Source organism: Stenomitos rutilans (assembly GCF_059505485.1).
This window is the reverse complement of the sequence record NZ_JCACKR010000028.1, coordinates 1-57,671: the sequence shown is the minus strand read 5'-3', so window position 1 is coordinate 57,671 and position 57,671 is coordinate 1. Positions and strand designations below refer to the sequence as shown.

The window sequence follows — 57,671 nt, the reverse complement described above, 5'->3', positions numbered from 1 at the left end:
CATCCACAAAGGGAGCAAAGAATTTCCAGCTTCCCGCATGGACAACAGTCAACTGGACACTAAACCATGTGAGCCAGGCATTGATACCAGCCAGCAGAGACGGCGGGGGACTAGACCAGATTAAAGACTTCACCGCGATCGTATGGGGAATCGGCGAACCATAGTAAAACGTGGCAAACAAAAACCAGGGACTGGCGACCACAAGCGTCATGAGAGCGGCCTGAAAACCTGTTTTTCGGTTTTGCCAAACGAAGTAGAGGAGCGCTGGGAGTACCCACAGGCAAAAATCTGGACGCACTAGCAGGCCCAACCCCAGGCAGGCTCCAGCCAGACGAGCTTGCTTCTCCATGACGAAATACGTACCAGCCAGCAGAATCGCTGTAGCGACCTGAGTTTCCATCCCCGCCATGCCGTAAAAGATTTGATATTGGCTCAGTGCCAGATAGGAAACGGCAAAAAAGGTAGCCCATTGATTTAAGTTAAGTTTTTGAGCGATGAGATAGGCATACGTGATTGTGATCACAGTCGCCAGGAGAGACGCAAGCCGCAGCATCAACAACCCGGCACCCGGCACGATCACTTCTCCAGCTAACGGAATGAGTACGGAGAGGGCTGAGGTGAAGCCATGCACCCGTCCTTCACCGTAATGATGCGTTAAACCTAAGCCGGAAACAGCGCTGACAGCATGGGTAATTGTGATTAAGGAGTCTTCCCACACCCGATCGGTATAGAGCCAAAAACTAAGACGTGCAACTAGCCCTGCCACTAACGTAAGCCAAAGCAACGGTAACGTTGGCAAAACATGAAGCACCCAGAATTTGAGCGATCGCAAGGAAACATCTTCACGTTTGCTTGCCATTAGCGTGATTACCAAGATTGACTAGTTGAGCATCATACCAGGCTTTGCTGAGAGGGGACGCATCTCATTCTTTCCCACCTCACAATCCTTGCACCCGACCGTACCAGCGCAGCAGCACGCGTGCGAGTTGTTCAGGGTCGTGGCGAACGAGTCCCGTTTGTTCATCTTCATCCATGACGCTTGCCAATACAATCCGGCGGCCCAACCGTGCTACGACATCACGATCGAGCGGGACAGGGTTAGAACTTTCCTGGGCATAGCGAATATGTGCTCTCGCTGAAGGCGTTTTCTTTTGCACCAGCACCGCGCCAAAGAGGGGTTGACCACACGCCTGGTCGATCGCCCGAATGTGATCACCCACACTGTAGCCCACCGTTTCGCCCTCCTGCGTCATGATGTTGCACACATAGATACGAGGCACGTTGCGCTGGGCGATCGCGGCTGTAATCTCTGGCACGAGTAAATTTGGGATAATACTGGTGTAGAGACTCCCTGGGCCAATGATGATGTAATCGGCTTCAGAAATGGCTTTGACGGCTTTGGGTAAGGCGGGTGGATTAGCGGGCGTGCAGCCGATTCTGACAATGGTGCCGTTGGCTTCAGTAATGCTTGATTCGCCCTCAATGTAGCGACCATCCGCTAACTCTGCCCACAGCCGGACATCGCTCAGGGTGGCAGGCAACACCTGCCCACGCACGGCTAAGACACGAGAACTAGCGGCAATCGCCTGCTCTAGGTCACCTGTCACTTCACTCATGGCGGTCAGAAACAGGTTGCCAAAGCTATGCCCTGTCAACCCATCGCCTGCTTTAAAGCGGTACTGAAACAGCTCGGTCAACAGCTTCTCTTCGTCTGCCAGTGCGGCCAAGCAGTTGCGGATGTCTCCAGGAGGCAGCACGCCAATTTCCCGCCGTAGTCGTCCAGATGACCCCCCATCATCCGCTACGGTTACGATCGCGGTGATATTAGCGCTATAGCGTTTCAGCCCACGTAAAAGGTTGGACAATCCCGTCCCGCCGCCAACCACGACAATGCGAGGCCCTCGATGCAGCCGTCGATGGGTTAGCAGCAGGTCAATCAGTTCTTCCTCCCCTTCGGGCATCAGCACTTCGGTAATCGACCCCAGCGTGCGCGTTTGCCCCCACCAGACCAGCAAAAACCCAATGAGCATTGCCAACGGGCCGCTGATGTAGCTGGGAATGATATCGGTAATGCGATCGAGCGTCTGCCGAAGAAACTGAGTCGTATAAAATACGGGTGTCAGCTTGAGCCAGATGGCAAAGCCAAGGGTCGTTAGCAGCACACCACTCGCGCTTAGTAAGAGCCAACGCTTGACTAGCAGCCCTGGTGCCAGCCACTTAAACCACTGGTTAACTCGGCTGGGAGTACGATGACGCGACTCTTGTCGCAGCACATGAAGCGCCTGTTTCAGTAACCCGATTGTCATGGCTGGTTACGCACGGAGATTAGAACTATAGAGGGATGAAGCAAAATTGGCATCTGTCTAGCAGAAGAATAGCTTAAGTTTTTCACTTCTATAGACTGTTCGATAAGTGAAGCGGTTCAATCAAGGGCTGCGAGGCGCTCGGCGGTTCTGCCATCGATCCCACCGAACTATTTCTATTGACAGAGGTTAACGGCTCACCCGTGGCTCCTTCAAAATGCGCTAGCATGGCATCCAAAATGCAGTTGACTCCGTCTAGCAGAGTGTACTGCTCTGGTAAATGCAGGTGGGTAAATGCTGAGAAAGTCATCTCTAGACGATCTGAATGCCCCGAACCACGCTAATGTTTGTGAGTTCAGAAGATTTTCTAGGCTGGTTTCATGAAGGTCGGAGCCGCATCCGCAAGCAGCAGATTTAGATTGTTGCAAACTTGGACGGGTGCAGATTTAGATTGTTAAGGAGTGTCTGGTTCACATCCTAATGGCTGAAGCGCTGATTGAACTAAAGGGTGTTTCAAAGGCGTTTGGTAAAAATGTCGTACTGGATGCGGTCGATTTAACGATCTACCGTGGAGAAGCCCTGGCGATTATCGGCCCTTCGGGGACGGGCAAATCTACTATCCTACGCATTATTGCTGGACTGACCGCCCCTGACTCTGGGGAAATTTACATCCAGGGCCAACGACGGAAGGGGCTGATTGAAGATGGTCAAGATCCTATTGGCATTGGCATGGTATTTCAACAAGCCGCACTGTTTGATTCACTTACCGTGGATCAAAATGTGGGCTTTTTGCTCTACGAACATTCGCGTTTGTCGCGACGGCGCATTCGAGAATTGGTCGTGAAACGATTGGAGATGGTGGGTTTGGCTGATGTGAGCGATCGCTATCCTTCTGAGTTGTCTGGCGGAATGCGAAAACGAGTCAGCTTTGCACGGGCCATTATGGCAAACCCAGATAACCCCAGAGATACGCCTGAGGTGTTGCTCTATGATGAACCAACGGCTGGTCTTGATCCGGTCGCATCGACTGTGATTGAAGACCTGGTGCGTCAGCTTCAGTGTGTTGAAAGTGGCTGTAGCACTTACGTGATGGTGACTCATCAGCAAAGTACAATTCGTCGCACGGCTGATCGGGTTATTTTTTTGTATCAGGGGCATGTGCAATGGGAAGGCAGTGTACAGGCTGTGGATACAACCGACAACCCTTTGATTCGCCAGTTTTTTAGTGGCAACGTCAATGGTCCCATGCAAGTCATTGGCTAAGACGTAAATGAATGCAAATTAGGTACGGTAGCAGCAGAGAGGTCATCAGGAGCCGGAATCAGGAAAACTGCTACATTCTGGCTTCTAACTCTTGTATGCTCAGCCTAGATCTGTTCAATACCCACTGTCTCCCTACCTTAATGTCTCCCTACTTAGTGAGGACTCATCATGCGATCGCGAACTGTTCGGGAAGGCTCTGTTGGCTTGTTGCTTTTGTTAGGGTTGGGTCTTTTTGCGGGACTCATCCTCTGGCTGCGGGGCATCAGTGTTGGCAATCGTGGTTACAAAGTCATGATTGATTTTGCCAATGTTGCAGGTATGGAGGTGGGCACCGCCGTTCGCTATCGCGGCGTGGTCGTGGGTAAGATTACCAAAACGCGGCCAGGCCCAAACGGAGTAGAAGTGGAAGTCGAAATTTCGCCTGCTGATCTGCTGATTCCCAAAGATGTAACGGTGGAGTCCAATCAATCGGGCTTATTGGGCAGCACGTCGATCGACATTAATCCCGTCAAGCAACTCACAACCAACATTGACGCAAAGCCCCTGGATGCCAACTGCAACAATGATGTGATTGTCTGCAACAAAGCAAGACTGGCGGGTCGTGTGGGAGTCAGCGTGGATGAACTGCTGCGATCGTCGATGAATTTTGCCAATGCGTATAGCAATCCGTCCTTTGTGGCAGACGTGCAAACGGTGACGCGCAACAGCGCTCAGGCCGCTGCCGAAATTGCTGCCCTTAGCCGAGAGTTTAGAGGGGTCGCAAAGACAGTGAATCAGCAAGTTTCCACGCTTTCTGCCTCTAGCCGCAATGTCGATCGCACCGTGACCAAACTGGGTCTCACCGCCGATCAAGTCAATAGCCTCTTGGCGACCAATCGCTCAAACCTAGTAGGCACGCTCGGCAACATCAACGTGATTACGACGCAGCTTCGTACAACCGTTGCGAACCTAAACCCTGTTGTTAGCCAGGTGCAGCAGGGCCAATTGATTCAAAACCTGGAAACGCTCTCTGCCAACGCTGCTCAAGCTTCTGCCAACCTGCGGGATGTCTCCACGGCGCTAAATAGTCCCTCTAATCTAATGGTGCTACAGCAAACGCTCGATTCAGCCAGAGCGACGTTTCAAAATGTGCAAAAAATCACGTCTGACCTGGATGAATTAACGGGCGATCCAGCGTTTCGCGTCAATGTACGTAAGCTCGTCAATGGCCTCAGTGGTTTGGTTTCGTCGTCACAGCAACTCCAGCAGCAGGCACAACTGGCGCAAATTCTCACGCCGATCGCCGAAACGTCTGCCCATACCCCAACCCCTTTAACCAGCGATCGTCGTTCTACCGTAGAACCGTTACTGAAAACCTTGCCGCAGAAGACGGCGGAAGGGGTGGAGAGTCGGGAGTAGAGGGAATGGGGGGAGAGTTTTGAGTTTTAAGTTTTAAGTTCCGGATGAATTCTGCTTCTAACCTTATTCCTTCTGCCTTTTGTTGTGAGCTATCAGCGGTCAGTATCAGCGCTCAGCTTTCCACGCTCCACTGTCCCGCTTGCTGCTAAAAACCAATCACCCTAGCGAAGCCATGCCGAAGGCTTTACAACTTCTTTTGCCTTCTGCCTTTTCCCTAACTCCAATCGTCCCGCTTACTGCCGCGCCCTTTGTAAACTTGGGCTTCACGATGAAGCTGGCGTGCTCTGGCGTTTAACGTTTCATCGGTCAGGTTCCACTGCTTCAGTGCTTTATCGAGATCGGCTTGAATATCACGCGCACCCGGAAAGCCCCGGTAGCGAATCCGAAGACGGGCCAGCTCTGCCAAATTGTAATCGGTTAGGCCTTCAGCCAGTAGCGTGTTTACAATCTGGCGATCGCTACTCCAAAGGGGATGCTGTTGATCCGTCTGCTTTTCAGCCATAGGGTTGTGACGATAAGTAGGGATGGGTCGCTACAGTCTAAGAAGTATTACTGAAGCTACAGCGCTGATTGCTGTAGGGCTATTTTGCGGCACGGCTATTTGCAGCACGGCTGCTACGGGTAGCGCTCTGTTCAACTCAAGGCTGCTGCACTACGGTAGATGAGGGGGAGGCCATTCGTCAACTCTCATGAACCGAAACTATATTCTTGTCTAACGATCGAACCGCTACTGACTGACTCAAGCAACCTTAAACATGCACGCCATCTTATTTTTGTTTGAAAACTGAATTGTTGCAGTAGACTGGCTGGTAATCTTGAAGCAAGTGGCTAATCTGAGGCTCGCACACTGGGCTAACGGTGGTTCTGATTCACGGGAAGAGTTCCTAAGCCTGAGTTTGGGTACGTTGAGTAGTACAGTACGTTCGTGATCGTCAGACACTGCTGTACGTGTGTTAAAGGAGTGATGAGAAGCTGATGTCCACCGCGTTTCGATCTGCGACCCGTTCCCGGCGACCTTCGTCTGTTGGTCGATCGCCGCTTTACCCTGTACCAGAAAAGCCGCGATCGAGACGAGCTGCGCCTAAAAGTGCTCCTCCACTAAGAGCCGTTTCCACCTCGACTGCCAGACCAAAAGCAGGTGCAAGAGCTGGTGCACAAACAGTCAGGCAGCTACCGTCATCCCGTGCGTTCCCCTTATGGTTAAGGGCTTTAATTCAAGCGCAACGCGGTTCGTTGGTCATCGCCTTTATTTTGGTGATTGCAACCCTCATGGTTTATGGCAGTACCGTTTATACCCAGCAGCTTTGGAGTAAAGAGTACCGTAAGCTCAAAACACTTCAGCGCAACGAGCGAGAAATGACGGCAACGAGTGCAAGCCTGGAAAATCAACTGGCACTCCAGGCAGAGCGACCTGGTTCGAGGCTAGTGCCGCAAACGCCAGAGAGTACAATTTTTCTACAGCCCGCTCCGCAGCGCCAGCCTTTGGAAACCACGCCTAGCGTTCCCAGGGTTGAAGCGGCTCCCAATACGCCGCTGGGTTATTAAGGGATGTCGCTATGAGTAGTCCTCCTCGTTCTTTGTCGGCACAGCGGTCACGTCGCTTCCCCCTTCGTAGTCAGCCTCGACGCATTGAGCGCGCGGCTTTAGTCGAGCGGCCAACGTTTCGGTTGTTACTGGTGTGGGCGGCATTGGTTGCTGGCTGTGGGCTGCTCGTGCTCAATCTATTTCGCTTGCAGGTTGTACAAGCAAAGCAACTGCAAGCACGGGCGCAAGACCAACAAATGATGTACATGCGACCGTTTATTCCACGTCGGCAGATTATCGATCGACAGGGAACGGTCTTAGCACTCGATCGCCCGGTTTATACTTTATTTGCTCACCCCAAGCTGTTTAAGGTACCAAAGCCAGAGATTGCCGAAAAGCTAGCGCCTCTTCTGCGGCGATCAGCGGCTGAGTTGACCAAAAAATTTGATCAGGCCGAAACAGGGGTTCGCATGGAGTATGCACTCTCTGAAAGCACGGCTGATCAAATCACCAATCTGCAAATTGATGGTTTGGAACTGCTCCAAAGTCAACAGCGGCTTTACCCACAGCAAGAGATGGCGGCCGATGTGTTGGGTTATGTCAACGATGATCATAAAGGTCAGGCTGGGCTAGAGTTAAGCCAGCAAACGTTACTAGAGCGGCTATCAAAACCAGTGCGGCTTCGACGGATGGGCGATGGGTCGCTCATGCCCGATCAGGTGCCAGGTGGCTTCCTAAACTTAGATGATTGGCAACTGCAACTTACGGTGGATAGCCGCTTACAGCGCGTCGCTATCAACGCCTTACAGCAGCAGGTGAAAAAATTTAACGCCAAACGAGGAACGGTCATCGTCATGGATGTCCACGATGGCTCGCTCCTCACACTGGCAAACACTCCGTCCTACGACCCCAATCAGTATTTTAACTACTCCCTCGATCGATTCAAAAACTGGGCCTTGTCTGATCTTTATGAACCCGGTTCGACGTTTAAGCCCATCAACGTGGCGATCGCTCTAGAAACAGGTTCCATCAAACCAGATAGTGCTTTCTACGATGAAGGTCAGATTTATGTCAGCGGTTGGCCCATCCAAAACTTTGACTACTCCACCTCAGGCGGTAGAGGCCGCATCACCCTCACAGAAATTTTGGAATACTCCAGCAACGTTGGCATGGTGCATGTCGTACAGCAAATCAAGCCCGACGTTTATTACACCTGGCTCAAGCGCATCGGCATGGGTGATCTCGTTGGCATTGACTTACCCTCTGAAGCGTCTGGTCAGTTCAAAACCCGCAAGACATTCCTGGAATCACCAATCGAACGTGCAACCACCGCTTTTGGACAAGGCTTCTCGCTCACTCCCATTCACCTCGCACAACTCCACGCCGTACTCGCAAACGGCGGCAAGCTAGTAACCCCCCACGTCGTTCGTGGCTTGTTTGACAGCAAAGGACAACCCTACTGGCAGCCTAACATCCCCGCTCCTCGCCCTATCTTCTCTAAAGCAACGACGCAAAGTTTGCTTGCCATGATGGAAACAGTGGTCAGTAAAGGAACGGGTAAGAGCGCCCAAATTCCCGGCTACAGAATTGCAGGCAAAACGGGCACCGCCCAAAAAGCTAATCCTAACGGTGGCTACTTTGACCACGCGAAGATCACCAGTTTTGTCGGGATCTTTCCCGTCGAAGCACCCCGCTACGTGGTGATTGCTGTAGTAGATGAACCCAAAGGCGGCGACGCATTCGGTTCCACCGTTGCGGCCCCAGTGGTTAAAGCCGTGATGGAAGCCCTCATCAGCCTGGAGAAAATTCCCCCCAGTCCGGTAGAACCAAGTGCAAAAGCTGAGGACGTGATCAGGAGATAGAGCGAAGGATGAAGGATGAGGGATGAGGGCAAGGACTGATAGCTGACCGCTGACCACTAAATCAACTCAAAACTCAAAACTCAAAACTCTCTCCCTACTCCCCACTCCCTATTCCCCACTCTTCATCACCCTTAAAAACTCCAGCGGCAGCCCATCTGTATCAGCAATAAAGGTCACTTCGTAAACCCGATCGCCAATCATTTGTTGTTCGGGTTGTAGCAGCACGTTGAGCGGTTGTAGTTGATCTGGTTGGGCTTGAGCAGCTTGTGTCATGCGATCGCGCAAGTCGGTTAACCAGTGGGTTAAATCATCAGTCACACCTGTCAGGTCAAACGAGAGATGGTAATAGCCCACATAATGCTCGTCGCCAAACGCATCGGGAGCAGGCTTTGGCTCTGGAATTTGGATCAGTTCAATGCGTCCGCCCAAACCTTCCATCCAACACGCCAGGGTATATCCTGTGGTGAACCGCTCTTGTACTTGAAAGCCAAGCTGTTCATAGAAAGCGATCGCGCGAAAAATATTTGCCGTCCGAATCGAAGTGTGATGCATAATCGAAGCGTGCTGCCTGAAGGTAGGCTGAGTTTAAGATTGCAGACCTTGTAGAGGGTTTAAGGAAACGGACGCAATGAAACTGAACATGTTGGATGGGCCGACGCTGACCGCTGACCGCTGAAAGCTTTGAGAAAGCATCCGTTTCATTAAGGTCTTTTACTGATTAGAGTCTTCTATCTAGTGCGTTTCGAGAACGTTTCGGCACCTCTACTTAGTTTAGAGTCTTTAACCTTCGCCTAATCAACAGGCGAGCGTCTTCAGCCCACAATTAACCCCATTCGTTTCATAGGATCGGTTCATGCATCGAGTCATGAAGCTGCTATTTATTCGCCACGCTCAGTCAACAGGCAACAAAGAAAAGCGAATGCAGGGACATGGTGAGTATGCGCTTTCCAACGAAGGCAAGCAGCAAGCCGAAAAGCTGGCACGGAGTTTGTTGGCAGAAGCATGGCATCCTTCCCATGTGTACAGCAGCCCTCTGAGAAGAACCGCACAGACGACCCAGATCTTGCTTGACCACTTTCAAACGGCACCCCTCCCAGCAGCCGTCAGCGACTTAATCGATAGCGCTGAAGCGGTGCTTGAGACTCCTGAAAGCGAACCCAAAAGCGTTACAGTCGCTTATGCTGACGAACTCAAAGAGTTTCAAAATGGCATTTTTCAGGGGCTAACCTGGGCTGAGGCGGTCAGGCGCTATCCGGATCTCTGCCGCCAGTTAGAAGCCTCACCAGACTGGATTCAAATCCCTGGTGCCGAAACACCGCAAGCTGCCAGACAACGATCGCACCTCTTTATTCAGTCGCTCTTTGAGCGTCATCAGAACGGGGATCAGATTTGGATTGTGACCCATAGCTGGATCTTGCAGCATTTGATCGCTGAACTTATGGGATGCGATCGCTCATGGCGACTAAGAGCAAATAACACCGCACTCTTTGAGTTTTGGGTTGACCAATCTCGGTGGCATCGCTCGGATCAAAACCGCTTTAATACAGATCTTTGGCAAGTGCGCCGCTTCAACGATTGCCGCCATCTAAAAGCGTAGTGGTCATGCTAACAGACACGTCACATTGATTGGAGATAACCGTTAGGCAAAGACTAAGTAGATTCTTGCTAGATAATGATCCCCACGCGCGATCGCCTCTTTGTTAAAAGGGCAAAACGGCTTGTTCTCATTAAGTTTCTTATCAAAAAAGAGGCTCTTCAGCAAACAATTTGAGATGACGCTTGTCGGTCGTTTCGTTCTCCTTTTACAAAATTGGAGTATCTTGAATCAAGGGTTGTCATAGCATCCTCCTTAATGTTTCGTTGTCAATTTATTGCGTTCAATTATGACAAGCACAGTGAACGATATCGTTAAACAAGCTACCCAGGGCAGCGTTGCGGCTATTATTCAAGTCCTCAACGAAAAGCTTGCTGACTCCGGTGTTCGAACACGTGCTATTTTTGCCGATGGTGTACTGCAAATCCTGTGCGAAGCAGCTACAGCAGAACAATTGGAGCCGTCAGAATTGATTGGACAAATCCGGCAAACGCTAGAGGCGATCGCGCCCCGGAATATTCGCCGTGTCAATATTAACAGCCGTATTGTGCGCGAGCAGCAGTTGCTCTGGTTAGACGAAATTAATCGTGATCCCGAAAGCCAGCTTCTCTGGTCGCAAGAAATCACGCTAAATAAACCGAATCTTCTGCGGCACATGCTCAACGAGTGGAACCAGCATGCTGCGCTACAGAAGCCGAATCTACCCACACGCACTGCGGTGCAGCTACGTGAACGCCATCAATTTTGGCGTGGGCTTGTGGGTGGTGCGAGTGCCAGTCTTTTGCTGCTCTTAGGGGGATGGGCGCTGTATAGCTGGTTAGGTGCACCCAAACGTCAGGCACTGACACCTTCACCCGTAAACAGTCCATCCTCAAGCCCAGAACCTGCGCCGATTCAAAGTCTGCCCACGCCAGCCAGCCCTGTCAGTAAGCAAGATGACTTTGCGATCGCAGTGAGACTGGCACAACAAGCATCTCAGGAAGGGCTGACAGCACAGTCACAGGCCCAGTGGTTGGAACTTGCTGCCCGTTGGCAACGAGCCTCAGACTTGATGGCGGGTGTGCCTGCTGAAGACGATCGCTATAAAACCGCTCAAGATCGGGTGCTTGCTTACCATAAAAACAAAGAATTGGCGTTGGAAAAGGCAAACCAGCAGCAAACTGCAAATCAGCCAACAGCCTCAGAGTCGTCTCCTACAGAGACAGCCCCGGACATACTACCTATTGACACGGCAACCCCCAACCCATAAGCAATCGCCTCGACAAGCGCCTGCCAACTATTCAATGCTCACTCCGCGTACCGTTTGCGATCGCCCACGACCTGCCACTGGAGCCTGCTGAATCTGTCGATCGCGGACATGATGTGCCTGAAAATGCTGTTGCCACATTTCTGGTGCATTCAGCGTTTCGCCACCATGCTTCGTTAAGCGTTGTCGCACCTTACACAGCACAGGCGTATTTACACAGGCTCCCGCCACAATAATTTGCCCCTTGGTTAAAGCAGGCAGTTCTTTCAGCAAATCGCGTCCCGCCGCCTCTACACCGTATTTCAGACTTTCTTGATCAACCGGATTGACGATTCGCATGATGAACTGGCTCATGCATTGAGACAGCACATCTGAGTCAATCTTGCCGGGACGCTGAGTGATTAAACCCATCCCTAAACCAAACTTGCGTCCTTCACTCAAAATCGTTCGCAGCACAGCCTTACAGCGCGATGGCTCATGCGCAGGGGCAAAGCGGTGCGCCTCTTCCACAATGATAAAAACAGGGTAGGGTAGGTAGTGTTCATCCTCCGGCTTAATCAGTTCCCGTTGCGTATTCATCCGCGCCTGGTTGGACTGCCGCAACACCGCCGCGCAGATCACCTGCTGTTCTTCCTGGCTAATTTCATTCATTTGCAGAACGGTGACTTGCCCTGGCTCAAACAAATCTCGCGGTGCAACAGTATGTTCAAAGGTATGAAAATACTGCGATCGCTCCAGCCGCTCTAGCTTCCACTCCAATGCTGGGGCCGAGGAGCCTGATTTCTCGTTGCCTTCTTCATCCACCTGCATATCGGCTTCGCGCACGGCGGCAATCAAGTCCTGAATGCCCCACCGATGCTCACCTTGCTTATGACGTTGCAGCAAGCGATAGGCTTTATTGAGAATCGACTGCTGGCGATCGCTCATCTCTGGCAGCAGCGTCAGAATGTCGTAGTAATCCAGCGAAGATACCCGAATCCGAATATCCTCTGGTGTAAGGATTTTTACTCTGGGCGCATAGCCATCGCTGGCTTGGAAAGCTGGATGGCCTCGCATATCCGCCAACGTGTGATATTCTCCATGCGGATCAAAAATTAGTACAGCGGCCCGGTTCTGCGGCGATAGCAATTCCTCAATCAACACCCCGGCTGTGTACGACTTGCCCGATCCGGTGCCCGCCAGGATCGCCATGTGCGTACTGACCAGTTCTTTCACATCTAGCGCTACAGGTACATTTGTCTCCCGTAGCAGCAGTGATCCAATGTGTGCCGAACCAATCTCACCGGGCTGTTTCTTGTTCAGCACGCGACGCAGCATGGCATCGTCTGCCAGGTAAACCTTTGCACCAGGATTTGGAGTTCGTCGCGGGTTCATAAACCCCAGATTCAGATCAAAGTAACCAACGACATCCACCGTAATTTCATAAATTTCTGGGTTGTTATACGTGAAACCAACGATCGCTGCGATCGCCTCTGGGCTGATTTCTGTGTCTGCAAAAATACGGTCGGGCAGGTGGTCAATCAGACATCGCGCCGAAATCTTTCCTAAGATTTGTAGCGCCGCTAAGCTCGCTTGATCGTCTGCAACCTCATAAAAAACGAACTCCCCGATCTTGACCGAGCGATTATCTGCCGTAATAAAAACATACTGATTACCCGTCTCACCCGGCCCTTTAACCGTACCAATGACGCGCGGCGACGACAACACAGCCTCTACACCCGTAGTATCCACTAGAAGCGAGTTCTTAATGTTCATTTACTATCATGCAGACCGAGCTAGTACAGTGTATTTTCCCCCGGTTATAGCATCCCTGGTGGCCCACGATCGCCCAATCGCAAAGCGCCTGCCCACTCATTCACCTCCCAATGCTAGAAAAGTAGAGGGCGCAACATCATAGAGAATGCAAGCTGTAGCGATCCCATTTAAATTGTAAAACGTGTCCTGGAACTTAGGGTAGGTGTAAAAGTATCGGCAAGTGCAGAAACCAGGAATTCACGGATACCGTAAACAAGCGGCTCGTTTAGGCTAGAGCCACTTAAGCCATGAAACGAGCGATCGTCATCATGGTATCCACCACGCTTGAGAACAGCTAGCAACACGTTGATTAATCGGTAACCACTGCTAGAGACTGAGCCAATGTGGGAATCCTAACGTTATAAAAGTGGTTGAAGCATGAATCTAGCAGATAACAGCGGGGCAATAACTGATAACGCATACACCACAGAAAGCTGTGCGGCAGGTAGCGATGTCACTCTTTGCAGCGAAATGCTGTCAACTGTCACCACACGACCATCCTCCTCTCACCTTAGAGTCGTGTTGCCTGAAGAAGCCCGTCGTTCACCCCTGCAGCAGCACGCTGCGAGCCTCACAAGTTTGTGGCAGCATATGCTACACAGCGCCTCAACTCAGTCTGACTACAGCCAGCTACTCGCTGATCTTGCGGCTTGCCTCGGCAAAGCCTGCAATGTTGATGGCTGCGTGATCATACTTCCCAACTCCACCAACACTACAGCTCAGATCGTTTGCTGGTTAGCGGATGCCCAGCCACGGTTCATGCAGTCGTTGCAGGTTCCTTCTGGGCTGCTCGAAGGGTGGCAGTTTGAAGGGTGGCAGTCAGGCTCAGTACCCATCCAGATTGAAAATGTTGAGACTGCGCCATCGCAGTCCACGACCGCATCAGGTGCGAGTAAGTTTCTCGAAATCTGGCAGACAATTCACTCGTTGTGGGCATCATCCCAGGCGATGTCAGTGCTAGCGGCTGCAACACAATTTCAAGGCAGCGCGAATGGAGTAATCAGTTTTATGCGATCGCGCCCTTGTAACTGGACTCAATCAGAAATCGCAGGCATTCAGACAGTGTCTCATCAGGTAGCCAGCACTGTCGAGCAACTTCGGCTTCAGCAACAGCTTAGCAAGCAGGTGCAGTATCAAAGCGTTGTCAACCAACTCACGCTGGCTATTCACAACGCATCTGATCTCAATGTAGTTCTCAAGCATGCGACGGACGACACGGCAACAGTCTTGCAGGTAAAACGCGGAATGCTTTTGCGCCTAAAGCACTGGGATTCTCTGTTTCGGAATCGCGTACCCACCCGTCTCCCCAAAATTAGGGTAAATATTGCGTGCGAATGGCTTAGTGATGCGTCTAGTCCATACCCAGAACCTTCTGGATCAGTTCAAGCTGAGTTGATCGATACGGGTGGCAGCAGTCAATCGTTTTGGCTCTCAGAATGCACACTTTGCCAACAGGCTTTTTTGCACCCTGATGAACTGATTCTACTGGCTGGCACACAGCAAGATCAGCCGCTTCTTGGCGTTGGTGCTCCAGATCGTCTGGGTAGTGGTATTGCACCCACATTTACACTGGAGTCTTTACCAACCCTTCTCTTGGCCCCCCTCGAAAGCCAGGGCACGGTTTTGGGATTTCTGGTGTTTCAGCAAGATCAACCCCGCGTCTGGCAACCAGAAGAGCTAGAACTGGTGCAATTAGTTAGCGCTCAAGTCAGCACAGCCATTATTCAAACTGAGACGCTTCGTCAGGTACAGTCGCTTGTTGAAAAGCGCACGGCAGAGCTTCGTGAGAGCCTCTCTGTTCAGGCAAAGCTTTACGATCGCACACGCTATCAGCTCGATCAGCTACGTCATCTCAACCAGGCGAAGGACGAATTTTTGAGCACGGTGAGCCACGAACTGCGCACCCCCCTCACCAGTATGACGATGGCAATCCGCATGTTGCGCCAGGTGGGGTTAGATAATGAGCGCAGTACATGCTATTTAGATATTCTGGAGCAGCAGTGCGCACAAGAAACTAGCCTCGTTAATGACCTGTTAGGGCTTCAGGAACTGGAATCAAATCAGGTTGCCATGAATCTGCAAGAAATTGATCTAAAAGCGTTAATGCAAGATCTGATCAGGCTCTTTCAGCAAAAGTGGTCTGCAAAAGGGTTGACCTTGAAAACAAAGCTGCCGAAGCGATCGCTCCGCCTGTTAAGTGATCGGGATAGCCTGCACCGCATTCTGTTTGAACTCCTTACCAATGCAGGTAAGTATTCCGACCCAAACGGTTGCGTTCAGCTCAACGTCGCTGAAAAAAAGGAGCCGTCAGGCAACCAGATTGTTGTGACCCTGAACAACACTGGACAGGGTATTACGCCTGATGACTTGCCGCTGATTTTTGAAAAATTTAAACGCAGTCAGGGTGCTACTCAAAACGCTGTTCAAGGGACAGGCTTAGGTTTAGCGCTTGTAAAATCGTTAGTGCAGCACTTAAACGGTGATATTACCGCCTCCAGCTGGACGACTGACGATGCCCACACCTACGAAACATGCTTTACACTGACCCTGCCGCAACTCTTTATTCGCACCGAATTGCCCTAACGAAGTAGCCCGCATCGTTTCAGCAGCCGTTAAGCAAGGCAGTAAGCTTAGAACCGCAATGAACCATTGTGATTGCCTCGTGCCCGATGGAGTAAGAGAGTTGCCGACTTCAACCCTTCTTTAGCACGTCTAGCGTCCATCCAGTTCACCCTTTCATCCTCACAGAACGGTTAGGCTAAATGGAATATAGTCAATAGTATGCTCAAGTCTGCCGCGCCTAAATCACTCCGTTGGCAACGTGCTAAGCAATCGCTGCTAGCACGGCAGACAGACATTTTCTTGTCGGCAGCACGATTGTTGGGCTATTTGTGGTGGGATGACACGATCGCCCGACGGTTTCCTCAACATCGCAATCGTCGTGCGCAGTGGCTAGTCGGCACACTGCTTGATTTGGGCCCGACATTCATTAAGATTGGGCAGGCACTTTCAACACGAGGCGACTTGTTACCGCCAGAATACATTCAAGCGCTCTGCCAACTTCAAGATCGAGTGCCTCCGTTTGGTGCAGATGACGCGATCGCCATTATTGAATCTGAGCTAGGTAGCCCACTTTACACGCTCTATCAAGCATTTGACCGTGTACCAATCGCGGCAGCTAGCCTGGGGCAAGTACACAAAGCACGGCTGTATACGGGCGAGGAAGTCGTCATTAAAGTGCAGCGCCCAGGGCTAGACACCCTATTTGATCTGGATTTTAGAGTGCTGCGGCGGTTGCTCCGGTTCTGTAAACGCTATCTGCCTGGGGCAAAAGAGTACGACCTGGATGCTATTTACGAAGAGTTTGCGCAGGTGCTTTACCAGGAAATTGACTACGTGCAAGAAGCGATTAATGCCGATCGCTTCCGTCACAATTTCCGCGACCATACCCGCATTGTTGCTCCTAAGGTGTATCCCAAATACACCACTAAAAAAGTCTTGACGATGGACTATGTGCCGGGCATTAAGATTAACGATCGTCAAAGCCTGGAGGCGATCGGCATCAACGTCAAAGAAGTTAACCAGTTGGGTATTTGCTCGTATTTAAAGCAGCTACTACAGGATGGCTTTTTTCAGGCCGATCCTCATCCTGGCAACATGGCGGTCAGCCCCGATGGCTGCCTCATCTTCTATGATTTCGGCATGATGGCAGAAGTGAAATCCATCGACAAAGACCAGATGGTGCGTACCTTTTTCGCCGTTTTGCGGAAAGACACCGACCAGGTCATCCATACTTTGACGACAATGGGGTTAATTGAACCCGTTTCAGATATGACCCCGATTCGTCGTGTAATGGGGTTTGTGCTAGAACGGTTCACCGAAAAACCGATCGCGCTGCAAGAATTTAGCCAGGTACGGCAGGAGGTCTCGGCTCTCTTTGCACAGCAACCCTTTCGCTTACCAGCCAAGATGACGTTTATCCTCAAGGCACTCACAACACTGGATGGAGTTGCCCGCGATCTCGACCCTCAGTACAGCCTGATGGAGTCTGCCAAGCCTTTTGTCAAAAGCATTACGCTTGCTAAAGGGCCCAGTAATGGCATCGGTGAATTGACCCGGCAGGCACGAGAGTACATTACGTACAAGCTCCGTCAACCCAGTGCGACTGAGCGACTGATTCAGCGGTTAGAAGAGCGCGTTGAACAGGGAGAGCTAGAAATTCGTGCCCGATCGCTAGAGACCGATCAAGCAATTAGAAGCCTCAATCTTGCGCTCAAAAGCTTAATCTATGCTTGTTTGACTGGATTCTTATTACTTTCTGGGGCAGTCTTACTGGTAGGAGCGTACAAAATTTGGGCTTTTGTCGCGTTTGGACTGGCAGGTCTTAGCTCACTTGTCTTAATCCGGTTTCTCATTGATCTAGCCATTCGAGAACGCATCGGGCGTCTCACCAAGTAAAACGCTTTCGCTACACCATTTGAGTAGTATGCCGAACGGTTTGCGCGTTAGCCATGACAACCAAGGGGTAGTTAGCTTGCACAGGATGGAGCCTAGAGACGATTTAAACTCAGCCTAGTAGATTGTCAGCTTTAAGTTAACAGGTCAGTCAGTGCTTGTGCCTAACGACTCGTTGATACATCCACTCCCTATCTGTCAGTTTGATTTTGACAGTTCATTACTCTGTGCTGAAAGGCGCTGAGACTGGTTCATTACTGCTATTTCACCAATTTTAAAGAGTCTTTTTAACCTTCAACAGCCACTAACGGCAAGACAGATCTACTGAAATAAAAGTTTAATTTAAGCTAAAAATCTGCCGCAGCATGGCACCACAGCAGACTTTAAAATTGATATACCCCCAGGGGAATTCGAAGTTGGTCAGAGAATAAGTATTTATGCTTATGAAAATAGGGGTCTATGCCCCTCTGACACGAGGATTTTCAGACATAACGACTAAGATAAGCGGCGATAGACCACCTCGGCATCATCACCCTGATCTATCGCCCGCCCGCTTCATCAACTTGCTATGCCGCGATCGCAGCCCCAAATCAGGGTGTAAAGAGATAGGGTAAGCAGAGTCATTGTCTCTTCGAGTCGGTTGGTGAACTGGTGGTGAATTGTGGAAACAGACCCTCAGCGTTCTGACGATTAATAGCTGAACGTAGCCCAGGGTCAAGCGGGTAAGCATCCAGCCCATTGGTGAAGTGATTGACCGCTTCTACAGGCGCGAACGGCCAGTCGCTACCAAAAAGAATGTGACTGGAATCAGCGAACGCCAGCAGGCTGGGCAATGCGGTCGGGCTACCAGACAGAGCGGTGTCGAAGTAAAACTGACGGAGATTGTTCAGTCCAGTTTCGTAGGTGCCATCGGTGGAACAAATGAGTGCCATCCGATGGGCAGCGTAAGGGATAAAGCCGCCAGCATGGGACAGAATCACTTTCAGATTGGGGTGGCGGGTCATTGACCCAGAGGTGATCAAATTAATCGCCGCGCGAGTGGTATCGAGCAAGAAGTCAGCGGCGAAGGGTGGTACACCAGGCAAACTGGCTCCCGGTAAATCCGACGGATGGACAAAGACGATCGCATGACGACGGTTCAGCTCCTCCATGAGTGGGTCAAAAGCCTTCTCGCCCAGGTAGTGACCGTGAGTATTGGCGAGCAGAATCACCCCAGCAGCCTGCAATTTGTCTAAAGCGTAGACTGCTTCGGCTATAGCGCCATCAACATCCGGTAAGGGCAGGGTCGCAAAGAAGCTAAAGCGATCAGGGCGATCGATCGCAACTTGAGCCGCAAACTCGTTCACTTCACGCGCCATGTCCCGTGCTTCAGCCCCACTTCCCAGGCTCACACCCGGCGTGGACACGGAGACAATGCCAGTGGCAATGCCATGCTTATCCATGAGGTCGATCGTTTCTTGTAAATCCCATTGGGGAATGGGTATGCTGCCAAAACTAAATCCTTTCGCGTTCACCCAGTCTCTATAAGCAGGTGGAACGATATGTTGGTGTACATCAATCCGGTTAGCACTAGACATTGTTTCTCCGTTACGTGACATCTGCAAACTGTTGTCAATAGGACTTATGCAAAAGCGGTCATCTTTCGCCCCCAAACCTCCAGGATTAGGGGTTTAATTGGCTTGATTCCCCCCAAAATTGGGGGCTAGGGGGCAAATGCGTAAGTCCTAGTCAAATTACTTACCTACAGGCAGCGGCTTGATTGCGGGCGAGGATCGTGAGGCGAGCTGCATTTTTTTGGTAAGTGGTGCCCGTTCCTCGTGGTAGCGGCGCAGTGCGTCGGGAATGTTTGTCATGCCGTCCCCGCTCAATGCCCGCGCCAACGCACCAGCATCCTGAATTGCCTGGTTCGCCCCCTGACCTGCGCGAGGAGCCATCGGGTGCGCCGCGTCGCCTAGCAGGGTGATGTGTGCGGTACTCCAGATCGCAATGGGTTCGCGTTCGTAGACCGGGTTTGCCCGCACTGGAACGGTTCCAGCTTCGATTAGCTTAATCATGTCAGGATCAAAGCCCTGGAAGTAATCAAGGAGTTCTGAGGTTGGCACCTCGCTCGTCCACAAATCCTGCGGTGGGGTGTCCCGTACCATAATGGTGTCCATCGCCACCTCGTTCCCCCCGCGCAGCGGCAGCAACAGCATCTGCCGGGAGTCTTTTTCCCAGGAGTACAACCGATCGTTTGGCATATCTTCAGGCATCGCGGCACTGGGCGCAAGTCCCCGCAGGACGACCAGCTTTGAGAAGATTAGCGCGTCGTTATCAATAGACTTGCGAACCACGGACTTGATGCCGTCGGCTCCAATCACGACCTTAGCGCGCACCTGCCGCCCGTCGGCAAACCGGACGACACCGCGATCGCCGTCTTCAAATGCCTCAACGCTTGTCATGCCGAGATGAACACACTGCTGATCGACACCCGACAGCAACAGAGCGTGGACATCGGCGCGATGCACAGAGTAGGCATTGCCTTCGCCAGTTAGGTCAGCAGCGATCGTCCCAATCGGGGTGCCTTCGCTGTCGCGCACATCGATTCCCTGGAGTTGTACCGCCTCAGCATAGAAGCGATCGGCGACACCCCATTGCTCGAACAATCGCACGCTGGGTTCACGGATGACGACCGCTCCGCCAATGGCTTGAAGGGCTTTGGTGCGTTCATAGACATGGGCAGTGATGCCAACCTGCCGCAGGGCAACGGCAGCCGCCAGTCCGCCGATACCCGCTCCGACGATCGCCACATCCACTTCGAGCGGCACGCTGATTTCCGTAATGTTGGATTCAGACATAATTCGATCTCCCGTTGAGTGCTACATTTCGACTAAAATCTCGGAGGTTTAAGCCACTCTGTTGAGTCACGCTGCTTGAGCCTGGTTAAAACCTCCGAGGGTTGCGTCAGTCCTGATTCCATTAGACTCATTGCCAATCAATTGATCAACGGGCAAAATATTGATGTATCATTTCCTTTTAGTTGATGATGAGCCGCGATGGATACCCTCGTGAGTATGCGCGTCTTTCGCTGGGTTGTGGAGCTAGAGAGCTTTGTGGCGGCGGCAGACCGGATGGAGATGTCGGCGGCAATGGTGAGTAAACACGTCATGCATTTGGAGCGACATTTGGGCGGACGCTTGCTGAATCGCACCAGTCGGCATCTGAGTTTGACAGAAAGCGGCACCATCTACTTTGAGCAATGCTGTGAAATGCTCGATCGCCTCAATGAAGTCGAAGCCACAGTCAGCCGAGCCGCCGTGGTTCCTAACGGTGTCCTGAAAATGAGCGCCCCAGACTGGTTTGCGAACCGGATTTTTACCCAGGCGATCGCCGACTATCGCACCCAATTTCCCGAAGTCACCCTGGAGATTGACCTGAGTGGGCGGATAGTGAATCTGGTCGAGGAAGGCTTTGATCTGGCGTTGCGAGCAACGCATCGGGAACCCAGTCGCACTCTGATTTATCGGGCGATAGCTCCCATTCAACTACGCATCGTTGCGGCACCGGCTTACCTGCACAGAGCGGGAAAGCCCACCCAGCCCGAAGCGTTAGCGCAACACGCCATGATGACCTACTCGGTGATGCCAGAGAGTAAAGTGCCTCTGATCGGCTCGACGGGAAAAATTAGCGCAAAGTTCAGCTCCGTGCCTGTGCTGCGAACGAATAACGTCAATTTGATCCACGAAGCGACAGTGAACGGCATGGGGATTAGTTTATTACCCACCTGGCTGATTGACAATGATCTTGCAACTGGAGCTTTAGAGGAAGTGCTGCCGGAGTATCACTTGCCCCCTAGCACCTTGTATGCGGTCTATCCCAGCCGCAAGTATCTCTCGTCGAAGGTGCGAACGTTTGTCGAGTTTATGATTGATCGCTTCACAATAAACTAATGTCTTCACTAGTTATTCTAAAATTGCTATCGCCAAATTGCTCTATTGAGAACCGTGAAAAGAGCATTTTCAAACTGCTGTCAATACAACTAAACGAAGCGGTATAACTATTAATAGATGGAAACTTTCCGCCTAAGATCCCAAATTGGATGGATAGGCAGAAACTTTCCGCCTATCTCTCCTAGCTTACTGGACTAGAACTGGCATAAATCACCGTTCAGTTATAGTCTGCAACCCCGATGCTCTCGTTTCTGTTAGCTCCTACGCATAGGCTGAAAAGCCGATTCTTGCGTTGTACTTCTGCGGGATGCAGCAGAGAACCCACCAAAGGGCACACTGAGGCTAGTTTTGAGGAAAATTCATGTCTGCATACCCGACTAAACCCTCGCAGGTTGCCACGTTAGAGCAGGAATTGGTGAGGCTCATTCTTGCCTATCAAGATTGCAACCCTAGAACCGCCATGCTTGAGGATCTGAACAATAATCAACTCTCCGCACAGTGGCAAATTAAGCAAACACCCGCAGGAGACACGATTTTTGTAGGCAGATGCACGATCGTTTTAGACCGAACGAACCTGACTGACACGTCCTCTAAGCCGTGGATTAAAGCGCTAGAAACACCGGGCGGCGCTGTGGTTCCCTCTGGCTACCTCTCAAACTAAGGGGAAGCAATTAATGGTTACTGCTGCCTATCAAACTGGCACTGTTCCCGGTGTGGGCTTCTCTGCTCCGGCTGGTCTATCGGGTGGCCCTGCCCCTGTGAATGCGATCGCACCGTTCAGCCGATCGGGTGGCAACCCCTCCACGGCTCCCACACCGAACTTCACCCCGGCAAACAATGCCGTCCCCTTCACCCGTTCCGGCTCTGTACCAAGTGCGAGTCCATCGCCTGCTAACAATGTCGTGCCCTTTAGCCGTCCTAGCGGCTCTAGCACGTCAGGGCCAACCCCGGCAAACAACATCGCCCCTTTCAGCCGTGCCTCTCCCCCCTCGCCTGGCCCCGCAGCCAGCAACCCCTCATTAGGTGGCTCAATTCCCAATAATGGGCGGTTGCCGTCATCTGGTCGTGGACTGTCACCGCTTGGAGCAGTACCCCTTAACATCGACATCAACCGGGCATCACAGAAAACCGCCCAAGAGATAGCCAACCAGACCGCCGCGAATGACCGGGAATTTGGCAGGGGCTACAACGGCGATTTTGTCGATCGCTATGACCCTACCAACCTGCAATTCGGGCAGGATGCACGCGCGTTTGAGCGGATGGGGTACAACAACTACGGCGATGTTTGGCAGGATGCGTTTAACAACCTGAAAGACGCAGGGCAAAACGCTTTAAGGAATATCGGGAACTGGTTCAACCCGAATCGCTATCGCCCTCCAAAAGTGGGCAACCCAACCTCAAACCCAGGGACACCGATGGGTAAAGCAGGGGTGCTTTATCACGTTACTGGCAGCTACCAAAATAAGCAGGGGCAAACAATTCCCGCTATCGATGCCACAGTGCTTGCTCCATTCAGCATTACTGAGCGAGCAGGGCAAGGGGATGTAAAACTGTTTTTTCTCAAGGATGCCAATGGTGAGAGGGGCTTTCTTGACATTGGGAAAGACAATATTCAAGGCTCTCCCAAAATCGATAATGCAACCCGGCTGGATGGGATTCAGGACTTAGAGCCGAATCGCACCAGCGAACCGGGAACCATCCCCGCCTACGATCCATCCTCTGCCCCTTCGCTCGCGCCACTGACGCAGGCACCACCCACTACCGCGCCACAGCCACTATCACCAGGAACCCCTACCCCATACCCGTTTCCTGACTATCCGGGACTCCCTAGACGGATGGGTGATCCAACTCCAACGCAAAACCCGGCTACCAGTCCAGCTAACTCCCCTGCCCCTGCTCCTACCAGTACACCCGGTCAACAGCCATCTTCCCCCGGTGGTTCGTTGCAGGCTCCTAGCCTCAATCCTGTCACCCCTACCACGCTCGATCCAGTTACCAAGCAATTCCCCAATCCTTCCCCACAACCAAACACGCTCAAACCACCCACACCACCCAACTGCAAAGATCCGTGTGTCCAAAAACTGAATGATAAGCAGGATGAACAAAAGCCCGTAACCATTAAGGTGAAGGTGTTTAAGGCGTGCAAAACAGACGATAGCGGCGCTGGCACTGGCAGCGCTGCCAGCGCTGCCAGCTCGTCATCCAGCGCTGCCAGCTCGTCATCCAGCAGTGGCAGCACTGGCAGCACACCATCTACTGATACCAGCCTCCCAGGTAATGCTATTTACGAGGAGAAAAGCATTCAAGTACCAAAAGCTGAAGCGGATAGCTATAAGCTTCTGTACGCTCGATTAGCTCGATTAGAGGCCGCACAATGTAACAAACCAACGGACGCGATCGCATCTGTTCCCGAATGGTGGCAACTTCGGGCAGAGGCACAAAGACCACAGTTTGTAGTGATTTTTGCTGAGGTTTTAGGCACTGGGAAGCTAACAGATTCCCGGTGGTCTTTAACTATCCCTCACTACAATCGACCGAAAGGTTTCAAGCCTCGTATTCCTGACTACAACAAAGGCAATTTCGAGGGTATTTTGACCCTCACTGATAACTCAAAGATTATTGTGAACGCTAGCTCTGAAATGGAATGCAAACGAGTCATTAATGCGTTGAAAATTCTCGTAGATGCAAAATATCGCACTCAGAACGGCAAAGCAATTAAGGCCAAAGTAGGGGAAAGGCTGAACTCAGACTTCAAGAAGTGCAAAGTCACACCGACCAGGGGAGATTTTTACAGCACTGGAGCCAGAAACATGCAGCCGACCTTTTCGGTTAATTTCCGGGCTAAGAAGTAGCCTTCGGGCTTAAGGCCGAAGGTATTCGGGTTGAATGCAAAGTTAGGCGCTGTGGGATGTGTGGGCAATTTAGGGTTACTACTCTCATCTCCCTTGAAGAGCCTCAACCATGTCGTCTATTACCACCACCGGATCAAGCCTGAAATCGACTCATCTCCCTTCTGCGTTGCTCGAAACCGCTTTACTACTGGATGCAGCAGAGAAGGGGCGTAACGGTGCAAATCCTGGCATTGCACCCAAGAACAACATCACCATCACTTTCAATGCGGATGATGGCACCTGTGCAATTGCGGCTGCTATTCCCGTTGATGTGACGGTGGGGTCAGGTGGGGCGTTGACCTACGCCGCTAAGGACTATCTAGGTTCTAGCTATACGACCTTCACGGCTGGCGGCGATGTGACGGCAAGCAATGTGATTGCAGCCTTCGTCCAGGTCGCTCAAATCTTGAGTGCAGCAGAGAAGGCCATCAGCCCCATTGAAGACCAGCCCAATAACATCACGGTTGATTCTTCCAGCGAAACTCAAACCATCACGATCGCTGCGAATCTGCCTGTCGTTAGTTCCATCAACAGCAGCGGTAACGTGCTTTTCAGCGCTACTGATTATCTCTAACTCCCTGAGTGCTTGAGTGTTCAATTTAACGACGACAACTTAGGAGTTTAGAGAGCAATGGCTAACAAAAAGTACGCGGCAAAAGGGCCACGGAAGTACGTTGATTGGGGTACGGTTAAACGCAAAGTAAACGGCAAATCGACATCGGTTAAAGTCTACTCGCGTGTGATTTCAAGCGTTTCAACAGCGCTAGGAATCACAGTCATAGAACCTGCCAAGCTTCCCGGTGCCACAGTCAAAACCAAGAAAAACAAGGCTCAATATCTGGGAGGGCCTTCAATCACAAAATCAGGGTCTAAATACCTGCTTTGTTCCACTGGTGAAACTAGAAAGAACAAATCAGGCACCTACACGGTATTCCATCGTGTTCCCGTTCCCCCTGAAATTTCAGCGGCGAAGGCTGTAGCCGTGTTGAAAAAGTCAAAAGTGAAGCTGATTAAGTTTCCGAATGGGACAGAATACGCAATTGGCACGGGCAAATAATTAAGTTTCAATCGCTCAGAGCGGGGGGATATGGCGCAACTGCTCCTAAAAACAACACTGGATTTTTCTAGTGTTCGAGCAAGGGATATCCCCCTTTTCTTTTTGCCTACAGCGTTAATTATCGGGATTGAAGATGGGAACGTAGCTGAGATTTTAGATGCTGCCTACCTCATTCAATACCCCTTTGTTAATAGCTTTGGCTTTGTTAAAGGGGATTACTTTCGGCTCTCTAGCGGTTTCAATTTGATTCGGTTTGATGTCAGGTTGCAATCTAAATTCCGCTTGTTGCCACTGCGAAAGCAATCACAAATCACTCTTTCTATTTGGGATGTTGCTATGCCCTTCTCATCCGATCCAAACGCACAGAGTTCTACAAGTGGCACTACAACCACGTTTGCAGCCTCGATTACATCGGCTGCCATACTTCCTGCAAACCCAAACCGGAAAGGGTTGCTTGTCGTGAACAATGCAGCCGCCGCCATTTTGTATATCGGTTACGGTGCCACAGTGACCCCTACAACCTTTGCAGTTAAAGTTAGCCCTGGTCAGTCATGGGAGAGTCAACAGGACTACGACGGACCGCTTTCAGGGGTGTGGAGTGCTGCTCTAGGAAGCGCACAAGTGACGGAGTACGTTTAAGCAATGAGTTGGTTGTTTGTTTTTCGCAAAATCTATCAGCTCAATGCTAAGACCGACCCTATACGCTTGCCCATCTTGTTTCAGCCATATCACCGACTGATTGTGCAGGCACGTCCGGTCGCAGGTGTGGGTGAGGCTGAACCGTCATTGGGCACGTTAACCCAAATGCTATCGATTGACGGCTTTGGAGATGTGCATGGTGAGATGGTCACGCTTCCCGCTGGCTACTTGCTCTTTGTGCCCTCATCCGAGATTGAGTACAGGCTGCTGCTACAGCCAACGGGCCGTGAATACTCATTTGAGCTGGCAATCTGGGCAGATAGTGAAGCCCTGGCGGTAGGCACTTCTGCCCCAACTCCCACCGTTGACCTGTCACCAGTGGAGACAGCGATCGCTGCACTTTCGGAGAATCAGCAAACGATTCTCACGGAGTTGGTAGCACTGTCTAACGGCCTCACAGCCCTCTTGCTGAGTGATAGTCAGATCGTCACGTCGATTAATCAGCTTACTACTGCTATCCAGTCGCAGCAGCAACCAACCCCAACCCCGGCCCCAAACCCTAGCGCGTCAGGGGTTGCTTACACGGCTTCTCAATCGTCACTGAGAAGCGGCAATACGTTCTTTAAGGCCACGTATGCCAACCTGACAGATGGCGATCAAACATCCGGGGGAGTTACAGACGGCACCTATGGCGCGTGGATTATGGCTACCTTCCCCTACAAAGTGAAGGTGACTCAAATCGCTCTCAGCGGTGGCACTCTGGACGGTTACGGGGATTCTTCCGGTTCGCAGAATGGCGCGACGCTGCAAGGCTCGGTGGATGGGTCAACCTGGGCAAATCTAGCAACGGTTTCGGGCATCCCTAACTACACTGCTTCAGGGGCAAAAATCGTTAATTTCGCGCTCAATAGTCCGGTTGATGTCACTGCTATCAGGGTGTTTAAGGATGGTGAGATAGCCATGCCTCGCTTTGAGTTCCAATAATTCCTGAATCACAGTGCAAACCTATGCCGATAGATGCCAGCTTCATAACTGCGGTGGGTGGATTGGCTTCTGGGGCTTTCGCTGCCTACTGGACAGTGAAAACCTACTATCAGAAGCGACAGGACGAGCAACGCGACAGGCAGAGACAGGAACTAGCCCAGGCTCAGGCAGAGATCGAGCGTCAAAAGGCTAAACGGCAGTCAGAGCTTGATCGCTATGCTGAAGGAAAAACGAAGGCATACGCGGCTGAGAGGGACTTTCAACACTTGATGAGGCAATACGACGCACTCAACATTAACCTCACCACGTTGCACGAATTTCAAGAGAAACGGGTGCAAGACATTGAGGACGACCTACGCACCATCAAAGGACTGCTGCAAGCCCTATTGATTGCTTCTGGTCAAACGGAAACGGGCATTATGCGCTATTTGAAGCGTGAAGAGTAGTTGAGTGGGCCTAGCGTCGATCGCGCTCCAAGTCAAAAATGACCTTTTCCCAAACCCATTGCTCGGTTTGCATTGGATTGACTTGCCGAGTGTGTTCAAGTAAGCGCTTCGCTGTTTCCATCTCACCGTTGACTAGCGTGAAAAGTTGGCTCTGCACCTTGCTGGAAACGGGCTGCGTTGGTTTGGCTTTAGCCACTGTAGAGGTTTTATGCAGGCGTTGTTTTAGCTGTTGCTCTGCTTGGCTCCAATTCACTTGTGAACTAGTTGTTTGAGGTGGTTGAGCAGTTGGCAAGCGGCGTTTGCGATAATACTCAGCCTGTTGTTGCTCTAACTCTGAAATTACTTTCTGTAAGTACCACAGTGCAATGTTTCCAGGGTGTTTGGCTTGTGCCGTTTCGATGAGGTGGTTGGCTTTTTTCTTATCTCCCTTGCACAGTTGCACAATCCGATTAAGTAAAGCATCCATTTGGGGAATCCTGAAGGTAATTGCAACAAAGTCCCTTTTCAACTGAAGAGGGACTTTTATTAAGATTCCCTGCAACAAAAAAACCCTACCGGAGTAGGGTTAAAGTGTTTGCAAAGAAGCTTTGACTAGAGGATAAAAATCGTCAAACGCTAATCTTTGTACTCGTCCGGTCGTTTGTCTTTGGGATAGTTGCGACGGGAATCAGAGGAGCCTCTATCAGTCTCTTCAGCCCTTGTGTAACACCCGTCTTCATCCCACGATCCACGCTTCCCATAGTCTCTAACAGCTTCATTCCCTACTCTTTCCTCATCATCGGTATAGATGACTCTACGGCCTCCCCTACCATCATTCGATGATAACTTCCACCACGATTGAAAGTAGTTCGTGATGCCTTCCAGCGGGATATGGACGATGCCACCACTGACGAGTAGCCCGCGCATGATGCCGCTACCGTCAAAGGTCTCTTCCAGGATGACCCCGTTCCCAGCATCGATAGGCTTGAGAACAGCCGTATGCTGTTTGCCTGCAACGGTGTACTCATAGATGTGGACGAGGGTAAGCTGCAAGTCTTTAAGGTTCCACTTCATTAGTTGGCCCCCCATGACTCTGCGCTTGCTGCATATCCATCAGCGCTATACGCACCATACGCAGCCTCACCAACAGTTGCAGTTGCAGCACTATCAGCTTGAGAACTGGCCTGTCGATAGTTGGTGCCATAGCCATGCAGGTCACGGTAGACAGAAGCACCAGCCTGCTCTGCGGCGCGGTTGAGGTCTCCCCAGCGGTAGACGCAGTTGCCTTCACTGAGGGCAGGAGGAGGGGACGTGATTAAACCGGGCAATTGTGCCCCTAAAATGGCGGCGATCGTGGCGATCACCAAGCGTTGAAAAACTGACATAGTTTAAATGCTCCTAGTTTGGGTAGATCGAACTGGGGGAAGTCGTCTCGGTGTTGTGTGTCACCACTACATCGAGGCGCACTGCTTTAGTTGTCAGTTGTCAGTGATTAGTCACCTCCTCTTTTTCTTCTCTTAGCAACTCCTCTCTGGTAGGAAGCTCGAACCCAATCATTTGAATGGTTTCGTCTATGGATTTTCCAGCAAGGACAGCAATTCTGAGAACGATGTCTAACTTTTCAGGTAAACGTCCTTCGTTCTCGTAGCGCTGCCACATTCTAGGAGCTACACCCACAGCCCTAGCCATCTGTTGCCTATTGAGTCCTGCCATCTCCCTTAAAGCTTTCAAGCCGGGATTCCCTCTCACTGAGTCACGTGTAGTCATAGTATCAGACATCCATGTCCGGCGGACACCGATGTCTGACATAGTTGGTCAGACATCGGTGTCCGATGTGCAAATCAGCGCGGGTAAGAATTCCAGCCCTTCCCGTGCTGATTCTCCTAATCATCCATCCATCCGGGTGATTGACCAAACAGCCATCACACTCAACTCACCAGGAGGAAATTTAGGCACAAAAAAAAGGCACCCCTCTACACCAGGGATGCCATCCGTCATTGGTAAAAACTTTTGTACTAACAGGAGAATTCTAACTTGGATGAGCAAGATCACAGACCAAACAATCACCAATCTGACCTATGAAGTCTCCCAGTTAGCGGCTGACTACTTGGCTCTCGCCACCCGCTTGAATGAACTCAATCACAACTTGGTGAGTGACCGCGATGTGAAGGGAGCCAAGCAACGGCTCGACCGACTGCGATCGCTCTTCAAAGGTCTTCAGCAGCAAAAAGACGACTGAAGCCACTCAAACAGAAGGGCTGACCAACTTTGCCGAGTTAGTCAGCCCCTTTTTATGTCACGGGTTTGGAAACCCCGTTTAGTTATGCCCTTTAGGAACAAACAAATGACTACCGACCTCAGACGCAATGCCCTGAACGAATTGTTGCAGGAAATCTATGATGCCACTGTAACAGGCACACCAGAGCTAGAGCTACCCCAAATCGCCCGTTGGTCTGGCGTGCCCCTGGAAACGCTCGAAGACATTGGTAAACGGCTGGTCGAGAAGAAACTGAACCATGACATTGATGCTGATCAGTTCAACGAGATGCTCAGTCGCTACCGCAAAATCGACCAGATCGAAGACGCAGGACTGCGGGCCTGGAAGCTGCAAGGGTTAGCTCGTCGCTACAAACGCCCTGTGCAACATCTCACTGAAGCCTACAGCAAAGCACTAGTGAATCAGTGTGCCGTCAAACCACTGACACCGAAAGAGTTTCGGGCACTGCATGAGGCCGAAGTGGACTGGCTGGTCAAAGGTTGGATACCCACTGGCACCATGCTCTTACTGCACGCCGACGGTGGCGTTGGTAAAACCCTGTTCAGCTACGAATTGATGGAATGCGTCCTCACTGGCAAACCCTGGAACGGCTACCCCGTGAAGCAGGGCAAAGTCTTACTCGTCCAAACGGATGAACCCACCCTCGTTACCCATGAACGGATTGACATTCGCGGCATTGACGACGAGGCCCCGTTATCTCTCCTCACCGATTGGCAAATTGAGGCGATGGCCCGCCTGGAGACCTTCGTGAAAGAGACCCGCCCGGAGTTACTCATCGTGGACTCCCTCACCAGCATCAACCGTTCGTGTGTGTTCAGCGAGAACGATACCGAATATGCCCGTCCGCTGTTGGAGTTAGCGCGCCTGGGCAACACCTACGGCTGCACGGTCATCATTATTCACCACAGCAACGCTGAGGGTAACAGTCGCGGGACGAGAGCCATCTACAACTCGGTCTCGGAAGTATGGGGCCTGAGCAAGGGCGAACAACTCAACGATCGCTTGCTGCGGGTGCAAAAAACGCGGCTCGGTCGTCCGCCTGGTCGCTATCGGTTCCGCTTTGATGATGAAGACTTCACCTTTGCCTACCAAGGCGAGGACTATGGCCCTGATCACGCCGACCAAAGCGACACCGAAGCCACCAACGAAAAACGCATTCAACTCTGGCTCAACGAGGGCGATCGCCCTGGTACCCCCTTCACCGCTCAAGAAGTGTCTGAGTTTTTGGGGTTAGCCTACGACACCACACGCCGCTCACTCTATGAACTGTGGGCTAAAGGGCTAGTAAAACGCTCACGACTCCAGGGGCAGAAGCAATACACGTACTTCACCAGTGGCTTGTTAAGGGATGTAACAACTGATCAACTGATCGCTCCCTCCAAACCGAGTGATCAGTTGTGTAAGCCCGATGCCATCACGGTTTCACCCCCAACTGATCAACTGATCACTCAAAACACGGTTTTTGAAACCGAAAAAAATTTGAAAACCAAGCGATCAGTTGATCAGTACGAAGCTTTCGTTACATTTGAGGCCGTCACCACCCCTCAAATTGGTGACATCATCGTCGCTAAAGCGCATGCCAGATGGATTCGTAGCGGTTCGGATAAACTGCCTTGGCGCGAGGTTCGACCGAGTGACAAGCAAGCCGCCGAGATTCCGATCGACCTGCTCACGGCCACACTGTTCGAGGAACTCATCCAGCCGTCCAAAGTGTTGGAGCTTACTAGGGATAGTCAGAAGGTGAAAGTACGACAGCAGACGACGGGACGCACCAGTGTTTTCCCTATCAGTGATGTTTGCGTACTGAAGAAAGTTGGCAACGGCTGAGCGCTCATGCCACATAGCTGCCAGTTCTGGATCAATCGTTTTAGGGAAGACTTTCTACAGCGCGGAAGGTCGGAAACCTCATGGCTGACGGACTATCAAAAAATCTTGAAGCTCCTTCCTCCAAACGCTACCCTGACGGCCAACGTTCTGCATGAAGTTGTGGTAGGTACACCCGTGAACAGCAAAACTCGTAAACGAGCCTGCATGGTGACTGGGGCGATCGCGCGGTTCGCGGGGGTGAAATATGACCCCTCACCCTACGCTGGCAACTACTCACCAGCCGCAGTTAACCCGCGCAACATCCCTTCTGACCGGTTGATCTGTGAATGGTACGACCGACTCACCAATCCCGGTTGGAAGTGGATTTTTGCCGTCATTGCAACCTATGGCTTAAGACCACATGAAGCCTTCAGGCTTGACTTTGAGCGTTTTCGGGAACGCAACCCAATTGTGTTTGTGGAACGCAATACCAAAACAGGTAGCCGCTTGGTGTGGGCGTTCCATCCCGAATGGATTGAGCGGTTCAGCTTGTTCTCGGTGACATTGCCGCCGATCGACTTAACCCGCCCAAACGTGAAAGTGGACGAGTCAGCCAGTCACTACTTCAAGGATGTGAAGCTGCCCTTTCATCTGTACGACATGCGCCACAGTTGGGCCATTCGCACCCTCGAATACGGGTTAGACCCTAGTTTGGCAGCGAAGCAAATGGGTCACAGCCGTGAAGTGCACGACCGCATCTACCACCGCTGGGTTGAAGAATCAGTCCAACAGAGAGCTTACGAAGCACTATTACTGAAGACTGATCGACCAAAGCCGCCTTAATTCTTTCGCTGTATAATTCTGAAACCCGCTCTGAGAGCGCATTCCAAATACCCCCAGGGGAATTCGAATCCCCGTCGCCTCCGTGAAAGGGAGGTGTCCTGGGCCTCTAGACGATGGGGGCTTGCTTCTCGAACCTTCATAAGGTTAACCAATGCTGCACTATCTGTCAACCTGAAATAAACTCTCGAATTTTGTAGCGCGACTTTTTTGCTGCCTCAAGCAAGATCCTTGGAGTTTCGTAACCGAATGAGCCGCCGCCGCATTTGAGGTGATGCCTGCGTCTCAGGAAGCTCCTGTGCTTCGACCTCGATTTGAAGTGGCTCCAGATACTCGTCTGTACCACAGGTAAAGGCATCAATCAAAAGCTCCAAGAGGCGCTCGCGATCGTTCAAGGCTCCTTTTTCCTCAATGAGTCGAAACTTGAGATGGATTTCGCATTCGTAGACACCCACCTCAGGTACTGTGGGCTGCTGATACTCTAAATCGTGGTTCATGTTGAGGTGACTCTCTAGCACAGCGAAGAAAACTTAGGTTACTTAGCTAACTTTTGCCAAAGCTTTTGAATAGTTTGCCAAATCATGTTAGGTAGAAACCTTCTACTACATTGACAACCTAACATTCCCATAAATTGATTCCAATCCGCTAAATAGCTGAACCTAAAATAGCTTGATTCTAAGAACTAACATTATCTTTAACCTGGCTTCGTCAATTCTTCACAACAACAGTTTGCAAAGCTTTTCTAAATGTGCTTTATCTCATTAACTGAACCTTCTCTAAGCATGTAAGTGTGAATATTATGGCGGACTTTATAAGGTCTCGTTAAGTTGATCTAGAACGCTCAAGGCAAGGATCTTTACCTTAAAAGGAGAGCCTTTACAGGGGCGGCAGAGAGCCAGGCGATATAAAAAATCACATCAACTGTATACGTGCTAACTCCTCCTGAAGCTTTAATTACTGATTAATAGAAAAATGAGCCTTTCGAGGAAAGAGATACCTGCTGTTCCTCATCGTAATTTTGAAGGCAAAGCCTTTGTCATTGTATAACCATGTTCTTTTCTAATGTTTTTTTGTACTTAAACTGTACCCAGCTCTCTTCTGGAAAGATCTTAGAGAATATACGGAGGTAGTGCCAAAATTATTGATTCAGAATGTCAGAGCTTCTACGTACTAAGTTTAGAGAGAATGTTGTCATCAAGATGCTTTTTTAACACTTATTGTACGGAGGTGCGATCGTCTTGATTAGGGTTGACGAGTGCACGTATCGCGAGATGCTGGCTTTGCTCAGAAGTAAGACGGCACATGATCCTGATACAGGACAACGTTGAGCAAAGGATCGATTCTTGTGTAGCTGCCTAAAAGCAACAAAGTGAAAAAGGTGTAGATTAAAGGAAACGTTGAGGTTGAGGGTGTTATGGAACGTAGCCAGCTATCTCAAGTTGCAGCAGCAAATGATTCTTCGCAGGTTGCTTCTGCTGAGCCTTCCGTGTCGATCTTCAAGTTGTCACCGCTAATTCGGTTGACGCTGCTGTTGCTATACGTGGCGCTAACCATACCGCTGCCTTTTTTGGCAGGTATGACAGCGGCAAACATGCCATCGTCTTTGTTGTGGGTAGGCATTGGCTTGGGTGGGTGGCTATTGTATGCGGCTTTGAGTGAGCGGGTGGTACTGGATAGTGACGGAATTAAGGTGCAGTACCCTCGTTGGGTACCACGGGTTTTTCGTCATGGGTGGGAGCTATCGTGGTCAGAGGTCGCAGCATTAAAACCTCGATCGACTGGACAAGGTGGCCTTGTTTACTATTTTCTCAGTCAAACTGGGCAGGCGTACCTTTTACCTATGCGAGTAGCTGGCTTTAACCGCATGGTTAAGCGTGTACAGGCAGAAACTACGATTGATATGACTGATGTGCGCCCGCTGTCGCAGCCGTGGATGTATTTTATTTTGCTTGGCTGTACGTTGTTGCTGTTGGCGATCGATGCTTGGACGATTTGGGCTGTGCTCAATCGAGCGGTATGAAGCTTAGCAGATGTAAACCAGCTAGCAATGCCAAACCTGTAGACTGAACAAGACATTCGCACCCAGAACACTGACTTTGCATACGCTCAAATCTGCTCAAATTCGTGCTGAACAGGTTAGCCTCGCGCCTAAAATTTTTACTGTTGGTAAACCGCATGCAGACCAGCTCTCAGTTCCAAGTAGCCAGTATCTACTTAGAGAGATTTCGTTTGAAGTGTTTCAGGGCGATCGTATAGCCCTTGTTGGCGCGTCAGGCGCTGGCAAAACGTCCTTGCTGCGGCTATTGAACCGCTTAAGCGAGCCAAGCAGCGGCATGATTTACTTAGATAACCGGGCACTGAACCAGATACCAGCCGTGCAGTTACGGCAACAGATTGTTTTAGTATTACAAGAGTCAAAGCTGCTGGGTATGACCGTACAGCAGGCGCTGGAATATCCTTTGACCTTACGGCGCATCGACAAACAGAGGCTTCAAGAGCGCTTGCGATATTGGATCGATCGATTACGGATACCATCAGAGTGGTTGAACCGCACGGAACTACAGCTTTCTGTGGGACAACGCCAGTGGGTTGCGATCGCTCGTGCCCTTGTTGCTGAACCAAACGTGCTGCTTTTGGATGAACCCACAGCTTCTTTGGATCTGGGTCGCAGTGAATTATTGTTGGGCGCGTTGGCTGAACTGAAGCAGACAAAGGGCACAGCGATTTTGATGGCAAACCATCAATTAGAACTTGCACAGCAATTTTGCGATCGAGTGCTACACCTTGACCAGGGACGGTTACGTCAAGATCTTGCAGCTCAACATGTGGATTGGCAAACGCTAAGGCAAATGATCCTACAAGCGGAAGCGCATGAGGCTGAAGAGTGGGATTAAACCGCTGAAACCACTGCTGAGTAGGATCTGGATCGGGTAAACAGTGCCTTGCTTCTGGCACACTTCAAAACGTGGGTTATGCAAACCGTCAAGCTATCTAAGGTAGGCTTAGGACCAAAATTCCTATGTCTTTAGATAGAAAAAGAGTTGAAATGCTGATTTCGTTTGCGTCTTTGAGTACGAGGCTGATAAATTTCGTTTATGAGCCTTCATCACGAGTTGGAGGGCATTTGTTAAGGAGGATTACGACGTCAGTGCTATCTTTTACCACACAGAGGCATGACACGTAAATGAGAGTAGACGGTTCCCTAAGGCGCTTCATCAGTCGTTCTCAGATGTTTCCCTATGGGGTAGCGATTCTAGCGGCGACGCTCGCCCTGTTAGTAACGCAACTTCTTTGGTCACTGCTCGACCCGCTCGTCTTTATACTCTTCTATGCCGCTATTGCAGTGAGTGCCTGGTATGGGGGCATGAGAGGTGGCCTGCTAGCAATTATCCTCTCTGCGACTTATGGGCTTTACTTTCTCTTTGAGCCGCTCCACTCCTTGAAGATTGTCAATGCCAAGCAACTGGTGCAACTGGTCGCGTTCGTGCTCGTCTCGTCCCTCATTTCAGTGTTGTGTTCACAGTTGCAAACCGCTAAACACAAAGCGGAAACGAGCCTGAAGCGGCTACGTGAGAGCGAACGGCGCTTTAGTCGGCTATCTGAAACAAACCTCTTGGGTATTGTGACAACGGATTTGAGCGGCACGATTATAGAGGCCAATGATGCTTTCCTGTCGCTGCTTGGCTATACGCAAGAGGATCTGCGTGCTGGCCGCCTCCACTGGCGGACGATTACTCCACCTGGCTATTTAGGCGCGTATGAGCGATCGGTGGATGCGTTGAACACCACTGGGTCGGGCACACCCTTTGAAACGGTCTGTAGCCGCAAAGATAGTACCTGTGTGCCCATTTTGATTGGTTCTGCCTTGGTGAGCGAAACGACAACGATCAGCTTTGTCTTCGACATTAGCGATCGCAAGCAGGCAGAGGCAGCTTGGCTTGAAGTAAACGTCCGCTTAGAGCAGCACAGCACTGAGTTAGCAGTCACCAATGAAGAACTAGAAACAACCCTGGAAGAATTGAGAATTGCGGAAGAAGAACTGTTGCGGCAGAACGAGCAGTTAAAAACGGAGCAGCAACGGTATCAGGACTTATTTCATTTTGCACCTGATGGTTATTTAGTGACCGATACAGCAGGCATTATTCAGGAAGCGAATCAAGCCGTTGCAGCACAACTCTTACTTGACGCCTCTAACTTGCTTGGGCAGCCTCTGTTTAATATGATCGCTGGTCAAGATCTGAAGGGGTTTCGTGAGCGGCTAAATCAACTGATAGAGCAGCCATTGGAGCAACAAACTGTATGCACCTGGGAGATGCATTTACAAACCCAGCAAAATCACGTTTTTCCGGCTGAACTAACGGTTGGCTGTGTTTATGACTCCACGGGCAGCGTTTCTAATGTACGCTGGCTCATTCGAGATATCACAGAGCGTCAACAGGCAGAAGCGAGACGGCGTGAAAGTGAAAAGTTGTATCGGGCGATCGGCGAAGCGCTTGATTACGGCATCTGGATTTGTGATCCCGACGGGCGGAATCTCTATGCCAGTGAGTCTTTCTTACAATTAGTGGGCATTAGTCAAGCAGAATGTTCGGAGTTTGGTTGGGGCAACGTGCTGCATCCCGATGATGCAGAGCGCACGATTGCGGCGTGGCAAGAATGTGTGCGGACAGAGGGCAACTGGGATATTGAGCACCGCTTCCGAGGGGTGGATGGCAATTGGCACCCACTGCTGGCACGAGGCATACCCGTCCGAGACGAAGATGGAACCATTACTGCCTGGGCAGGCATCAACCTCGATATCAGCCGACAAAAGCAGATAGAAGCGGACTTGCGCCAGAGCGAAGAACGCTATCGCTACCTGGTAGAAGCGATTCCACAACTCGTTTGGACAGCCAGCCGCGAAGGCGCACTACTGGATGTGAACCAACGGTGGCTTGACTTTACAGGGTTGACATGCGCCCAAGCTCAAAGTGAGGGTTGGCAGGCCATTGTTCACCCTCATGATGTACCTGTTTTGAGTGAGCGCTGGCTCGCAGCTCAGGAAAGTGGTGGTCATTATCACGCTGAAGGGCGCATGCGGCGACATGATGGGGCGTATCGCTGGCATTTACATCAGGCGATTCCGTTCAGGAATGAGCAGGGAGAGATTGTGAAATGGTTTGGTACAGCCACCGAAATTGACGATCAAAAGCGGTTAGAGCAGCAACGCGATCGCATTCTCCAGCAGGAACAAACTGCCCGCGAAGCGGCTGAAAATGCCAATCGTATTAAGGACGAGTTTTTGGCTGTCCTCTCCCACGAATTGCGATCGCCGCTCAACCCCATTTTAGGCTGGGCAAGATTACTCCAAACGCGATCGCTGGATGAGGCTCAAACCGCAGAAGCCTTAAAAGTCATTGAGCGTAACGCTAAGCTGCAAGCCGAACTCATTGAAGATCTGCTGGATGTCTCTCGGATTTTGCGAGGCAAACTGAGCCTCAAGGTTGCGCCTGTTAATTTAGTCACCACCATTCAAGCGGCAATCGAAACCGTGAGGCTGGCGGCAGAAGCGAAAGCCATTGCAATACAATCAAGTCTTGAGCCACATATTGGGTATGTTGCTGGTGATGCAAATCGCTTACAGCAGATCGTTTGGAACCTGCTTTCCAACGCCGTAAAATTCACGCCAACCCAGGGTCGAGTCGATATCTGTCTGAAGACGGTAAAAGCTCAAGCTCAGATTACCGTCACCGATACCGGGAAAGGCATTTCTCCTGACTTTCTACCCTATGTCTTTGATTATTTTCGTCAGGCAGAAGCGGCCACAACCCGAGCATTTGGTGGCTTGGGTTTGGGGTTGGCTATCGTTCGACAGCTAGTTGAACTACACGGCGGGACTATCTGGGCCGATAGTCCCGGTGAAGGACTGGGGGCAACGTTTGTCGTCAGGCTCCCGCTCACGTCAACGCAGCTACCCGCCCATGCTCTAAACAACGCTTCTGAGCGGCCGTTAAATCTTAGTGGCATCAACATTTTGGTGGTGGATGACGATGACGATGCACGAACCTTTTGTACCTTTTTGCTAGAGCAGTATGGAGCCACTGTCACAACCGCTGCTTCAGCAGAAGAAGCGCTTTCTATTTTGACTCAAGCCAAGCCAGATGTGCTTTTGAGCGACATCGGCATGCCCAGCACCGATGGCTACATGCTCATGCAGCAGGTGAGAGCGCTAAACCTGGCACAAGGGGGAACGATTCCTGCGATCGCGCTGACAGCCTATGCGGGAGAAATTGATTATCAACGGGCGATCGCGGCAGGCTTTCAGCAACATCTGGCAAAACCAATCGAGCCAACCGTGCTGATGACGACGATTCTCAACTTGCTCAGACGTGATGAGAAGTAATGTCTGGGCGATCGTCGTTTCTACTCACACAGCCTTCACCGCTCTCCTAGCTACGAAAGAGACGGCTGTATTGAGTTTCGTGCCTCATGCTGGCAAGAGACAGCCCCCAAGTACAGCTATGCAAATCCTGATCGGGTAGGGTTAAGGCCACTGCAACCGTTTGCTGGATCACTGGCTGAAGATGCAACAATAACTGTTGCCCTGCCGTTTGCCCTAGTGGAATCAGCTTGATACCCGCATTGACCAGATTTGTTGCCCAACCGTGTAGATAGCCCAACACCGCTGGGTGCAAGCCGATCTGCCAACGGACAGCGGCAAGAGCAAAGGCGATCGCAAAATGACACCCATCTCCTTGTGAAAAGGTTGCTTGTGGCTCTAGCACCTGTAAATCGTGCAGCAACCGCAGCAGCGATCGTCCCATTTGCAAACTTTGTAACCGTAACTCCTCGGTTTCTCGCGCGGCTGACAGCCACCGATTCCAGTGGGTTACGGCATCCCAATCACCAGTCTGGCAGGCTTTATACGCTCTCACCATGATGGCTGATTCCACTCGAATGGTCCCAACACGTAATTCCTGTACTAGCCAGTTTTCCAGCGCACTGCGATCGCTCAGCCTATCGGCTTCAACCAGCGCCTCAATACCCTCTGAGTAGCTATAAGCACCCACTGGCAACGCCGAACTCGCTAACTGTAGCAGGCGCAGTAACGCCAACGAATCAACGTCATCTCTTAGGTGCCCTTGCAAAGCCATTTATTCTTTACCCCTTTTCCCTTCTGCCTTCTGCCTTCTGCCTTCAATGACCATGTCCATACGCTCCCGTTTCTGGTTGAAAGGGCCGCACCTCTTCAACGAGATGTAATCCTCGATGTTCCAGCATGCTGCGTAGTACAGGGTCGGGCGACAGCCGCAGGTAAGTAGGTGTAATCTCTAGCGGCACGTGACGGTTGCCCAAGTGATAAGCCGCTTGCAGGAGGTGCAGTGAATCTTGTGCCCGTGCTGTCAAAACAGGCTCTGGTTTGGCGATGACTCGTACAACTAAGCCATCCTCAGATTGCAACCAGTCACCATCGCGCAAAACAGTGCCTCTGGGTAATTGGAGGTACACCGACTCACCTTCCAACGTCTCATAGCGATGGCGCGATCGGGTGCGATCGTCGGCCGTCAGCGCCAGGGTCAGGGTTGCGCCTGTCTTTGGTGGTACTGCCAAGCGTTGAGTAAGCGTTGTCATCACGGCTCAAGCTGATCTTATGAGAGAGGGCATATCAGCAGAAGTGTAGTGTATTCAAGCGTTTTTGGTAAGACAGTAGTGGATGCAGTGTTAGCGACGTTGCAAGACTAGCGATACGTTCATCAGGCGGCTGAAGAACTGCCTCCAAGGGGCGCGGGGTGTTTGCTGCCGTTTCAAGTCGCGTAGTCGCTGCTTCACCTGAGTGAGATCAGGTGCTTGACCACCATAACGCCAACCAACGTAAGCTTGAGCAATCTCATTAATCGCTGCCGCTTGAGGCGCAGATTGCACCTCGCAAGACTGACGTGCATACTCTAAAGGCGTCTGGGCAGAATGCTTGCGAAATCCTTGTAGTGCCAGCCAATTTAGCATCTGTTGGTATAAGCTTTCCATCGGTGGCAGTTTTGCTAACCAGCGACGGTAGCGCCAACTACGCCAACTACGCCAAAGAAGCCAGCCCGCAAACGCAAGGACGATCGCCAGCAGCAGCCCAGTGAAAAGACCCACCCAACCTTGGGAGAATAAGCTCATACACCAAGTAACTATCGCTGCTATCCAGCCAGCCACAAAGCCGAAGGTTCGATTGAGCCAACTAGTCATGGGAGAGGGCAACCAGCCTGCAACCCAGCGCCAAAAAGCGCGCAGTACGCTAAACGTCTGCTCTTCCTCAATGGATGGTGGGATGAGTTCATGACCCGGAATGGGATCAAACGCAAACCAGCCAAATTGAGGGAAAAACACTTCTGTAATCGCGTAAGCATCGGTGTTTCGCACAACATACAGGCCCGTAAATGGATTAAACTCACCGGGTCCAAAACCAGCCACAAGCCGCGCGGGAATGTTAATTGATCGCAGCATGACAGTGAGCGCAGTCGAAAAGTGATCGGGGTAACCACCCTGGTACTTAAAAAGAAACGCTTCTACCAGATCTTCATCAGGTGCTAGAAACGGCAGATCAGGCTGAATGGTGTAGCGTTGCTTGACGATCTGAGCCAGGTACAGCACTTTTTCATAGGTAGCTGTCAACGGCTTTGGAGAAGTTGACAGCAGGGCTTGGGTGCGATTACGGATCCGTTCTAAAATTTTGGGGGGAACGTTGAGATAGTCCTCGGTAATCTTGGACGGGTAGCCTTGAGGTGCGCCTCGAAGTCTTATGCGATCGCGGTAGGGCACTTCCGAAACAACGGTATAGGTCAGCCCTTCTCGCAGCTCTAGCGGCGATCGCAGGTTGCCATTGGGATCGATCGCGATCTGTCGCGTGGGGAAATAAAGTTCTTTTGCCTGAGCCAGTGCTGGCAGTAGGTTCGGCAGGTCTGATACAGCCGTGTAGGTTTGGATAATCTCTTTTGTTTTATTAAGCGAGATCGGCCGCGGCAAAAAGAATTGGTAGGACCAATTTGGTCGAGTGACTGTGATCGCTTTGTCATTCCGCGATATCTCCCATCCCTGCCCCAAGTAGCGATCAAACGCCAGTACGCGCCAAAAGCCTTCTGCCTGAGAGCGAATGCGTAAAACGACTCGTGGCTTTAGCGATCCCCGGAGGTTCTGGTTGATGCGGCTATTAAAGCCATAGTAGAAGTTCTCATCTAACTTCCCTGGACCGAAGCCTTCACCTTGTTTGGACCCAATACCAGTACCGTCTCCAGTACCCGATCGCACATATCCTGGATTGATAATGCGGCTGTTATCCTCAAAATCCTTCTGAATTTGAGGACTAACGGGAAACGATCGTAATTGGTAACCAGGAAAGCGAGGCAAACAGGCAAAAATCAGCAGCCCTGCCACCAGAATGACAACCAAAAAGCTCAACCACCGTTTGGGTGATAACCCTGTGCCCTGTAAGGGAGATTGATAAAGTTGACTTGTAAGACCAAGTCGCGATCGATAGTCCAGTGTCAAAACTGGCAGCGCGATCGCCAGAAAAACTAGTAACAGCAACCCAAACGTCATCGTCTGACTCAAGGTGCAGGCAACGCTAATTAAGATCAGCCCAATCACCATTGAGTAGCCCAGATCTTTCCGACGCGGGAGATCAAAGCTGTGCAACACCTGAAGCTGTACTAACAGCTCTGCTAGTACCAGGCGGGTGTCATTCAGATCGGCTCTCAGTCCCACAAAAAATGCTGCTAAGGCCAGCAGCATCCCGATCGCAATACAAAATTTTGTGGCAATGTTGCGTTTGTAGCGCCGCTGCCAGCTCCAGAACGCACCCATCACGCTCAGCGGCACAGCCCAAACGCTCATACTAGTCGATGCGGCTACATCCGTTGCAGCGATGCCAGCTAGCACCATTGCTTGCACCAACACTCTGAGCAGAAGCGACTCTTCGATTGCAGGTGCTGGCAAATTCTCTAAGCGCTGCCGGAAGTGATCCGCGATCGCATGCACCCGTCGTTGTGAATTTCCAGAAACACCAGCCCTAAAATTACCAAACATTAGCAGGCGACAATTCGATTGGCTGGCCGCATGTCAGATTGAGGAACAATAAACCCTACCCTGAATCTAAAGCTTTTGAAGCACATCATTCTTTATAACAAGAATTGCGCCCCGAACCACTACGCCACGATCGCACATGGGTTCAAATTGTTGCAAGTGTTCAATCTCAAATCTGAATGCAGCCAGATCCATCATACCCGTTGCCTGTCGAGACTAACGGCTAGGCGAACACTTCTACACGGATGCTCGCCAACGATTAATTAGTCGGTGATGCGAATAGCAAACATTAGCGGTTCTTGACCGTCAAAGCAAACTTCTAACATATGAGACTCATGCGGCTGGAAGTCAAATAGCTCCACACTTAAATTGCCAGCCGTAGAACGCTGAGCACTTGCCTGCACATGTTCACCCTGAAGTGTGAATCTGCCACCGCACGGCAGGGTTGCCTGAATCCGTAGTCTAGCGGATGCCGCTTCTGCCGCATAGTCTGCCTCCAGGCTCAGAGCACCTAGATCTGTGAGCCATTGACGCTCCAGTTTTGGTTGGCTTAAAGAAATGGTTAACGTTAAGGCCGCAATAATTTCGCGTGCAGCCAAGAGTGAGAGCACCATTTGCTGAGCCGGAACCGCTGACTCATAGTTCGGCGGATAGTTGGTGCCAGGCGGTGGCGATGCAACAGCCCCAGATCGGGCAGGCGATGTCATCACCATTCCTGCCAGTTGGTTCAGTGCTTGAGCTTGTCCAGGGAATAGATCCTCGACAGCCTTTACAAGCTTCGCACCCTCTAACAACGACGATTGAACCGCTTCCTGGCAGCGTTCCAAGAGCTGACCCAACAGGTTTTCGGGTAAGGGAATGGGTAAATTCAGCGTTTTAAGCTGATTCAGCCAAACCTGAGCTGGTACTCTTTGGGCTTCAAGCGTATCGCTAGCAGCAGTTACAGCGGCGCTAGCGATGCCGTAAGCACCTTCGGTTTCGTAATCGTGAATTTCTGATTCCCAGGGGAATAGAGGAGGATTACGTTGGATTTCAGTCTGTAACCGATGCTTCAACAGGGCATGAAAACGGTCTTGCACAGCAGGTATCTCTCCAAGTTTTAATAGGGTCTCCCCTTTGAAGGAGGGAGTGTTGAGTTTAAGATGACCGGCATTCGCAGAGGGAGCATCCTGAAGAATAGATAGATCTAACGCATTCGATCGAGCGTCATGTGGCTCATCGTTCCACTCAGTAACTGGACGAACCACCCCAGAGTCATCTGAAGTGGTAAAGGCAACCAGATCTTGCAGTAGTTCGAGGAGATTTCTCTGGAGCGTGTCCGAGTCATCGTTCATGGTATAAGTCCCTATTCATCAGAAGATGCCCCTTGTCCGGATACTAAATAATTGCGAATTTCCCACGCTTGCTCAAGTAGCTTAAACCACTGCTTCCGCACTTGCGTCACCGTACAGCTGAGGGATTGCGCGATCGCAGCATCTGACAGCCGTTTTCGCTTCAGTTCCAGTAGTTCTGCTTGCTGATGATCAAGCTGCTCCTGGAAAGCTTGCCACTGCTGTAATGTCAAGCCGAGGTTTCGCTCTAGGTCGGCCTCCAGCCACTGATGCACCAACTCCCAGCGATGGGAAAGCGCAAAGCGAATAAGATGATACCGAAAGCGCTGCTGCAGATAGTCTCGTTGGCGCGGCGTTAAACCTAAAATCACCTCGATTTCATTCGCAGGCAAGTCCTGTAAGCGCAGAGCAAAGTAGTCAGCACAGTCTGTTTGCTTGCGCTCTTCTAGATAAGCCATTAGCTCCGCAACCACCGCTTGCCGCAGACTATCTTCCGGTTGTTCTGGCTCCTGGGCCACCATCTGCTCCCGTACCTGTTGCATCGAAGCGGCATTCCACGGATTGTCTCCATCACCAACGCCGCCATCCGCTGCACGCTCAATATCAACGGGCGTTTCGATTGGCTGCTGCTGCGAAAACGTCTGAGCGCGTAAGATGATAAGCTGCTGATTGCGTCGTCCCGGCAATGGAATGCGCCGCTTACCATACCGTTCACTAAACGCCATGTACTCCGCAAGCTGTAGTAACGTGCGCGGTTGATACGTCGCAGGCAACTGGGTCTCGCGGCGAAACGCGTTGAGCGCTTCCATGTAAAAGCTTTGTAGAAAATCTTCAATTAATGTTAAGCGTGCTTGATAGCTCGCTTGGGTCTGCGGTGGGGTAATGTAGCGGTACACGATCGCGCTTAGCGTGCTGTGTAACTCGACCCGCCCACGTTTGGAACCGAGCTTGTAGTAGTGCAAGCACTGCTGGAGCCGATGCCTTGCCAACGCGGTTGCCCAGGTATCGACCTCTCCAGAGGCTTGAATCCGTTTGCTTTCAACGCAAATCCGTGCGACCTCTTTCGATAGTCGATCGGCCACATCCAAGCAATTTTGCTCAGAAGCGTTCGTTGACAGCTTTAACTCGTTCAGCAGCAGTTGAAAAATTGCCTCCACGCTCTGGCAGATATCCCCCACGGTATTAACGCCCAACGATTAACAAAAACTGAAGTCAGTTTAACCAATTGTGACAACAAGACGACAAACCCGTCTAGGTCAAACTACAGAAGCTTCACACCCCGTTCATCAAAATTAGGAGCTTGCTTCCAGTCATGAACATCGACCAACAAATTCAGCAACTCATTGATGACGCTCCTCAGGACGGTAATACACCAGCCCTCGTTGCTACGATCGCCCCTGTGCTGAAATTTTTAGCGTCACAATTGCGCTCTACACAGTATTACATTGTGCAGACCCTCGACCAGAGCTGGGCTATGACAACCCTGGAAAATCAAACGCAACCAGGGCTAGAGAAAAACGTTATCTATGCCTTTTCCAGCTTGAAAGATGTATCATCTGGCCCCTACCCAATGCACGATCCGCAAATGATTGCGTTGCCTTTACCCGTAACTCATATTCTGTTTCAAATGCTCGCAACAGACATGATTCATAGCATCATTTTCTTTGATGCTCCTGGCAACACAGCTGCTGGCACCGAAATTCAGCGTGAACAGCTTACCGAGCTGATTGAGTCTCACTTGCAGCAAAGCCAAACGATGCCGGGAGCAGGACTGCCTCCCAACATTGCCTGAGCAGCGCTAGCAGTCAATCGGTTGGGCCGTACCACTTCGTCGCGCCGCTTTAGAGGTAAAAGGGCTCGGTGCTTAATACCGCTTACTATCTGTAGAGTCTTTGTATCGCCGATATAAACAAATGTAACGATTTTGCTGTCATGGCGGGTTGGAGTCTTGACAGCAATCCGTCCAGTCGATATTCTTGCTTTCATACCCGGGTACACAACTGAGAGTTCTATGCAAGACAAGCAGAAGGTTACGCTATATCTCCCGCCAGAGTTGCACCGTCAACTGAAGATTCGAGCGGCACTAGACTCTGAAACGATGACGGATATTGCTCAAAGGGCAATTGTGTTTTACCTCTCTCACTCAGAGTTGGTCGATGGATATGAAGAGTCAAAGCACGGTCAAGCTCACAGAGTTTACACCTGTCCAGACTGCTCGTCTCCTTCTGTCTTGAAGGGCGATGACATGATTTCACTCCGCTCCCAGTCAGGTGTTTTGCTTGAGGAGAGGGTGTCAGCCAGCAAAGTACAGGTAGCCAATGCAGCTTCTGCAAAGGTTGCTTCTCAAGGTGAGGGTGAGTTGGTTCCCTGCTAGGTCGTAGTCGTTTTTGATTTGACTGCTCTAGTGATGCATTCTTGCTCAGTGGCTAGTTGACATCTGCCATTAGGTTTAAGCAAGCTAAGGATTCTAGGTTTTCAATGTTTGCACTGTCTCTCGTGGGTTGATGTTATGCAGGAAGAACTTAGTATTCTGATACAGGCCCAGTACCCCCTTATTTACATGGTGACATCTGAGGAAGAGCGGGCTGAGCAGACTATTGCAGCCATTTCTCAGGCAAAACCTCAGCGCCGTGTATACGTTTGGACAGTGACTCACGGCATTGTTGAGTACGGCCAGCCTCGCAACGTAACCCAGCACAACACCGTTTCGCCGGAGGCCGCGATTGAGTGGGTCATTCGTCACAAAGAGCCTGGGATATTTGTCTTTAAGGATCTTCACCCGTTCTATTCAGCTCCAGTGATTCGCTGGTTGCGAGATGCGATTGCAAGCTTCAAAGGCAGTCAGAAGGCCATTATTCTGATGTCTCCTGTGCAGGAGATTCCGATTGAGCTAGAGAAGGAAATAGCGGTGCTGGATTACCCCATGCCAGATATGGGCGAACTCAACCATGTGCTTTCACAACAGCTTGAGCAGGTTCGTACTCGACGCATTACGACAGAGGCAAGAGAGAAGCTGCTGAAGGCAGCGTTGGGTTTAACAAAAGATGAAGCCGAGAAAGTTTACCGCAAAGCCCAGGTTACGGCTGGGCGTTTAACAGAAGAAGAAGTCGATATCGTTCTGTCTGAGAAGAAGCAACTGATTCGTCGCAACGGCATCTTGGAATACGTTGAAGAAGACGAAACGATCGATTCGGTTGGTGGCTTAGAGGAACTGAAGCGCTGGCTCAAGCAACGGTCTAATGCCTTTACTGAGCGTGCCAGAGAGTATGGCTTGCCTCAGCCAAAAGGCATGTTGATTTTAGGGGTTCCTGGATGCGGCAAATCACTCATTGCAAAAACAACGTCCCGTTTGTGGGGGCTACCGCTGCTGCGTTTAGATATGGGACGGGTCTATGACGGTTCAATGGTGGGGCGATCGGAAGCGAACTTGCGTGGTGCTTTGAAGACAGCAGAGTCGATCTCGCCAGCAATTCTGTTCATTGATGAAATGGACAAGGCGTTCGCGGGTAGCACGGGCTCAGCCGATTCTGACGGTGGTACCTCTAGCCGCATTTTCGGCTCCTTTCTCACCTGGATGCAAGAGAAAACGTCTCCTGTGTTTGTGATGGCAACGGCGAACCGAGTCGAGCGGTTGCCTGGAGAGTTTCTACGCAAGGGACGGTTTGACGAAATCTTTTTTGTCGATCTGCCTAATAGTGAAGAGCGCAAAGAGATTTTCAAAATTCATCTTTCCAAGCGTCGCCGCGAGATTGCACGCTTTGATTTAGACCAGTTGGCGAATGTTTGCGAGGGTTTCTCAGGCGCTGAGATTGAGCAAGCTCTGGTAGCCGCAATGTACGAGGCGTTTGCCCAGGATCGAGAGTTTACTCAACTGGACATTATTGCGGCGATTAAGTCAACGCTACCGCTTTCTAAGACGATGACTGAGCAGGTAACTGCCCTTAGGGACTGGGCAAGGCAGCGCGCGCGACCTGCTGCATCCTCAGTGGCTGAATATCAGCGACTTGAGTTCTAAAAGCTTTCTCCTGCTCCCAACAGGAGGAAAGGCTAGCATTTGCTAGCAGCCAACCCAAAAAGCTAATAGCGATCGTTGTTAGCTCCTGACCACCAAACGTTGTTCTCAAATCTCCACAGGAGGAAACTCAAATGTCTCACTTTAGCACTCTGCGTACCAAGATCACCGATGCCGAAATCCTGAAGGCTTCTCTCCGTGATCTAGGGATCTCGGTGAAGACGGATGCCGATGTTCGTGGCTACAACGGTCAACGTGTTCGTTCGGACATCGTTGCTGTTCTAGAAGGCGAATATGATCTGGGCTGGTCTCGCAATACCGATGGTTCTTTTGACCTGATTGCTGACCTCTGGGGCGTGGCTAAAAAGCACAACCAGACCGAGCTAATCAACTCGATTAACCAGAAGTACGCCGTGAACAAGACTTTGTCTGAAGTCAAGCGTCCTGGTCTGCAAAATGCAAACGTCAAACTGGTACTACAAAAGTAGTTTCCTTACGCGTTCCCAAACTAGCGGGTTAACCCTTCCCCGGTTAGCCCGTTTTTTGTTTGGGCTTCAGGGTTTGGGCGTAAGATGAATGGCAAGCGCCTCATTCGACCGTTGATCAGCCGTCTAAACGTCCTGTTTAATTGCCATGCTTTTGCTATGAATCCGATTTCTCTGGAGCTTGATCAACAGATCAGACAATTGCTACGTGGCTGTGGTCAGTATGCCGAGCAAATGGCAGCCAGCCAGTTTGAGGTGTTTGAGAAAGGGCCGGATGATTACGTCACCACTATCGACTCGCTTCTGGATCAAAAGCTGTCAGCCGCATTTAAACTCATGTTTCCTGACGATGGAGTGATCACAGAAGAGGATGCACAGTCGAGAGCGAAATTTCACGATCGCTACGGTCGTCTCTGGTGTATTGACCCCATTGACGGTACTGAAGATTTTATTCACCGCAAGCGCGATTACGCTGTTATGGTGGGCTTGCTGCAAGACTATCAGCCGATCGCAGGATGGCTATATGCCCCTGCCTATGACCAACTTTACTACGGCGGTTCACATTGGGGGGTGTTTCAAACCACGGCAGAGGAGGTACCAGCGCCCTTATTGAGCATTGAACCCGCGTCTCCAACCGCCAGCTTTTGCCCAGTTCTCATTGGGCATCGTGATCAGTCCCGATTTGGTAACGCGATCGCCCAGCTCATTCCAGAGGCACAGTTCTATTCACTGGGCAGTTTTGGGCTTAAGGTCGTTGATGTTATTTTGGGGCGAGCAGGGCTTTACCTCTATTTCAACGGTCGAGTCAAACTGTGGGATACCGTCGGGCCGCTAGCATTGGCAAGAGCGGCTGGGTTAGTGTGCTGCGATTTAGAGGGGCGATCGATCAGTTTCTCGCCTCATGATATAGATGCTGAGACGCTGGCACACAAACAACCAATCTTAGTGGGCTGGGCAAATTATGTTGAATTGTTACGTCCCAAGCTGAAAGCAGCCGTTGAAGCGGTGATGCAGAATTTGGAATCCTCAGTTTAGAGAAGACTGCTTATACTAGGAATCTGCGTCTTTTCTCGCAACGTATCAGTCATGCAGATCTTAGAGGCTGAAGATTTGAGTTGGGGCACGATCGAGGTTTGCCAGATATTGCATACCGCTTTGAAGACACCTTACAAGTGCGGTTCAAAGCTTGCTACTATTTTCCACATCAGGTGGAATTTACCGTTGATGCTAAGGATCCGTAAATTCTCCCTCAAAGAAGCCGTGATGATCCTGCCATGATAATACATAGGCAGTGATGCTGCCTTTTTTGCCCCTTACCGTTGTTTCTGTTCAGCCTCCTTATTTCATAGACTTTTCATGCAGATCGAAGCGTTTAGTGAACTCTTCCCCCTCTTAACGGCAGCCAGTCCAGAAACGTTGGAGTGGCTACTGTCAGTTGCCGTTGAACATGAGTACCCTGCTAATCGGGCCGTGTTGATGGAAGATGCGTGGGGAAACGCCGTTTATTTCGTCGCCTCTGGGTGGGTCAAGGTGCGGCGGCTATCTGGTTCGGGTGAAGATGTTGTCACCTTAGCGGTGCTGGGACGGGGTGACTTTTTTGGCGAAATGGCGATTTTGGATGAATCGCCGCGATCGACGGATGTCATTGCCCTTTCTGCGGTAAAGCTCATCAGCATTTCGGCGCAGCGGTTTATTCAAACCTTATTCAAAGATCCGCAATTGCACCATCGCATGCTGCAATTGATGGTGCGACGGTTGCGACAAACAAACATCCGCTTTCAGCTAAGGCATCAACCGCCTGCCGTGAAGCTGGCAAATACGCTGGTTTCACTAGGCGAAAACTATGGTCAGGAAACGCCATATGGGGTAGAAATCTTCAACATTCCCTTCAAAGATCTGGCAGACGTGACGGATATTGGCGTTGAGGAAACCGCCAAAATTATGGAAAAGCTCGATAGCAAAGGTTGGATTAAAATTGACACGGCTAGTCATACCGTCTGTCTAACAAACCTGAAACAGCTGATGCACCTTGCTGGTAAAGTTTAGCGTTCAGCTTGACACAGTCAGTGCCGCGATCGACTGTTATGCTAGGGGCTGTCATCAGTGACTCATACACATGACTGTTAGCAAGGGTTACAGCCCCCAGTCTGGTTTGTGAGGACGGGTGCGGTAAGGCTGAGACCGCAAGTCGGCACCTAGTTGATGACGCGCCCTGGCGAACAATCAGCAGTATGGAAATCACGCGGTAATCTTTCTTTAAAGGCAGTCTCAGCTTGTTTACCGTAATTTGAACAAGTAAAACAGAGCAGCATTAAGCATGAATCGAGAAGACCTGGATCAAAGTAGTCAGATCGAACCATCTCAATCAATCGACCTTGAGACAGGGCGAAAAACCGCTTCGCAACCCTTGCCCAACTCGCTGCCGTTGCAACTGCATTACAAAGTAGCGATGCCAGAGCCAGAGACACACTTGTTTGAGGTGTGCTTGCACGTTACAGGCTGGCACCACGATCAGGGGACGTTGCTCGACCTGAAGATGCCAGTCTGGACTCCAGGATCTTATTTGGTGCGAGAGTACGCCAGACATTTGCAGGACTTTGGTGCTGCGAGCGATCGCACAAACGCCTCCTTACCCTGGCGTAAGCTCAGCAAAAATCACTGGCAGATCGAAACCCAGGGGCACTCAGATTTGACCGTGCGCTACCGGATCTACGCCGATGAGCTGTCCGTGCGAACCAATCACTTAGACGGCACGCATGGTTACTTTAATGGAGCCGCGCTGTTCTTCTACATTCCAGGGTACGAGCACTGCCCTTTGCAGCTTACGATCGTCCCTCCTCCTGACTGGCATGTATCCACTCCACTTCCGGCCTTGAATACACCGCATACCTTTGAAGCTCCCGATTTTGACACACTGGTCGATAGCCCGTTTGAAATTGGTCGCCATGCAGTGTACGAGTTTGAAGCGCTGGGTAAACCGCATCAACTAGCCGTGTGTGGCGACGGCAATCTGGAGCCAGAGCGGTTGATTCCAGACATTCAAAAGCTGATTCAGGTCGAAGCGGATCTGTTTGGCGGGTTGCCCTACGATCGCTACCTCTTTTTGCTGCACCTGTCGTCACAAGGGTTTGGCGGACTGGAGCACAAGTCTTCTTGTTCGCTGATCTATCAGCGCTTTGGGTTTCGGAGCAAGGATAAGTACGATCGCTTCATTCAGCTTGTGGCGCACGAATTTTTTCACCTCTGGAACGTGAAGCGGATTCGGCCCAAAGCGTTGGAGGTCTTTGATTATGAGCAAGAAAACTACACGCCATCGCTCTGGTTTAGCGAGGGTACAACCAGCTTCTACGATCTAGTCATTCCCTATCGGGCGGGAATTTATGATCTGCGTACCTACCTGATCGCGCTTAACCGTGAGATTACTCGCTTTCAGATGACACCGGGGCGCAAAGTACAGCCCTTAAGTGAGTCCAGTTTTGATGCCTGGATTAAGCTGTATCGCGCCGATGCGAATAGTCCTAACTCCCAAATGTCTTACTATTTGAAGGGAGAAATGGTGTCGCTGTTGCTTGATCTGCTGATCCGCGAACGGCATGGCAATCGGCGATCGATGGATGATGTCATGCGACACCTGTGGGAGCAGTTTGGTAAACCCGAAGTGGGTTTTACACCCACACAACTCCAGCAGGTCATTGAGGGAGTTGCCGACACTGATTTAACAGACTTTTTTGAGCGATACATGCACAGAACAGATGATTTGCCGTTTGATGAGTATCTCAACCCGTTTGGATTGCGCTTACTGGGAGACAGTGGTGCAGAAGATGGAGTTCCGTACCTGGGTCTAACGGCAAAAACGGAATCTGGGCGTGAGGTGGTGAAATTTGTCGAGTCAGGGTCCCCTGCCCGCAAAGCTGGGATCGATGCTGGCGATGAGCTTCTTGCCATGAATGGTCTGCGGGTAACGGCGGATCAGTTGGCTGAGCGGCTACGAGATTTTCGATCGGGCGATCGTCTCCAACTTTCCTTTTTCCATCAGGATGAGTTGCGTTCCAGTACGGTCACCCTTGCAGAGCCGCGAGCAACTCGCTTTCAGGTCGTTCCAGTTGAGCAACCGTCCCATAAGCAGGCGCAAAACTTTTTGGGTTGGCTCGGTGTACCGTTGGAAAGCATTAGAGGGTAGGACTTTCAGCTATCCGCGTTCAGCTTTGTGAACTATGTTTGAGATTGAACGTTGACAGCAGATTTGCATACTTCGAGCCCTACTTTAGATCTTGCACCATTCTCAAGAAGGCATTTTCAAAGCTTCTTAGTGATTGCATTAGCCTGCAATTGATTGCAGGGCGGTTGCTGCAAGTGGTGCAAGATGTCAGTTACCCTAGACGGTAGCCAAAGCCTCGCACCGTAATGATGTACTGTGGGTTGCTCGGATCTAGCTCTAATTTTTCTCTTAGCCAGCGGATGTGGACATCCACTGTTTTAGAGTCACCCATGAAATCAATCCCCCAAACCTTTTCTAAAAGTTGATCGCGGGAGAAAACACGGCGCGGATTGTTCATAAACAATTCCAGCAGGGTAAATTCTTTCGGTGACAAGTTGACAGTCTCGTTACGTACAGTCACCCGGCACTCTTGAGGGTAGAGGGCAATTTCTTGAAACTGAAGCACAAGCTGTTCTTGAAGCTGAGGTTGGCGGCTAGCTCGACGCAGTAGCGATCGACAGCGTGCAATTAACTCCCGCATCCCAAACGGTTTGGCTAGGTAATCATCGGCTCCAATCTCTAGCCCGACCACAACATCTGTTTCAGTACCCTTAGCGCTGAGCATGAGAATTGGTGTAATCATGCCGTCTTGCCGCATGAGACGACATAAATCCAATCCACTAATGTAGGGCAACATAAGGTCAAGGATCAGCAGATCGATCGCAGGTATCTCTGCCTCTTCACTGGCCTGAGAGGCTCGCATCACGTCTAACGCCTGACGACCATCCTCTACTGCCAACACCTGATAGCCTTCATCGGTCAACGCCATTGTGATCGTCTCGCGGATCAGTGCTTCATCCTCAACAATGAGAATGAAGGGCTGAGCATTTTCAGGCGATTTAGCAACTCCAGGCGATCGCATCATGGTATTAAATTTTGCAGCTTCAGACATTTAAGTGCCGTGGGTGAGAGTCAATCTTTATTTGCGAGCCTAGAACTGAGTAGCCAATCATTTGCAGCCTTATGCTTTGCTACCGTCTTTAAAGAAGAGAAAACAACACACGGCTGAGAATTCATTTATGAATCGGTCGTGAAAGTAAAACGAATAAACACAAATCTAGATGCAGCAAACTGATGTCAGTAAATTTGCTGGCTAAATTAGGTTAAGCTTTGGTAAATTTCAGATTAAGCCTGAAATAATGGTTTCTTTAGGGCAGTTTAAAGGCTTTAAAGAGGCAGGCAGTAACCATCAGCATCATACAGATTTTTTCAAATATGGCAATCAGAGAGGCGGTACACTCAAAGCGCCAAAAAAATGGGCGAGTCGTGCCTTAGCCAGCTTAAGTTATGGCGCTAATTCGCTCATGGTATACAAGCACGGTTCTAACCACTAAAAAGCTCAGGAGGGTTGATCACACGGCGCATAATAGCAGGGTCGCTGATTCATGAGGCATCTATGCAAAAACACATTCTTCTACTCATCGCTTCACTACCACTGCTCGTAAGCTGCATTAAAGAGCTACCTCATACCAATTTGAATTGAAAATGCGACACATCCTGTAGGGGCAAGGCATTGCCTTGCCCCTACCCACCGATTGATCTGTAGCCGTCATTCTTTAAATCGGTATCAGGTTCAAAGTAAGCCATCGCAAGCTTGTGCCACGTCCGTTAGCCAGAACGGGGAGCAAGGCATTCGGAAGATCGCACGCGCTCATTTAAGCGTTAGCCCGGATGCAACCACTGCGGTCATATCGAATGCTCAAAAATTTATCGTTCCTGTGCCGATGTTGAGTAACGGTGGAGAGCCTTTAGTGTATCCACAAGACGCTGAAAAGGCAGGGCAACCCATTTTAGACTACACAGACAAACCGATCGGCGGTAACGCAGGCGCGACAGAAGTCGCTCGTGGGCTAGTTTTCTTCAATGGCAAAGATAAGTCATGGCAAGCGGTTTTAGGCGATGGCAACGGCGTCATTATTATTAATGAAGTGACTCAAGACCGGGCAAAAAAGCTAGATCAAAAAATTCGTGGCTTGCAGCCAAACCTAAATAATTTGACGCTAAACGACCTGAAGCAAGTGATTCGATTTGCACAACAGCTTGGGTTAGTTGATATGTATAACTCTACTCGTGTATTTATTCAAGAGAATATGACCCCTGTAATCGCAGGTGATGACTCTACACTGAATAGCAAAGAAGTGGACGCATCTGGGTTTAAGAAAAGAGACGATCGCGACATCAATCAAGCGATTTATATTCCTGGTACCTTTGTCTTTGAAGGGCCTGCTGCCAGCCCACAGGAGTTTAAAAATGGTGGTGTGATTGTCGTACAGAGCGGCAAGATGCGCGGAGTGCAACCAGATATCTTTGTGCGGACGTATAAGCTGAGTAATGGACGCGCGATCGAGTCTGTGACGGCAGATTTAAAGAGCCAGTGTGTGGTTTAGTTGATGAGGATGGGACGCACATCGGAAAAGCATTCAGGAGCCAGAAGGGAGAGTGCTTGCTGACTCCTGCCCGTCGACTCCTAGCTTCCATTGCTAAACCTTGACGGGTGCTCGATCGTTCAATGGCGCTTCATACAAACTTTCGTCGTTAAGCAGCCCTTCACCCGTAATGATACGAGCGCCACGTTTGCGGGTGAAATAGTTCCATCCCCACTGCAACAGCACAATCAACTTATTGTCAAACTCAATTAAGAAATAGATGTGCGCGAAAACCCACAAGAACCAGGCCAGTAAGCCATCAAACCGCACAAAGCCAAGATCCACCACTGCTTCGTTTTGTCCAATGACGGCTAAGCTGCCAAAGTCTTGGTACACAAAAGGCGCTAATGTTTGCCCCACCAGGCGTTGCTTGATCAGTTTGGCAACGTATTCGCCTTCTTGCATGGCAACGGGCGCAACTCCGGGTAGGGGACGATCGCCTTGGTGCGGAAAGTTCGCCAAGTCGCCAATGATAAAAATGTTGGGATGAGTGGCAAGACTTAGATCAGGCTCAACCATGACTCGCCCGACTCGATCAAGGGTTGCCCCTGTCCGTTCTGCAAGCACCTGCCCCATTGCAGATGCTTTCACACCAGCGGCCCATAAAACGGTATGTGCTGGAATGTATTCTTCCTGACCATCCCGCTTCACCGTGACGATGTTGCCATCGATGTTTGTTACCAAAACACTCGTTTCAACAGTGACCCCCAGCCTGGTGAGAGAGGCTTCTGCTTTCGCTGATAGCTCTGGTGGGTAGGGGGGCAAGATTCGATCTAACCCTTCCAGTAGCAGCACTTGAGCTTCGGTGGTGTCGATATTGCGGAAGTCGCTTTTGAGCGTTTTGAAGGCAAGCTCGGCGATCGCGCCTGCCAACTCTACCCCGGTTGGCCCGCCGCCGACCACCACAAACGTCAACCAGGCACGACGTTTCTCCAGGTCAGATTCTTTTTCAGCGGCTTCAAAGGCCATGAAAATACGGCGACGCATCTCCAACGCATCCTCGATCGTCTTCAGACCGGGTGCCGTCTGCTTCCAATGATCGTTGCCAAAGTAGTGATGGCTTACCCCAGTGGCAACAACCAGCGTGTCGTAAGCAAGTTCCTCGCCTTTCAACGTCACGGTTTGCTTCTGGGTATCCAGGTTAGTCACCTCGTCCATAAGCACCTGAGTATTTTTGCTGCTGTTCAAAATGCCTCGCAGCGGTGATGAAATATCGGCTGGAGAGAGCGTTCCTGTTGCCACCTGGTATAGCAACGGCTGAAACAAGTGAAAATTTCGTTTGTCAATCAGCGTGACATCTACTGGTGCGCGACCTAGTGCTTTAGCGGTATACAGCCCGCCGAATCCTCCTCCAACAATGACCACTCGATGCATTGGTTGGCTCTCAGTCGCGTCTACCATTCCTTGTTGCTCCCTCATTTGCTATGGAAGTAAGCCGTCTCTAGATTTACTGCACGTCTGCCAAGAACCGTTTGGGTTGGTTGCCTGATCTCACTCAATTAATCACTTATTGCTGAAACTCAATCTTGATCGATAGAACAGCGAACGGTTATCTAGCTGCGGAAGTCTAGCGCCGATCGACCAGCAGGTAGTCAGTAACGACGATTACCAGGCCTATCTTTACAAATCGCAGTGTAGTTCTGTCGATACTTTTAGCGCTCCCAACGAAATCTTTACGAAATGTTAACAGCTTCTAGCTTAGCCCATGTCACTCAGCACTTGAGTAACAACCGTTACGCGAGCTAGTGGTATGTCAAGGCTGTTTTAAGGGGTTGAAAACCTTCAAACTACCTGTAAAAGGGGTTTATAGCTTTGAAGCGTTATACCATTTCCCTTTCATTGAGCTACAGCTAAGGCACTCCAACCAGCTATGCTGCACAGGTTCGATCACTCAAAACTCAGAACTCAAAACTCAGAACTGATATTCTCCCTTAAGCGCTGCAGATATTCCCAGCCGCGCTGCGACCACACTTTTTTACCCGTTTTGGCTGCGATCCACCGGGCGACTTTAGAACCTGTCCAGTGTCCGCCTTCAGACGGGGGCTTTTGGAGTTCTTGCTGGAGTTCTTGCTGCTGTACCAGGGTGAGGAGCGATCGCGGTGAAAGTTGTCCGCGTTGGCTCCGATTTTTCACTCCGATTGGGCCTTCCTGGTTGTAGCGGCGGATGATTTCTTTGGCGTAGTCGTAGTTAAACCCAACTCTTTGGGCCGCCTGCTTAATCGTGCACTGCTGATCCACCAAATGCAACAGATGCCAGCGTCGTGCTTCAATGCGGTCTTGGGCTTGCTGGTAATGGGTTTTCAGTTCTTTAGCCGTTAGATGCGGCTTCAATTGGACTCTGGGTGGCACGATCGGGTCAAGCGGAGGCATTCGGTACAGTTCATTGATCAACGCTTTTTGGATCACTCCGGATAAATAGCAGGGGTGGGTTGGGAATACTGAAGTGAGCGTAGAAAATGTCGCTCAGACTCCATGTGAAGTTCATACTGATCGATGAGACTGAGCAACAAGCGCTGTTCAACCCAATTAGACAGCACAGTTTTCAGATGAATTAACCAATCGTTCAATAGGAGTCTTAGCAGTATGGTGTTTCGTTTAGCTAGGCGAGTGTCTCTCGCTACGGGCGCATTTGCCTTTGCAGTGGTGCTTCCTGGTGTAGCGTTGGCAGGCCAACCTGTTTTTGGCATCGCATCACAGGGGTTTGTTGTAGCGGCTCAGTCTACGGTACCGTCATCTGTAGAGCAACTGCAATTGACGGATCAACAAAGGCAGAAGGCTCAATAGGTAATTCAGGGAGTTAAGGGAGAAGAGTGTCCAATAAAGCACT

Annotated in this window: 52 protein-coding genes and 1 tRNA gene (1 of these 53 running past the window's edge); 31 read left to right on the top strand and 22 right to left on the bottom strand. The window is 50.8% G+C overall.

What is annotated here, in order from left to right:
• The 3 genes from AC5JLP_RS04015 to AC5JLP_RS04005 form a co-directional block, all read right to left on the bottom strand.
• Positions 1 to 859: the 5' portion of a DUF8728 domain-containing protein gene (locus AC5JLP_RS04015; RefSeq protein ID WP_496066616.1), read on the bottom strand. The gene continues 767 nt to the left of window position 1, outside the view; 859 of the gene's 1,626 nt are visible here — the first part of the coding sequence; the start codon lies at positions 857 to 859; its stop codon lies beyond the left edge, outside the window.
• A 79-nt stretch (positions 860 to 938) separates the two neighbouring features.
• Positions 939 to 2,306 (bottom strand): gluconeogenesis factor YvcK family protein, encoded by a 1,368-nt coding sequence (locus AC5JLP_RS04010; protein ID WP_496066615.1) that lies wholly within the window; start codon positions 2,304 to 2,306, stop codon positions 939 to 941.
• 88 nt (positions 2,307 to 2,394) lie between these two features.
• Positions 2,395 to 2,613, bottom strand: a complete 219-nt coding sequence (locus AC5JLP_RS04005; RefSeq protein ID WP_496066614.1) for a hypothetical protein — start codon at positions 2,611 to 2,613, stop codon at positions 2,395 to 2,397.
• Between the two features lie 170 nt (positions 2,614 to 2,783).
• Between AC5JLP_RS04005 and AC5JLP_RS04000 the strand changes: the two genes are divergently transcribed.
• Together AC5JLP_RS04000 and AC5JLP_RS03995 are read left to right on the top strand one after the other, a co-directional pair.
• On the top strand, positions 2,784 to 3,566 hold the full coding sequence (locus AC5JLP_RS04000) for an ABC transporter ATP-binding protein (protein WP_496066613.1): 783 nt from the start codon (positions 2,784 to 2,786) through the stop codon (positions 3,564 to 3,566).
• A 168-nt stretch (positions 3,567 to 3,734) separates the two neighbouring features.
• The gene (locus AC5JLP_RS03995; RefSeq protein ID WP_496066612.1) at positions 3,735 to 4,964 is read left to right on the top strand and encodes an MlaD family protein; all 1,230 of its coding nucleotides are present in this window, start codon (positions 3,735 to 3,737) and stop codon (positions 4,962 to 4,964) included.
• A 214-nt stretch (positions 4,965 to 5,178) separates the two neighbouring features.
• Here the strand turns inward: AC5JLP_RS03995 and AC5JLP_RS03990 are convergent, their stop codons facing one another.
• Entirely contained in the window at positions 5,179 to 5,466 is a 288-nt protein-coding gene (locus AC5JLP_RS03990; protein ID WP_496066611.1) for a DUF3288 family protein, read from the bottom strand.
• A 473-nt stretch (positions 5,467 to 5,939) separates the two neighbouring features.
• Here AC5JLP_RS03990 and AC5JLP_RS03985 point away from each other — a divergent pair, with 473 nt between their 5' ends.
• Together AC5JLP_RS03985 and AC5JLP_RS03980 are read left to right on the top strand one after the other, a co-directional pair.
• Positions 5,940 to 6,509 (top strand): hypothetical protein, encoded by a 570-nt coding sequence (locus AC5JLP_RS03985; RefSeq protein WP_496066610.1) that lies wholly within the window; start codon positions 5,940 to 5,942, stop codon positions 6,507 to 6,509.
• Between the two features lie 11 nt (positions 6,510 to 6,520).
• A complete protein-coding gene (locus tag AC5JLP_RS03980) occupies positions 6,521 to 8,350 on the top strand; it encodes a peptidoglycan D,D-transpeptidase FtsI family protein (RefSeq protein WP_496066609.1) in 1,830 nt (609 codons plus the stop codon).
• A gap of 108 nt (positions 8,351 to 8,458) precedes the next feature.
• Here the strand turns inward: AC5JLP_RS03980 and AC5JLP_RS03975 are convergent, their stop codons facing one another.
• On the bottom strand, positions 8,459 to 8,902 hold the full coding sequence (locus AC5JLP_RS03975; RefSeq protein ID WP_496066608.1) for a VOC family protein: 444 nt from the start codon (positions 8,900 to 8,902) through the stop codon (positions 8,459 to 8,461).
• Positions 8,903 to 9,203: 301 nt separating this feature from the next.
• Between AC5JLP_RS03975 and AC5JLP_RS03970 the strand changes: the two genes are divergently transcribed.
• Complete coding sequence (locus AC5JLP_RS03970; RefSeq protein WP_496066607.1) at positions 9,204 to 9,947, top strand: histidine phosphatase family protein; 744 nt, start codon at positions 9,204 to 9,206, stop codon at positions 9,945 to 9,947.
• Positions 9,948 to 10,233: 286 nt separating this feature from the next.
• A complete protein-coding gene (locus tag AC5JLP_RS03965; RefSeq protein ID WP_496066606.1) occupies positions 10,234 to 11,193 on the top strand; it encodes a hypothetical protein in 960 nt (319 codons plus the stop codon).
• Between the two features lie 27 nt (positions 11,194 to 11,220).
• Here the strand turns inward: AC5JLP_RS03965 and AC5JLP_RS03960 are convergent, their stop codons facing one another.
• Positions 11,221 to 12,945 carry an ATP-binding protein gene (locus AC5JLP_RS03960; RefSeq protein WP_496066605.1) on the bottom strand — a complete coding sequence of 575 codons (1,725 nt, stop codon included), beginning with the start codon at positions 12,943 to 12,945 and terminating at the stop codon, positions 11,221 to 11,223.
• Positions 12,946 to 13,362: 417 nt separating this feature from the next.
• Between AC5JLP_RS03960 and AC5JLP_RS03955 the strand changes: the two genes are divergently transcribed.
• Positions 13,363 to 15,567: a GAF domain-containing sensor histidine kinase gene (locus AC5JLP_RS03955; protein ID WP_496066604.1), complete on the top strand. Its 2,205-nt coding sequence runs from the start codon at positions 13,363 to 13,365 to the stop codon at positions 15,565 to 15,567.
• Positions 15,568 to 15,765: 198 nt separating this feature from the next.
• Complete coding sequence (locus tag AC5JLP_RS03950; RefSeq protein WP_496066603.1) at positions 15,766 to 17,442, top strand: ABC1 kinase family protein; 1,677 nt, start codon at positions 15,766 to 15,768, stop codon at positions 17,440 to 17,442.
• 617 nt (positions 17,443 to 18,059) lie between these two features.
• Here AC5JLP_RS03950 and AC5JLP_RS03945 read toward each other — a convergent pair.
• Positions 18,060 to 19,016 (bottom strand): amidohydrolase family protein, encoded by a 957-nt coding sequence (locus AC5JLP_RS03945; RefSeq protein ID WP_496066602.1) that lies wholly within the window; start codon positions 19,014 to 19,016, stop codon positions 18,060 to 18,062.
• 156 nt (positions 19,017 to 19,172) lie between these two features.
• A complete protein-coding gene (locus AC5JLP_RS03940) occupies positions 19,173 to 20,276 on the bottom strand; it encodes an FAD-dependent oxidoreductase (protein WP_496066601.1) in 1,104 nt (367 codons plus the stop codon).
• Between the two features lie 198 nt (positions 20,277 to 20,474).
• Between AC5JLP_RS03940 and AC5JLP_RS03935 the strand changes: the two genes are divergently transcribed.
• The 8 genes from AC5JLP_RS03935 to AC5JLP_RS03900 all read left to right on the top strand — a co-directional run bounded on the left by AC5JLP_RS03935 (position 20,475) and on the right by AC5JLP_RS03900 (position 27,385).
• Positions 20,475 to 21,368: a LysR family transcriptional regulator gene (locus AC5JLP_RS03935; RefSeq protein WP_496066600.1), complete on the top strand. Its 894-nt coding sequence runs from the start codon at positions 20,475 to 20,477 to the stop codon at positions 21,366 to 21,368.
• 361 nt (positions 21,369 to 21,729) lie between these two features.
• The gene (locus tag AC5JLP_RS03930; protein WP_496066599.1) at positions 21,730 to 22,029 is read left to right on the top strand and encodes a hypothetical protein; all 300 of its coding nucleotides are present in this window, start codon (positions 21,730 to 21,732) and stop codon (positions 22,027 to 22,029) included.
• 13 nt (positions 22,030 to 22,042) lie between these two features.
• A complete protein-coding gene (locus tag AC5JLP_RS03925; protein ID WP_496066598.1) occupies positions 22,043 to 24,220 on the top strand; it encodes a hypothetical protein in 2,178 nt (725 codons plus the stop codon).
• Positions 24,221 to 24,329: 109 nt separating this feature from the next.
• Positions 24,330 to 24,833: a hypothetical protein gene (locus AC5JLP_RS03920; protein ID WP_496066597.1), complete on the top strand. Its 504-nt coding sequence runs from the start codon at positions 24,330 to 24,332 to the stop codon at positions 24,831 to 24,833.
• A gap of 57 nt (positions 24,834 to 24,890) precedes the next feature.
• Entirely contained in the window at positions 24,891 to 25,316 is a 426-nt protein-coding gene (locus AC5JLP_RS03915; protein WP_496066596.1) for a hypothetical protein, read from the top strand.
• Positions 25,317 to 25,346: 30 nt separating this feature from the next.
• Positions 25,347 to 25,955 carry a hypothetical protein gene (locus tag AC5JLP_RS03910; RefSeq protein ID WP_496066595.1) on the top strand — a complete coding sequence of 203 codons (609 nt, stop codon included), beginning with the start codon at positions 25,347 to 25,349 and terminating at the stop codon, positions 25,953 to 25,955.
• Between the two features lie 3 nt (positions 25,956 to 25,958).
• Positions 25,959 to 26,939: a discoidin domain-containing protein gene (locus AC5JLP_RS03905; RefSeq protein WP_496066594.1), complete on the top strand. Its 981-nt coding sequence runs from the start codon at positions 25,959 to 25,961 to the stop codon at positions 26,937 to 26,939.
• Positions 26,940 to 26,962: 23 nt separating this feature from the next.
• Positions 26,963 to 27,385: a hypothetical protein gene (locus tag AC5JLP_RS03900; protein ID WP_496066593.1), complete on the top strand. Its 423-nt coding sequence runs from the start codon at positions 26,963 to 26,965 to the stop codon at positions 27,383 to 27,385.
• Positions 27,386 to 27,395: 10 nt separating this feature from the next.
• Here the strand turns inward: AC5JLP_RS03900 and AC5JLP_RS03895 are convergent, their stop codons facing one another.
• The 4 genes from AC5JLP_RS03895 to AC5JLP_RS03880 form a co-directional block, all read right to left on the bottom strand.
• Positions 27,396 to 27,851 carry a hypothetical protein gene (locus AC5JLP_RS03895; protein WP_496066592.1) on the bottom strand — a complete coding sequence of 152 codons (456 nt, stop codon included), beginning with the start codon at positions 27,849 to 27,851 and terminating at the stop codon, positions 27,396 to 27,398.
• 149 nt (positions 27,852 to 28,000) lie between these two features.
• Entirely contained in the window at positions 28,001 to 28,438 is a 438-nt protein-coding gene (locus AC5JLP_RS03890; protein ID WP_496066591.1) for a hypothetical protein, read from the bottom strand.
• Positions 28,438 to 28,749, bottom strand: coding sequence for a hypothetical protein (locus AC5JLP_RS03885; RefSeq protein WP_496066590.1), 312 nt, complete (start codon positions 28,747 to 28,749; stop codon positions 28,438 to 28,440). The genes AC5JLP_RS03890 and AC5JLP_RS03885 overlap by 1 nt, the downstream gene beginning before the upstream one ends.
• 100 nt (positions 28,750 to 28,849) lie before the next feature.
• A complete protein-coding gene (locus AC5JLP_RS03880; RefSeq protein WP_496066589.1) occupies positions 28,850 to 29,131 on the bottom strand; it encodes a helix-turn-helix transcriptional regulator in 282 nt (93 codons plus the stop codon).
• A gap of 31 nt (positions 29,132 to 29,162) precedes the next feature.
• Between AC5JLP_RS03880 and AC5JLP_RS03875 the strand changes: the two genes are divergently transcribed.
• From AC5JLP_RS03875 to AC5JLP_RS03865, 3 genes are all read left to right on the top strand, one after another.
• Positions 29,163 to 29,603, top strand: coding sequence for a hypothetical protein (locus AC5JLP_RS03875; protein WP_496066588.1), 441 nt, complete (start codon positions 29,163 to 29,165; stop codon positions 29,601 to 29,603).
• Between the two features lie 105 nt (positions 29,604 to 29,708).
• Positions 29,709 to 31,469: an AAA family ATPase gene (locus AC5JLP_RS03870; protein ID WP_496066587.1), complete on the top strand. Its 1,761-nt coding sequence runs from the start codon at positions 29,709 to 29,711 to the stop codon at positions 31,467 to 31,469.
• 6 nt (positions 31,470 to 31,475) lie between these two features.
• On the top strand, positions 31,476 to 32,291 hold the full coding sequence (locus AC5JLP_RS03865; RefSeq protein ID WP_496066586.1) for a site-specific integrase: 816 nt from the start codon (positions 31,476 to 31,478) through the stop codon (positions 32,289 to 32,291).
• Between the two features lie 48 nt (positions 32,292 to 32,339).
• On the opposite strand, the gene AC5JLP_RS03860 is transcribed toward AC5JLP_RS03865, so the two are convergent.
• Positions 32,340 to 32,412 (bottom strand) — tRNA-Glu (locus tag AC5JLP_RS03860).
• A 94-nt stretch (positions 32,413 to 32,506) separates the two neighbouring features.
• Complete coding sequence (locus AC5JLP_RS03855; RefSeq protein ID WP_496066585.1) at positions 32,507 to 32,785, bottom strand: Npun_R1517 family heterocyst differentiation transcriptional regulator; 279 nt, start codon at positions 32,783 to 32,785, stop codon at positions 32,507 to 32,509.
• A 917-nt stretch (positions 32,786 to 33,702) separates the two neighbouring features.
• On the opposite strand from AC5JLP_RS03855, the gene AC5JLP_RS03850 reads away from it, so the two are divergent.
• From AC5JLP_RS03850 to AC5JLP_RS03840, 3 genes are all read left to right on the top strand, one after another.
• Entirely contained in the window at positions 33,703 to 34,308 is a 606-nt protein-coding gene (locus AC5JLP_RS03850; RefSeq protein WP_496066584.1) for a hypothetical protein, read from the top strand.
• A gap of 76 nt (positions 34,309 to 34,384) precedes the next feature.
• Positions 34,385 to 35,182: an ABC transporter ATP-binding protein gene (locus AC5JLP_RS03845; RefSeq protein ID WP_496066583.1), complete on the top strand. Its 798-nt coding sequence runs from the start codon at positions 34,385 to 34,387 to the stop codon at positions 35,180 to 35,182.
• A 290-nt stretch (positions 35,183 to 35,472) separates the two neighbouring features.
• Entirely contained in the window at positions 35,473 to 38,670 is a 3,198-nt protein-coding gene (locus tag AC5JLP_RS03840; RefSeq protein ID WP_496066582.1) for a hybrid sensor histidine kinase/response regulator, read from the top strand.
• Positions 38,671 to 38,716: 46 nt separating this feature from the next.
• Here AC5JLP_RS03840 and AC5JLP_RS03835 read toward each other — a convergent pair whose 3' ends face one another.
• From AC5JLP_RS03835 to hetZ, 5 genes are all read right to left on the bottom strand, one after another.
• On the bottom strand, positions 38,717 to 39,421 hold the full coding sequence (locus AC5JLP_RS03835) for an urease accessory protein UreF (protein WP_496066581.1): 705 nt from the start codon (positions 39,419 to 39,421) through the stop codon (positions 38,717 to 38,719).
• Positions 39,422 to 39,464: 43 nt separating this feature from the next.
• Positions 39,465 to 39,899, bottom strand: coding sequence for an urease accessory protein UreE (ureE, locus tag AC5JLP_RS03830; protein WP_496066580.1), 435 nt, complete (start codon positions 39,897 to 39,899; stop codon positions 39,465 to 39,467).
• 90 nt (positions 39,900 to 39,989) lie between these two features.
• Entirely contained in the window at positions 39,990 to 42,335 is a 2,346-nt protein-coding gene (locus AC5JLP_RS03825; RefSeq protein WP_496066579.1) for a transglutaminase TgpA family protein, read from the bottom strand.
• A 260-nt stretch (positions 42,336 to 42,595) separates the two neighbouring features.
• Positions 42,596 to 43,666 (bottom strand): PatU, encoded by a 1,071-nt coding sequence (locus AC5JLP_RS03820; protein WP_496066578.1) that lies wholly within the window; start codon positions 43,664 to 43,666, stop codon positions 42,596 to 42,598.
• An 11-nt stretch (positions 43,667 to 43,677) separates the two neighbouring features.
• Positions 43,678 to 44,856 carry a heterocyst differentiation protein HetZ gene (gene hetZ, locus AC5JLP_RS03815; RefSeq protein WP_496066577.1) on the bottom strand — a complete coding sequence of 393 codons (1,179 nt, stop codon included), beginning with the start codon at positions 44,854 to 44,856 and terminating at the stop codon, positions 43,678 to 43,680.
• Between the two features lie 119 nt (positions 44,857 to 44,975).
• Here hetZ and AC5JLP_RS03810 point away from each other — a divergent pair, with 119 nt between their 5' ends.
• The 7 genes from AC5JLP_RS03810 to AC5JLP_RS03780 all read left to right on the top strand — a co-directional run bounded on the left by AC5JLP_RS03810 (position 44,976) and on the right by AC5JLP_RS03780 (position 52,340).
• Entirely contained in the window at positions 44,976 to 45,455 is a 480-nt protein-coding gene (locus AC5JLP_RS03810) for a hypothetical protein (RefSeq protein WP_496066576.1), read from the top strand.
• 219 nt (positions 45,456 to 45,674) lie between these two features.
• A complete protein-coding gene (locus AC5JLP_RS03805) occupies positions 45,675 to 46,037 on the top strand; it encodes a slr0373 family blue light stress response protein (RefSeq protein ID WP_496066575.1) in 363 nt (120 codons plus the stop codon).
• A 135-nt stretch (positions 46,038 to 46,172) separates the two neighbouring features.
• Positions 46,173 to 47,678, top strand: coding sequence for a stress-responsive protein Ycf46 (gene ycf46 / locus AC5JLP_RS03800; RefSeq protein ID WP_496066574.1), 1,506 nt, complete (start codon positions 46,173 to 46,175; stop codon positions 47,676 to 47,678).
• Positions 47,679 to 47,809: 131 nt separating this feature from the next.
• Positions 47,810 to 48,163 carry a DUF1257 domain-containing protein gene (locus AC5JLP_RS03795; RefSeq protein WP_496066573.1) on the top strand — a complete coding sequence of 118 codons (354 nt, stop codon included), beginning with the start codon at positions 47,810 to 47,812 and terminating at the stop codon, positions 48,161 to 48,163.
• A gap of 156 nt (positions 48,164 to 48,319) precedes the next feature.
• Entirely contained in the window at positions 48,320 to 49,195 is an 876-nt protein-coding gene (locus AC5JLP_RS03790) for a 3'(2'),5'-bisphosphate nucleotidase CysQ family protein (protein ID WP_496066572.1), read from the top strand.
• A gap of 321 nt (positions 49,196 to 49,516) precedes the next feature.
• The gene (locus AC5JLP_RS03785; protein ID WP_496066571.1) at positions 49,517 to 50,206 is read left to right on the top strand and encodes a Crp/Fnr family transcriptional regulator; all 690 of its coding nucleotides are present in this window, start codon (positions 49,517 to 49,519) and stop codon (positions 50,204 to 50,206) included.
• A gap of 271 nt (positions 50,207 to 50,477) precedes the next feature.
• Positions 50,478 to 52,340, top strand: a complete 1,863-nt coding sequence (locus tag AC5JLP_RS03780; RefSeq protein WP_496066570.1) for a M61 family metallopeptidase — start codon at positions 50,478 to 50,480, stop codon at positions 52,338 to 52,340.
• Between the two features lie 190 nt (positions 52,341 to 52,530).
• Here AC5JLP_RS03780 and AC5JLP_RS03775 read toward each other — a convergent pair whose 3' ends face one another.
• On the bottom strand, positions 52,531 to 53,310 hold the full coding sequence (locus AC5JLP_RS03775; protein ID WP_496066569.1) for a response regulator transcription factor: 780 nt from the start codon (positions 53,308 to 53,310) through the stop codon (positions 52,531 to 52,533).
• Positions 53,311 to 53,953: 643 nt separating this feature from the next.
• On the opposite strand from AC5JLP_RS03775, the gene AC5JLP_RS03770 reads away from it, so the two are divergent.
• On the top strand, positions 53,954 to 54,805 hold the full coding sequence (locus AC5JLP_RS03770) for a hypothetical protein (RefSeq protein WP_496066568.1): 852 nt from the start codon (positions 53,954 to 53,956) through the stop codon (positions 54,803 to 54,805).
• Between the two features lie 93 nt (positions 54,806 to 54,898).
• Here AC5JLP_RS03770 and AC5JLP_RS03765 read toward each other — a convergent pair whose 3' ends face one another.
• Together AC5JLP_RS03765 and AC5JLP_RS03760 are read right to left on the bottom strand one after the other, a co-directional pair.
• Entirely contained in the window at positions 54,899 to 56,245 is a 1,347-nt protein-coding gene (locus AC5JLP_RS03765) for an NAD(P)/FAD-dependent oxidoreductase (RefSeq protein WP_496066567.1), read from the bottom strand.
• 504 nt (positions 56,246 to 56,749) lie between these two features.
• Entirely contained in the window at positions 56,750 to 57,214 is a 465-nt protein-coding gene (locus AC5JLP_RS03760) for a helix-turn-helix domain-containing protein (protein ID WP_496066566.1), read from the bottom strand.
• Between the two features lie 213 nt (positions 57,215 to 57,427).
• Here AC5JLP_RS03760 and AC5JLP_RS03755 point away from each other — a divergent pair, with 213 nt between their 5' ends.
• Complete coding sequence (locus tag AC5JLP_RS03755; RefSeq protein WP_496066565.1) at positions 57,428 to 57,628, top strand: hypothetical protein; 201 nt, start codon at positions 57,428 to 57,430, stop codon at positions 57,626 to 57,628.
• The last annotated feature ends 43 nt before the right edge of the window (positions 57,629 to 57,671 follow it).

Coding starts and splice junctions, on each gene's coding strand:
- AC5JLP_RS03865 (WP_496066586.1), top strand. CDS start 31,476: ATGCCACATAGCTGCCAGTTCTGGATCAATCGTTTTAGGGAAGACTTT.
- AC5JLP_RS03810 (WP_496066576.1), top strand. CDS start 44,976: ATGAACATCGACCAACAAATTCAGCAACTCATTGATGACGCTCCTCAG.
- AC5JLP_RS03955 (WP_496066604.1), top strand. CDS start 13,363: ATGAATCTAGCAGATAACAGCGGGGCAATAACTGATAACGCATACACC.
- AC5JLP_RS03870 (WP_496066587.1), top strand. CDS start 29,709: ATGACTACCGACCTCAGACGCAATGCCCTGAACGAATTGTTGCAGGAA.
- AC5JLP_RS03875 (WP_496066588.1), top strand. CDS start 29,163: ATGTCTGACATAGTTGGTCAGACATCGGTGTCCGATGTGCAAATCAGC.
- AC5JLP_RS03795 (WP_496066573.1), top strand. CDS start 47,810: ATGTCTCACTTTAGCACTCTGCGTACCAAGATCACCGATGCCGAAATC.
- AC5JLP_RS03915 (WP_496066596.1), top strand. CDS start 24,891: ATGGCTAACAAAAAGTACGCGGCAAAAGGGCCACGGAAGTACGTTGAT.
- AC5JLP_RS03930 (WP_496066599.1), top strand. CDS start 21,730: ATGTCTGCATACCCGACTAAACCCTCGCAGGTTGCCACGTTAGAGCAG.
- AC5JLP_RS03965 (WP_496066606.1), top strand. CDS start 10,234: ATGACAAGCACAGTGAACGATATCGTTAAACAAGCTACCCAGGGCAGC.
- AC5JLP_RS03900 (WP_496066593.1), top strand. CDS start 26,963: ATGCCGATAGATGCCAGCTTCATAACTGCGGTGGGTGGATTGGCTTCT.
- AC5JLP_RS03840 (WP_496066582.1), top strand. CDS start 35,473: ATGAGAGTAGACGGTTCCCTAAGGCGCTTCATCAGTCGTTCTCAGATG.
- AC5JLP_RS03890 (WP_496066591.1), bottom strand. CDS start 28,438: ATGAAGTGGAACCTTAAAGACTTGCAGCTTACCCTCGTCCACATCTAT.
- AC5JLP_RS03780 (WP_496066570.1), top strand. CDS start 50,478: ATGAATCGAGAAGACCTGGATCAAAGTAGTCAGATCGAACCATCTCAA.
- AC5JLP_RS03995 (WP_496066612.1), top strand. CDS start 3,735: ATGCGATCGCGAACTGTTCGGGAAGGCTCTGTTGGCTTGTTGCTTTTG.
- AC5JLP_RS03985 (WP_496066610.1), top strand. CDS start 5,940: ATGTCCACCGCGTTTCGATCTGCGACCCGTTCCCGGCGACCTTCGTCT.
- AC5JLP_RS04010 (WP_496066615.1), bottom strand. CDS start 2,306: ATGACAATCGGGTTACTGAAACAGGCGCTTCATGTGCTGCGACAAGAG.
- AC5JLP_RS03825 (WP_496066579.1), bottom strand. CDS start 42,335: ATGTTTGGTAATTTTAGGGCTGGTGTTTCTGGAAATTCACAACGACGG.
- AC5JLP_RS03785 (WP_496066571.1), top strand. CDS start 49,517: ATGCAGATCGAAGCGTTTAGTGAACTCTTCCCCCTCTTAACGGCAGCC.
- AC5JLP_RS03945 (WP_496066602.1), bottom strand. CDS start 19,016: ATGTCTAGTGCTAACCGGATTGATGTACACCAACATATCGTTCCACCT.
- AC5JLP_RS03980 (WP_496066609.1), top strand. CDS start 6,521: ATGAGTAGTCCTCCTCGTTCTTTGTCGGCACAGCGGTCACGTCGCTTC.
- AC5JLP_RS04000 (WP_496066613.1), top strand. CDS start 2,784: ATGGCTGAAGCGCTGATTGAACTAAAGGGTGTTTCAAAGGCGTTTGGT.
- AC5JLP_RS03925 (WP_496066598.1), top strand. CDS start 22,043: ATGGTTACTGCTGCCTATCAAACTGGCACTGTTCCCGGTGTGGGCTTC.
- AC5JLP_RS03885 (WP_496066590.1), bottom strand. CDS start 28,749: ATGTCAGTTTTTCAACGCTTGGTGATCGCCACGATCGCCGCCATTTTA.
- ycf46 (WP_496066574.1), top strand. CDS start 46,173: ATGCAGGAAGAACTTAGTATTCTGATACAGGCCCAGTACCCCCTTATT.
- AC5JLP_RS03940 (WP_496066601.1), bottom strand. CDS start 20,276: ATGTCTGAATCCAACATTACGGAAATCAGCGTGCCGCTCGAAGTGGAT.
- AC5JLP_RS04005 (WP_496066614.1), bottom strand. CDS start 2,613: ATGACTTTCTCAGCATTTACCCACCTGCATTTACCAGAGCAGTACACT.
- AC5JLP_RS03975 (WP_496066608.1), bottom strand. CDS start 8,902: ATGCATCACACTTCGATTCGGACGGCAAATATTTTTCGCGCGATCGCT.
- AC5JLP_RS03910 (WP_496066595.1), top strand. CDS start 25,347: ATGGCGCAACTGCTCCTAAAAACAACACTGGATTTTTCTAGTGTTCGA.
- AC5JLP_RS03820 (WP_496066578.1), bottom strand. CDS start 43,666: ATGAACGATGACTCGGACACGCTCCAGAGAAATCTCCTCGAACTACTG.
- AC5JLP_RS03855 (WP_496066585.1), bottom strand. CDS start 32,785: ATGAACCACGATTTAGAGTATCAGCAGCCCACAGTACCTGAGGTGGGT.
- ureE (WP_496066580.1), bottom strand. CDS start 39,899: ATGACAACGCTTACTCAACGCTTGGCAGTACCACCAAAGACAGGCGCA.
- AC5JLP_RS03880 (WP_496066589.1), bottom strand. CDS start 29,131: ATGACTACACGTGACTCAGTGAGAGGGAATCCCGGCTTGAAAGCTTTA.
- AC5JLP_RS03970 (WP_496066607.1), top strand. CDS start 9,204: ATGCATCGAGTCATGAAGCTGCTATTTATTCGCCACGCTCAGTCAACA.
- AC5JLP_RS03805 (WP_496066575.1), top strand. CDS start 45,675: ATGCAAGACAAGCAGAAGGTTACGCTATATCTCCCGCCAGAGTTGCAC.
- AC5JLP_RS03950 (WP_496066603.1), top strand. CDS start 15,766: ATGCTCAAGTCTGCCGCGCCTAAATCACTCCGTTGGCAACGTGCTAAG.
- AC5JLP_RS03935 (WP_496066600.1), top strand. CDS start 20,475: ATGGATACCCTCGTGAGTATGCGCGTCTTTCGCTGGGTTGTGGAGCTA.
- AC5JLP_RS03895 (WP_496066592.1), bottom strand. CDS start 27,851: ATGGATGCTTTACTTAATCGGATTGTGCAACTGTGCAAGGGAGATAAG.
- AC5JLP_RS03960 (WP_496066605.1), bottom strand. CDS start 12,945: ATGAACATTAAGAACTCGCTTCTAGTGGATACTACGGGTGTAGAGGCT.
- AC5JLP_RS03905 (WP_496066594.1), top strand. CDS start 25,959: ATGAGTTGGTTGTTTGTTTTTCGCAAAATCTATCAGCTCAATGCTAAG.
- AC5JLP_RS03990 (WP_496066611.1), bottom strand. CDS start 5,466: ATGGCTGAAAAGCAGACGGATCAACAGCATCCCCTTTGGAGTAGCGAT.
- AC5JLP_RS03790 (WP_496066572.1), top strand. CDS start 48,320: ATGAATCCGATTTCTCTGGAGCTTGATCAACAGATCAGACAATTGCTA.
- AC5JLP_RS03775 (WP_496066569.1), bottom strand. CDS start 53,310: ATGTCTGAAGCTGCAAAATTTAATACCATGATGCGATCGCCTGGAGTT.
- AC5JLP_RS03755 (WP_496066565.1), top strand. CDS start 57,428: ATGGTGTTTCGTTTAGCTAGGCGAGTGTCTCTCGCTACGGGCGCATTT.
- AC5JLP_RS03760 (WP_496066566.1), bottom strand. CDS start 57,214: ATGCCTCCGCTTGACCCGATCGTGCCACCCAGAGTCCAATTGAAGCCG.
- AC5JLP_RS03765 (WP_496066567.1), bottom strand. CDS start 56,245: ATGGTAGACGCGACTGAGAGCCAACCAATGCATCGAGTGGTCATTGTT.
- AC5JLP_RS03920 (WP_496066597.1), top strand. CDS start 24,330: ATGTCGTCTATTACCACCACCGGATCAAGCCTGAAATCGACTCATCTC.
- AC5JLP_RS03850 (WP_496066584.1), top strand. CDS start 33,703: ATGGAACGTAGCCAGCTATCTCAAGTTGCAGCAGCAAATGATTCTTCG.
- AC5JLP_RS03835 (WP_496066581.1), bottom strand. CDS start 39,421: ATGGCTTTGCAAGGGCACCTAAGAGATGACGTTGATTCGTTGGCGTTA.